This is a genomic window from Leucobacter sp. (genome assembly GCF_053528595.1).
Genome location: NZ_JAIVPF010000041.1, coordinates 1 through 54,833 on the forward strand (window position 1 = coordinate 1; position 54,833 = coordinate 54,833).

The 54,833-nt window shown below is 69.7% G+C and carries 56 protein-coding genes and 1 tRNA gene (1 of these 57 running past the window's edge); 27 read left to right on the forward strand and 30 right to left on the reverse strand.

Features of this window, described 5'->3' with window-relative positions:
* Positions 1 to 109: 109 nt before the first annotated feature.
* Positions 110 to 193 (reverse strand) — tRNA-Leu (locus tag ACWKZU_RS08610).
* A gap of 170 nt (positions 194 to 363) precedes the next feature.
* Between ACWKZU_RS08610 and ACWKZU_RS08615 the strand changes: the two genes are divergently transcribed.
* The 7 genes from ACWKZU_RS08615 (at position 364) to pknB (ending at position 9,394) form a co-directional block, all read left to right on the forward strand.
* Positions 364 to 1,155, forward strand: coding sequence for an FhaA domain-containing protein (locus ACWKZU_RS08615; RefSeq protein WP_449281912.1), 792 nt, complete (start codon positions 364 to 366; stop codon positions 1,153 to 1,155).
* On the forward strand, positions 1,152 to 1,724 hold the full coding sequence (locus tag ACWKZU_RS08620) for an FHA domain-containing protein FhaB/FipA (protein ID WP_449281913.1): 573 nt from the start codon (positions 1,152 to 1,154) through the stop codon (positions 1,722 to 1,724). The genes ACWKZU_RS08615 and ACWKZU_RS08620 overlap by 4 nt, the downstream gene beginning before the upstream one ends.
* 2 nt (positions 1,725 to 1,726) lie before the next feature.
* The gene (locus tag ACWKZU_RS08625) at positions 1,727 to 2,998 is read left to right on the forward strand and encodes a PP2C family protein-serine/threonine phosphatase (protein WP_449281914.1); all 1,272 of its coding nucleotides are present in this window, start codon (positions 1,727 to 1,729) and stop codon (positions 2,996 to 2,998) included.
* The gene (locus tag ACWKZU_RS08630; RefSeq protein WP_449281915.1) at positions 2,991 to 4,394 is read left to right on the forward strand and encodes an FtsW/RodA/SpoVE family cell cycle protein; all 1,404 of its coding nucleotides are present in this window, start codon (positions 2,991 to 2,993) and stop codon (positions 4,392 to 4,394) included. The genes ACWKZU_RS08625 and ACWKZU_RS08630 overlap by 8 nt, the downstream gene beginning before the upstream one ends.
* Positions 4,391 to 5,878: a peptidoglycan D,D-transpeptidase FtsI family protein gene (locus ACWKZU_RS08635; RefSeq protein ID WP_449281916.1), complete on the forward strand. Its 1,488-nt coding sequence runs from the start codon at positions 4,391 to 4,393 to the stop codon at positions 5,876 to 5,878. The genes ACWKZU_RS08630 and ACWKZU_RS08635 overlap by 4 nt, the downstream gene beginning before the upstream one ends.
* Entirely contained in the window at positions 5,875 to 7,629 is a 1,755-nt protein-coding gene (locus ACWKZU_RS08640) for a protein kinase domain-containing protein (RefSeq protein ID WP_449281917.1), read from the forward strand. The genes ACWKZU_RS08635 and ACWKZU_RS08640 overlap by 4 nt, the downstream gene beginning before the upstream one ends.
* Positions 7,630 to 7,699: 70 nt before the next feature.
* Entirely contained in the window at positions 7,700 to 9,394 is a 1,695-nt protein-coding gene (pknB, locus tag ACWKZU_RS08645) for a Stk1 family PASTA domain-containing Ser/Thr kinase (protein ID WP_449281918.1), read from the forward strand.
* Positions 9,395 to 9,515: 121 nt separating this feature from the next.
* Here pknB and ACWKZU_RS08650 read toward each other — a convergent pair whose 3' ends face one another.
* From ACWKZU_RS08650 to ACWKZU_RS08660, 3 genes are read right to left on the reverse strand one after another with little or no spacing between them, the layout of a single operon-like run.
* A complete protein-coding gene (locus ACWKZU_RS08650; RefSeq protein ID WP_449281919.1) occupies positions 9,516 to 10,151 on the reverse strand; it encodes an anthranilate synthase component II in 636 nt (211 codons plus the stop codon).
* Entirely contained in the window at positions 10,148 to 10,306 is a 159-nt protein-coding gene (locus tag ACWKZU_RS08655) for a hypothetical protein (protein ID WP_449281920.1), read from the reverse strand. Before ACWKZU_RS08655 ends, ACWKZU_RS08650 begins: the two co-directional genes overlap by 4 nt.
* Complete coding sequence (locus ACWKZU_RS08660; RefSeq protein ID WP_449281921.1) at positions 10,306 to 11,082, reverse strand: class E sortase; 777 nt, start codon at positions 11,080 to 11,082, stop codon at positions 10,306 to 10,308. Before ACWKZU_RS08660 ends, ACWKZU_RS08655 begins: the two co-directional genes overlap by 1 nt.
* A 62-nt stretch (positions 11,083 to 11,144) precedes the next feature.
* On the opposite strand from ACWKZU_RS08660, the gene ACWKZU_RS08665 reads away from it, so the two are divergent.
* Positions 11,145 to 11,423: a cell division protein CrgA gene (locus ACWKZU_RS08665; RefSeq protein WP_449281922.1), complete on the forward strand. Its 279-nt coding sequence runs from the start codon at positions 11,145 to 11,147 to the stop codon at positions 11,421 to 11,423.
* 340 nt (positions 11,424 to 11,763) lie between these two features.
* On the opposite strand, the gene ACWKZU_RS08670 is transcribed toward ACWKZU_RS08665, so the two are convergent.
* Together ACWKZU_RS08670 and ACWKZU_RS08675 are read right to left on the reverse strand one after the other, a co-directional pair.
* Entirely contained in the window at positions 11,764 to 12,702 is a 939-nt protein-coding gene (locus tag ACWKZU_RS08670; protein WP_449281923.1) for a rhomboid family intramembrane serine protease, read from the reverse strand.
* Positions 12,703 to 12,709: 7 nt separating this feature from the next.
* Positions 12,710 to 13,219, reverse strand: a complete 510-nt coding sequence (locus ACWKZU_RS08675) for a peptidylprolyl isomerase (protein WP_449281924.1) — start codon at positions 13,217 to 13,219, stop codon at positions 12,710 to 12,712.
* A gap of 187 nt (positions 13,220 to 13,406) precedes the next feature.
* Here ACWKZU_RS08675 and ACWKZU_RS08680 point away from each other — a divergent pair, with 187 nt between their 5' ends.
* A complete protein-coding gene (locus ACWKZU_RS08680) occupies positions 13,407 to 13,901 on the forward strand; it encodes a DNA/RNA helicase (protein WP_449281925.1) in 495 nt (164 codons plus the stop codon).
* Between the two features lie 289 nt (positions 13,902 to 14,190).
* Here the strand turns inward: ACWKZU_RS08680 and ACWKZU_RS08685 are convergent, their stop codons facing one another.
* From ACWKZU_RS08685 to ACWKZU_RS08705, 5 genes are all read right to left on the reverse strand, one after another.
* On the reverse strand, positions 14,191 to 14,676 hold the full coding sequence (locus tag ACWKZU_RS08685; RefSeq protein ID WP_449281926.1) for an NUDIX hydrolase: 486 nt from the start codon (positions 14,674 to 14,676) through the stop codon (positions 14,191 to 14,193).
* Positions 14,677 to 14,685: 9 nt separating this feature from the next.
* The gene (locus ACWKZU_RS08690; protein ID WP_449281927.1) at positions 14,686 to 15,756 is read right to left on the reverse strand and encodes an alpha/beta hydrolase; all 1,071 of its coding nucleotides are present in this window, start codon (positions 15,754 to 15,756) and stop codon (positions 14,686 to 14,688) included.
* A 202-nt stretch (positions 15,757 to 15,958) separates the two neighbouring features.
* Positions 15,959 to 16,837, reverse strand: a complete 879-nt coding sequence (locus ACWKZU_RS08695) for a hypothetical protein (RefSeq protein ID WP_449281928.1) — start codon at positions 16,835 to 16,837, stop codon at positions 15,959 to 15,961.
* Complete coding sequence (locus tag ACWKZU_RS08700) at positions 16,834 to 17,544, reverse strand: response regulator transcription factor (protein ID WP_449281929.1); 711 nt, start codon at positions 17,542 to 17,544, stop codon at positions 16,834 to 16,836. The genes ACWKZU_RS08695 and ACWKZU_RS08700 overlap by 4 nt, the downstream gene beginning before the upstream one ends.
* Positions 17,532 to 18,953: a histidine kinase gene (locus tag ACWKZU_RS08705; RefSeq protein ID WP_449281930.1), complete on the reverse strand. Its 1,422-nt coding sequence runs from the start codon at positions 18,951 to 18,953 to the stop codon at positions 17,532 to 17,534. The genes ACWKZU_RS08700 and ACWKZU_RS08705 overlap by 13 nt, the downstream gene beginning before the upstream one ends.
* Before the next feature lie 115 nt (positions 18,954 to 19,068).
* Between ACWKZU_RS08705 and ACWKZU_RS08710 the strand changes: the two genes are divergently transcribed.
* Entirely contained in the window at positions 19,069 to 19,656 is a 588-nt protein-coding gene (locus tag ACWKZU_RS08710) for a dienelactone hydrolase family protein (protein WP_449281931.1), read from the forward strand.
* On the opposite strand, the gene ACWKZU_RS08715 is transcribed toward ACWKZU_RS08710, so the two are convergent.
* On the reverse strand, positions 19,581 to 20,585 hold the full coding sequence (locus ACWKZU_RS08715; protein WP_449281932.1) for an AraC family transcriptional regulator: 1,005 nt from the start codon (positions 20,583 to 20,585) through the stop codon (positions 19,581 to 19,583). The two genes, ACWKZU_RS08710 and ACWKZU_RS08715, sit on opposite strands and share 76 nt — an antisense overlap.
* Positions 20,586 to 20,705: 120 nt before the next feature.
* On the opposite strand from ACWKZU_RS08715, the gene ACWKZU_RS08720 reads away from it, so the two are divergent.
* Positions 20,706 to 21,245, forward strand: coding sequence for a carboxymuconolactone decarboxylase family protein (locus ACWKZU_RS08720; RefSeq protein ID WP_449281933.1), 540 nt, complete (start codon positions 20,706 to 20,708; stop codon positions 21,243 to 21,245).
* Positions 21,246 to 21,381: 136 nt separating this feature from the next.
* Here ACWKZU_RS08720 and ACWKZU_RS08725 read toward each other — a convergent pair whose 3' ends face one another.
* The gene (locus ACWKZU_RS08725; RefSeq protein WP_449281934.1) at positions 21,382 to 21,996 is read right to left on the reverse strand and encodes a hypothetical protein; all 615 of its coding nucleotides are present in this window, start codon (positions 21,994 to 21,996) and stop codon (positions 21,382 to 21,384) included.
* Between the two features lie 86 nt (positions 21,997 to 22,082).
* On the opposite strand from ACWKZU_RS08725, the gene ACWKZU_RS08730 reads away from it, so the two are divergent.
* A complete protein-coding gene (locus tag ACWKZU_RS08730) occupies positions 22,083 to 22,670 on the forward strand; it encodes a MarR family winged helix-turn-helix transcriptional regulator (protein ID WP_449281935.1) in 588 nt (195 codons plus the stop codon).
* Between the two features lie 109 nt (positions 22,671 to 22,779).
* Here ACWKZU_RS08730 and ACWKZU_RS08735 read toward each other — a convergent pair whose 3' ends face one another.
* A complete protein-coding gene (locus tag ACWKZU_RS08735; protein ID WP_449281936.1) occupies positions 22,780 to 23,418 on the reverse strand; it encodes an ankyrin repeat domain-containing protein in 639 nt (212 codons plus the stop codon).
* Positions 23,419 to 23,618: 200 nt separating this feature from the next.
* A complete protein-coding gene (locus ACWKZU_RS08740; RefSeq protein ID WP_449281937.1) occupies positions 23,619 to 24,191 on the reverse strand; it encodes a GlcG/HbpS family heme-binding protein in 573 nt (190 codons plus the stop codon).
* A gap of 163 nt (positions 24,192 to 24,354) precedes the next feature.
* On the opposite strand from ACWKZU_RS08740, the gene ACWKZU_RS08745 reads away from it, so the two are divergent.
* Both ACWKZU_RS08745 and ACWKZU_RS08750 read left to right on the forward strand, forming a co-directional pair.
* Entirely contained in the window at positions 24,355 to 25,596 is a 1,242-nt protein-coding gene (locus tag ACWKZU_RS08745; RefSeq protein WP_449281938.1) for a sensor histidine kinase, read from the forward strand.
* Complete coding sequence (locus ACWKZU_RS08750; RefSeq protein WP_449281939.1) at positions 25,593 to 26,219, forward strand: response regulator; 627 nt, start codon at positions 25,593 to 25,595, stop codon at positions 26,217 to 26,219. The genes ACWKZU_RS08745 and ACWKZU_RS08750 overlap by 4 nt, the downstream gene beginning before the upstream one ends.
* Here the strand turns inward: ACWKZU_RS08750 and ACWKZU_RS08755 are convergent.
* The gene (locus ACWKZU_RS08755) at positions 26,206 to 28,035 is read right to left on the reverse strand and encodes a 2-isopropylmalate synthase (RefSeq protein ID WP_449281940.1); all 1,830 of its coding nucleotides are present in this window, start codon (positions 28,033 to 28,035) and stop codon (positions 26,206 to 26,208) included. The genes ACWKZU_RS08750 and ACWKZU_RS08755 overlap by 14 nt on opposite strands.
* A gap of 160 nt (positions 28,036 to 28,195) precedes the next feature.
* Between ACWKZU_RS08755 and ACWKZU_RS08760 the strand changes: the two genes are divergently transcribed.
* A complete protein-coding gene (locus ACWKZU_RS08760; RefSeq protein WP_449281941.1) occupies positions 28,196 to 28,864 on the forward strand; it encodes a FadR/GntR family transcriptional regulator in 669 nt (222 codons plus the stop codon).
* Positions 28,865 to 28,866: 2 nt separating this feature from the next.
* On the opposite strand, the gene ACWKZU_RS08765 is transcribed toward ACWKZU_RS08760, so the two are convergent.
* Positions 28,867 to 29,079, reverse strand: a complete 213-nt coding sequence (locus ACWKZU_RS08765) for a hypothetical protein (protein WP_449281942.1) — start codon at positions 29,077 to 29,079, stop codon at positions 28,867 to 28,869.
* A gap of 25 nt (positions 29,080 to 29,104) precedes the next feature.
* On the opposite strand from ACWKZU_RS08765, the gene ACWKZU_RS08770 reads away from it, so the two are divergent.
* The 9 genes from ACWKZU_RS08770 (at position 29,105) to ACWKZU_RS08810 (ending at position 38,727) form a co-directional block, all read left to right on the forward strand.
* Positions 29,105 to 29,653, forward strand: a complete 549-nt coding sequence (locus ACWKZU_RS08770; RefSeq protein WP_449281943.1) for a CGNR zinc finger domain-containing protein — start codon at positions 29,105 to 29,107, stop codon at positions 29,651 to 29,653.
* Between the two features lie 152 nt (positions 29,654 to 29,805).
* Complete coding sequence (locus tag ACWKZU_RS08775) at positions 29,806 to 30,192, forward strand: SHOCT domain-containing protein (protein WP_449281944.1); 387 nt, start codon at positions 29,806 to 29,808, stop codon at positions 30,190 to 30,192.
* 63 nt (positions 30,193 to 30,255) lie between these two features.
* Complete coding sequence (locus ACWKZU_RS08780) at positions 30,256 to 31,617, forward strand: hypothetical protein (RefSeq protein ID WP_449281945.1); 1,362 nt, start codon at positions 30,256 to 30,258, stop codon at positions 31,615 to 31,617.
* The gene (locus ACWKZU_RS08785) at positions 31,607 to 32,761 is read left to right on the forward strand and encodes an AI-2E family transporter (protein WP_449281946.1); all 1,155 of its coding nucleotides are present in this window, start codon (positions 31,607 to 31,609) and stop codon (positions 32,759 to 32,761) included. Before ACWKZU_RS08780 ends, ACWKZU_RS08785 begins: the two co-directional genes overlap by 11 nt.
* A gap of 79 nt (positions 32,762 to 32,840) precedes the next feature.
* On the forward strand, positions 32,841 to 34,508 hold the full coding sequence (locus ACWKZU_RS08790) for a SulP family inorganic anion transporter (protein WP_449281947.1): 1,668 nt from the start codon (positions 32,841 to 32,843) through the stop codon (positions 34,506 to 34,508).
* A 25-nt stretch (positions 34,509 to 34,533) separates the two neighbouring features.
* Positions 34,534 to 34,968 carry a DUF6325 family protein gene (locus ACWKZU_RS08795; RefSeq protein WP_449281948.1) on the forward strand — a complete coding sequence of 145 codons (435 nt, stop codon included), beginning with the start codon at positions 34,534 to 34,536 and terminating at the stop codon, positions 34,966 to 34,968.
* Position 34,969: 1 nt separating this feature from the next.
* Positions 34,970 to 35,332, forward strand: a complete 363-nt coding sequence (locus ACWKZU_RS08800; protein ID WP_449281949.1) for an SHOCT domain-containing protein — start codon at positions 34,970 to 34,972, stop codon at positions 35,330 to 35,332.
* 9 nt (positions 35,333 to 35,341) lie between these two features.
* Complete coding sequence (locus ACWKZU_RS08805; protein ID WP_449281950.1) at positions 35,342 to 36,013, forward strand: GAP family protein; 672 nt, start codon at positions 35,342 to 35,344, stop codon at positions 36,011 to 36,013.
* A 146-nt stretch (positions 36,014 to 36,159) separates the two neighbouring features.
* Entirely contained in the window at positions 36,160 to 38,727 is a 2,568-nt protein-coding gene (locus ACWKZU_RS08810) for a LuxR C-terminal-related transcriptional regulator (RefSeq protein WP_449281951.1), read from the forward strand.
* Positions 38,728 to 38,748: 21 nt separating this feature from the next.
* Here the strand turns inward: ACWKZU_RS08810 and ACWKZU_RS08815 are convergent, their stop codons facing one another.
* From ACWKZU_RS08815 to ACWKZU_RS08830, 4 genes are all read right to left on the reverse strand, one after another.
* Positions 38,749 to 39,189 carry a DUF6325 family protein gene (locus ACWKZU_RS08815; RefSeq protein ID WP_449281952.1) on the reverse strand — a complete coding sequence of 147 codons (441 nt, stop codon included), beginning with the start codon at positions 39,187 to 39,189 and terminating at the stop codon, positions 38,749 to 38,751.
* Positions 39,190 to 39,206: 17 nt separating this feature from the next.
* Positions 39,207 to 39,596 (reverse strand): SHOCT domain-containing protein, encoded by a 390-nt coding sequence (locus tag ACWKZU_RS08820; RefSeq protein WP_449281953.1) that lies wholly within the window; start codon positions 39,594 to 39,596, stop codon positions 39,207 to 39,209.
* 525 nt (positions 39,597 to 40,121) lie between these two features.
* Complete coding sequence (locus ACWKZU_RS08825) at positions 40,122 to 40,796, reverse strand: response regulator (protein ID WP_449281954.1); 675 nt, start codon at positions 40,794 to 40,796, stop codon at positions 40,122 to 40,124.
* Positions 40,793 to 41,563 (reverse strand): sensor histidine kinase, encoded by a 771-nt coding sequence (locus ACWKZU_RS08830; protein WP_449281955.1) that lies wholly within the window; start codon positions 41,561 to 41,563, stop codon positions 40,793 to 40,795. The genes ACWKZU_RS08825 and ACWKZU_RS08830 overlap by 4 nt, the downstream gene beginning before the upstream one ends.
* A gap of 154 nt (positions 41,564 to 41,717) precedes the next feature.
* Between ACWKZU_RS08830 and ACWKZU_RS08835 the strand changes: the two genes are divergently transcribed.
* From ACWKZU_RS08835 to ACWKZU_RS08845, 3 genes are read left to right on the forward strand one after another with little or no spacing between them, the layout of a single operon-like run.
* Complete coding sequence (locus ACWKZU_RS08835) at positions 41,718 to 42,485, forward strand: ABC transporter ATP-binding protein (RefSeq protein ID WP_449281956.1); 768 nt, start codon at positions 41,718 to 41,720, stop codon at positions 42,483 to 42,485.
* A complete protein-coding gene (locus ACWKZU_RS08840; RefSeq protein WP_449281957.1) occupies positions 42,482 to 43,276 on the forward strand; it encodes an ABC transporter permease in 795 nt (264 codons plus the stop codon). The genes ACWKZU_RS08835 and ACWKZU_RS08840 overlap by 4 nt, the downstream gene beginning before the upstream one ends.
* Before the next feature lie 8 nt (positions 43,277 to 43,284).
* Positions 43,285 to 44,001, forward strand: coding sequence for a hypothetical protein (locus ACWKZU_RS08845; protein ID WP_449281958.1), 717 nt, complete (start codon positions 43,285 to 43,287; stop codon positions 43,999 to 44,001).
* 258 nt (positions 44,002 to 44,259) lie between these two features.
* Here ACWKZU_RS08845 and ACWKZU_RS08850 read toward each other — a convergent pair whose 3' ends face one another.
* The 9 genes from ACWKZU_RS08850 to ACWKZU_RS08890 all read right to left on the reverse strand — a co-directional run.
* Entirely contained in the window at positions 44,260 to 44,916 is a 657-nt protein-coding gene (locus ACWKZU_RS08850; RefSeq protein ID WP_449281959.1) for a response regulator transcription factor, read from the reverse strand.
* 16 nt (positions 44,917 to 44,932) lie between these two features.
* Positions 44,933 to 46,129, reverse strand: coding sequence for a sensor histidine kinase (locus ACWKZU_RS08855; RefSeq protein WP_449281960.1), 1,197 nt, complete (start codon positions 46,127 to 46,129; stop codon positions 44,933 to 44,935).
* Between the two features lie 23 nt (positions 46,130 to 46,152).
* A complete protein-coding gene (locus ACWKZU_RS08860) occupies positions 46,153 to 46,533 on the reverse strand; it encodes an SdpI family protein (RefSeq protein WP_449281961.1) in 381 nt (126 codons plus the stop codon).
* A gap of 34 nt (positions 46,534 to 46,567) precedes the next feature.
* Positions 46,568 to 47,317: a hypothetical protein gene (locus ACWKZU_RS08865; RefSeq protein WP_449281962.1), complete on the reverse strand. Its 750-nt coding sequence runs from the start codon at positions 47,315 to 47,317 to the stop codon at positions 46,568 to 46,570.
* Positions 47,318 to 47,387: 70 nt separating this feature from the next.
* Positions 47,388 to 48,146 (reverse strand): hypothetical protein, encoded by a 759-nt coding sequence (locus tag ACWKZU_RS08870; RefSeq protein ID WP_449281963.1) that lies wholly within the window; start codon positions 48,144 to 48,146, stop codon positions 47,388 to 47,390.
* Positions 48,143 to 49,063, reverse strand: coding sequence for an ATP-binding cassette domain-containing protein (locus tag ACWKZU_RS08875; RefSeq protein WP_449281964.1), 921 nt, complete (start codon positions 49,061 to 49,063; stop codon positions 48,143 to 48,145). The genes ACWKZU_RS08870 and ACWKZU_RS08875 overlap by 4 nt, the downstream gene beginning before the upstream one ends.
* An 860-nt stretch (positions 49,064 to 49,923) precedes the next feature.
* Positions 49,924 to 52,788, reverse strand: coding sequence for a hypothetical protein (locus tag ACWKZU_RS08880; RefSeq protein WP_449281965.1), 2,865 nt, complete (start codon positions 52,786 to 52,788; stop codon positions 49,924 to 49,926).
* Entirely contained in the window at positions 52,781 to 53,197 is a 417-nt protein-coding gene (locus ACWKZU_RS08885; protein WP_449281966.1) for a hypothetical protein, read from the reverse strand. Before ACWKZU_RS08885 ends, ACWKZU_RS08880 begins: the two co-directional genes overlap by 8 nt.
* A 254-nt stretch (positions 53,198 to 53,451) precedes the next feature.
* On the reverse strand, positions 53,452 to 54,833 hold the 3' portion of the coding sequence (locus ACWKZU_RS08890) for a type I restriction endonuclease subunit R (protein WP_449281967.1). 1,945 nt of this gene lie beyond the right edge of the window; 1,382 of the gene's 3,327 nt are visible here — the last part of the coding sequence; its start codon lies off the right edge, out of view; the stop codon is at positions 53,452 to 53,454.

Genomic DNA, 54,833 nt, shown 5'->3' on the forward strand with positions numbered 1-54,833 from the left:
CGCTTCGCGGCCCATCTCGGTGGGGCTTAGCACATATCTCAGCACATGGCACGAAAATGACCCCCAACCCGGTGATCTAAACCCCAGGTCAGAGGCCATTTTCTGTTCGTGCGCGAGGGGGGACTTGAACCCCCACGCCCTTGCGGGCACTGGCACCTGAAGCCAGCGCGTCTGCCAATTCCGCCACTCGCGCGAGTCGCCATCCGGCACCGGAGCACCAGACAACTCCACAAGCTTAGCAGCACCGGAGCCCTCACACCAAAGCGGGCTACACTGCTGGCTAAACTAAAGCCATAGCGGTGTGCCGACATCGGCGTGCGCGCCGCAGGGACGACGGACCGAGCAGGAAGGGAGGAGCGGGACATGGGCATTCTGGACAGCGTCGAGCGCGGGCTCGAGCGCGCCGTCAACGGCGCCTTCGCCCGCACCTTCCGCTCCGGCGTGCAACCCGTCGAGATCGCCTCGGCGCTGAAGCGCGAGCTCGACATCGGCGCCGTCATCGTCGACCGCGACCGGGTGCTCGCTCCCAATCGCTTCACGGTGCGGGTGGCCCCCAAGGACGCGGATCGCCTGCGCGGGCTCGGCGAGACCCTGGAGCAGGAGCTGCGCGGCGTCGTGGTGAAGCACGCGAAGCGCCAGAACTACCAGCTGCTGGGCGATCCCGACGTCGAGATCCGGCCCGACGAATCGCTCACGGTCGGCGTGCTCGAGATCGACTCCTCGCGCGTCGAGGGCGCGGTCGACTGGATCGCGGTGCTCGACGTCGACGGCACTCGCCACGAGCTGCGCCGCGGCACCACCACGGTGGGACGCGGCAGCGACTGCGGCATCCGCATCACCGACAACGCGGCCTCCCGCAAGCACCTCGAGATCATCTGGGACGGCGGGGCCGGCATCGCCCGCGACCTCGGCTCGACCAACGGATCCAAGATCAACGGCGAGCGCTTCCGCGAGGCCGCGCTCGCGCCGGGCATCGTCATCACCATCGGGCAGACCGCGCTCCGCTTCCAACTCGTGCCCGGGCGCAGCCGCACCCAGCAGCCCCCCGCGGCACCCAGCAGGCCCAGCACACCACCGACACGCGCCTACCCGGCGCAGACCTCGATGCCCGGGGATCCTCCGGGCATCGACCAGGACTTCTGGAGGGGGCTGTGAGCGAACTCACCCTGCTCATCCTGCGCATCGGATTCCTTCTGCTGCTCTGGTTCTTCATCTTCGGGATCGTCTACGCGCTGCGCAGCGACCTCTTCGGCGCTCCCGTGCGGCGTCTGCGGGGCGGCGAAGCCGGATCCGCGCCGCCCGCGGCGCCGCAGGTCTCGGCCGTGGTCTCCGCTCCGAGCGCCCCGGCACAGCAGCCGGGGCCCGCGATCACCCCGAGCGGCGGGGCGCTCCCCTCCGCGGGAAGCGCTCTCCCCTCGGCCGGAGGCGCGGGAGCGGTCCGCCACCTCGTCATCACCTCCGGCGTCGCCGACGGCACCTCGATCAACCTCGACGACGACCTCATCACCATCGGGCGCAGCAGCGACTCCACGCTCGTCATCGTCGACGACTACACCTCCACCTACCACGCGCGCCTCTCCCGCAGCGGCGAGCAGTGGATCCTCACCGACCTCGACTCGACCAACGGCACCCGCGTCGACGGCGAGCGCATCTCGAAACCGACTCCGGTTCCGCCGTACACGCCCGTCACCATCGGCACGACCACCTTCGAGTTGAGGCCCTGAGCGTGCGGGTGCGGTACGACAGCGCCATCGGCTCCCACGTCGGCATGGTGCGCTCGAACAATCAGGATTCGGGCTTCGCCGGCGACCACCTCTTCCTCGTCGCCGACGGCATGGGCGGGCACGCGGGCGGCGACGTCGCCTCCGCGATCGCCGCCAAGGAGATGGCGGCGCTCGACGTACCGCCGATGAGCAGCCCCGAGGCCACCACCAACACGCTGCGCACGGCGATCCTCGAGACCAACGCGAAGCTGCGCGCCGTCGTCAAGGATCGCCCGGAGCTCGCGGGTCTCGGCACCACCTTCACCGGCTTCATCCCGGTCGGCGACCGGCTCGCGCTCGCCCACATCGGCGACTCGCGCCTCTATCTGCTCCGCGACAACCACCTGCAGCAGATCACCAAGGATCACACCTTCGTGCAGCGCCTCGTCGACAGCGGCAAGATCACCGAGGAGGAGGCGAAGACCCACCCGCGGCGCTCGGTGCTGATGCGCGTGCTGGGCGACGTCGACTCCTCGCCGCAAGTCGACACCGACGTGCTCGACACCCGGCCGGGCGACGTCTGGCTGCTCTGCTCCGACGGCCTGTGCGGGTACGTCGAGGACCACGACATCGAGAAGATCCTGCGCCGCCGCACCTCGCTGCAGGGCGCCGTCGACGCGCTCATCGACAAGAGCCTCGCCCACGGCGCGCCCGACAACGTCACGGTCGTGCTCGTGGAGACGGAGCTCGCCCCCGAGGCCGATCCGCACACCACGAGCGAACTGCCGGAGCCGAACCGCCGCTTCGCCGGCTCGGCCGCCACGACCCCGGACCTGCGCGACGGCGACACCTCGACCGCCCGCACCCGGCTCATGGGCCGCCGCCGGCTGGTGCGCCGCCCGCCGGTGGTCGCGGAGAGCCAGTTCGAGCCCCGCGTCGACGAGTACCTGGCCGAGCTGATCGCCGAGACGCGGCGCCGCAACCGCCGCCGCCGCCTGCTGTGGGCGCTCGGCGTCGTCGCCGTGCTGCTCGCGATCGGCGGCGCCCTGCTCTTCGGCTACCAGTGGACGCAGAGCCGCTACTTCGTGGGCACCGACGGCGAGACCGTCATCATCTACCGCGGGGTGCAGCAGAACATCGGCTCCATCTCGCTGCACTCGGTCGCCGAAGACACCGAGATCCCGCTCTCCGAGCTCGACGGGCTCGAGCAGCGCCAGGTGAAGCGCACCCTCGGCGCCGGCTCGCTCGAGGAGGCGCGCGAGATCGTGCTGCGACTGGGGGTGCACGATGAGTAGCCCCCAGAACGGCGACGCCCGCACCTTCGACAAGACCCGCACCAGCGAGACGGTGCTGCAGCGCATCACCGCGCTGCGCGCACCCCGCAAGCTGCTGGGGCTCGAGCTGTCGCTGCTGCTCTTCGCGATCGCGGTGGGCATCGCCGCGGTCGTCATCATCGACCTGACCGTCGTGGGCGAGCCCACGACCGAGCTGGCGCCGACGGGCGCGCTGTTCGTCATCGCCCTGTTCGCGCTGCACATCACGATCCGGCGCATCACCCCCGACGGCGACCCGCTGATCATGCCGATCGCGACGTTCCTCAACGTCATCGGCATCGCCATGATCTACCGCATCGATCTCGCCCAGGAGCTCTCGGGCTGGGATGCGTGGGCGGTGCGGCAGCTGGTGTGGTCGTCGATCGCGGTGTTCGCGGCGATCGTCGTGCTGCTCGTGATCCGCAATCACATGGTGCTGTTCCGATACACGTACCTCACCGGCCTCGGCGCGGTGGTGCTCCTGCTGCTGCCGATGCTCCCGGGCATCGGCCAGACCATCAACGGCGCCCGCGTCTGGATCCACATCGGCGGCTTCTCGTTCCAGCCGGGCGAGATCGCGAAGATCCTGCTCGCGATCTTCTTCGCCGGCTACCTGGTGCGCAACCGCGACTCGCTCGCGATGGTGGGCAAGAAGATCCTCGGCATCCGGTTCCCGCGCGCCCGGGATCTCGGGCCGCTGCTCGTGTTCTGGCTCGCTGCGATGTCGGTGCTCGTCTTCCAGCGCGACCTCGGCACCTCCCTGCTGTACTTCGGGCTGTTCCTGTCGATGCTGTACCTCGCGACGGGGCGCATCGGCTGGATCATCCTGGGCGTCGGGCTGTTCCTCGTGGGCGGGCTCGTGGCGAGCCAGACCCTCGCCTACGTCAACGTGCGCTTCGCGAACTGGCTCGATCCCTTCGCCGATCCGCACGGCGGCAGCTACCAGATGGTGCAGGGTCTGTTCGGCATGGCCAACGGCGGCATGACGGGCACGGGCCTCGGCCAGGGCTACCCGGCCGACACCCCCGAGTCGCGCAGCGACTACATCTTCGCGAGCCTCGGCGAGGAGCTCGGCCTCATCGGGCTGTTCGTGATCCTCGCCGCCTACCTGCTGCTCGTGGGCCGCGGCCTGCGCATCGGCTTCGCGGGGCAGGACGACTTCGGCAAGCTCCTCGCCTCGGGCCTCGCCTTCGCCATCGCTCTGCAGGTGTTCATCGTGGTCGGCGGCGTGACCCGCGTGATCCCGCTCACCGGCCTCACCGCGCCCTTCCTCGCCGCGGGCGGCTCCTCCCTCGTCTCGAACTGGATCATCATCGCCCTGCTCATCCTGCTCTCCAACTCGGTGCGCAATCGACCGAAGCTGGTGATCCGCACATGAACAAGCAGCTGAAGTTCCTCACGCGCACCGTGTTCGCGATGTTCCTGGTGCTCTTCTTCGCCGTCACGATGATCCAGTTCGTGTCGGCGGACGACCTGCGCGCCAACGAGCTGAACGGCCGCACGGTGAAGAACGGCTACAAGGTGGAGCGCGGATCGATCCTCGTCGACGGGGATCCGGTGGCGTACTCCACCCCCACGGGCGACTCGTTCCGCTTCGTGCGGCAGTACTCGGACGGCCCGCTCTACGCGCCCATCACCGGCTACTTCTCGCACACGCAGGGCATGACCGGGCTCGAGGCCGCCATGAACCAGGACCTCTCGGGCATCGGCAACGCGCAGTTCTTCACCCGCATCATGAACACGCTCAACGGCGTCGCGCCCCAGGGCAGCTCGGTGCAGACCACGATCGACCCCGCGGCGCAGGCGGCTGCGGCGGAGGCGATGGCCGAGGGCGGCTTCGAGGGCGCGGTCGTGGCCGTGGAGCCCAAGACCGGCAAGATCCTGGCGCTCGTCTCGACCCCCAGCTTCGACCCCAACGTGCTCTCGACGAACAGCGACGCGGAGATCATCGCGAACTACCGCCAGCTCGAGGAGGATCCCTCGCAGCCGCTGCAGAACCGCGCCATCGCGGGCGATCTGTACCATCCGGGCTCCGTCTACAAGCTGGTGACGGCTGCGGCGGCGATCGAGGCCGGCGAGGCCACCCCCTCGACCGAGTTCGCCAACCCGGCGCAGCTCAAGCTGCCGCAGTCGACCCACGAGATGCAGAACGCCTCCCGCACCACCTGCGGCAGCGGGTCGAAGGCCACGCTGGAGCAGGCGATCGTGCTGTCCTGCAACATCCCGATCGCGGAGATGGCGATGGACATGGAGCCGAACGTCGTGCCCGACATGGCGCACGCCTTCGGCTTCGATCAGGAGCTCTCGGTCCCGCTCGCGGTCACGCCCAGCACCTCGCCGATGCCCGAGGACGAGGCGCAGGTCGCGCTCTCCTCGATCGGGCAGCTCGACGTGCGGGTCACGCCCCTGCAGGTCGCGATGGTCTCGGCGGGCATCGCCAACGGCGGCACGGTGATGAAGCCGTACCTCGTCGACCGGGTGATCACGCCGGATCTGCGCGTCGAGAAGGAGTACACGCCCGAGGAGTTCTCGAAGCCGATCTCGAAGCAGACCGCGGACGACGTCGCTGGCATGATGGAGACCGGCGTCTCCAGCCCCGAGGGCCTCGCGCAGAAAGCGGGCATCGAGGGGGTGCGGGTCGCGGGCAAGACCGGCACCGCGGAGAACGGTACGGACGAGAACGGGAATGACCTTCCCTTTACGCTGTGGTTCACGGGATTCGCGCCGGTCGAGGATCCCGAGGTGGCCGTCGCCGTGGTGATCGCGGATGGCGGCGGCGAGGCCTACGGGTTTGAGGGGGGTTCGTTCGACCTCCCCACGGCAGTCGGAAAACGAGTAATGGAAGCGGTGTTGAGCGAATGAGGCCAGCGGCAGGGATCACATTCGGCGGACGCTACGAGCTCAGCTCGAGGATCGCCGTCGGAGGCATGGGCGAGGTGTGGAAGGCGACCGACAGCATCATCGGCCGCACCGTCGCCATCAAGATCCTCAAGGACGAGTACATGGGGGATCCGGGCTTCCTCGAGCGCTTCCGCGCCGAGGCGCGGCACGCCGCTCTCGTCAACCACGAGGGCATCGCCAACGTCTTCGACTACGGCGAGGAGCAGGGCTCCGCGTACATCGTCATGGAGCTCGTGCCTGGCGAGCCGCTCTCGGCGATCATCGAGCGCGAGGGACGCCTTCCGGCGAACCGGGTGCTCGGGATCGTGGCGCAGACCGCGACGTCGCTGCAGGCCGCGCACGACGCCGGCCTCGTGCACCGCGACATCAAGCCGGGCAACCTGCTGATCACACCCGAGGGCCGCGTGAAGATCACCGACTTCGGCATCGCTCGGATCGCGGATCAGGTGCCGCTCACCGCCACCGGGCAGGTCATGGGCACCGTGCAGTACCTCGCGCCCGAGCAGGCGAGCGGGCACACGGCCACCGCGGCCACGGACATCTACTCCCTCGGCGTCGTGGCCTACGAGTGCCTCGCGGGCAAGCGCCCGTTCACGGGCGAGTCGCAGGTCGCCATCGCCATGGCGCAGATCAACGACACCCCGCCGGATCTGCCCGCCGACGTGCCCGAGCCGGTGCGCAACCTCGTGATGGCGTGCCTCGCGAAGGACGCCGCGGGGCGTCCGCAGACCGCGGCGAAGCTCGCGCAGGCCGCGACGGCGCTGCACCGCGGCGACGTGCAGCTGGCGGCGAGCTACGTGCCGCAGGTGCTCGGGGCATCCCTGCCCGCCACGACCGTGATGCCGCAGCAGACGCAGACGATGGACGCCGCGACCACCGTGATGCCGCATACGACCGCGCTGGCGGGCCAGACGGCTCAGGACCCCGCGCAGGACGAGGAGGCCGCGGAGACCGACGAGCCGGTCAAGAAGAAGCGCAGCCCCTGGACCTGGCCGCTCATCACACTGGCCGCACTGCTCCTCATCATCGGCGCGGGAACGGCCTACGCACTGCTGAGCGGTGGCGGCGGCGATCCGGAGCGGACCACCACCCCGCCGCCCACGACCACCACCAGCACGCCGACCACGACCCAGGCCCCCACCACCGGCGAGATCGATCGCAGCGAGGTCGTCGGCAAGACGGCCGAGGACGCGACCGCGTACCTGAACGGGCTCGGCTTCCGGAACGTCTCCACCCAGCCCGGCAACCAGGCCCCCGACGACGAGGTCGACATCGTCACCGACGTGAACCCGAGCGGGTCCCGCGTGCCCTTCGATCAGGCGATCGTGCTCACGGTCAACGTCGCGTTCGGCGAGGTCGCGCAGCCGCCGGCGCCCACGGGCACCGACTCGGTCGACTCGGGGCAGGCCTTCACGCTGAGCCTCGCGACGAACGTCTGCCCCACCGGGCTCACGCTGCAGGGCTACAACGTCACCGCCGACCCGGCGAACGCCCTGGCGAGCGTCTCGGGCTCGACGGTCAACCTGCAGGCGCCGACGCTCGAACCCGGGGCCGACGACGCGACCATCACCGTCACCTACACCGTGACCTGCCAGGGCAGCGGCGTCGAGCGGATCTCGGACGCGTCGCCGGCGGCCACGATCACCGTGAAGGCCCCGGCCGCGCAGGACTCCGACTCGGACGCCGACACCGATGGCCCGGGCCAGGGCTGAGCGCCGGAACGAGATCCAGCATCGATCCCGATAAACTTGGAGGCAGTCCTTGAGCACGGAAGAGGTGATCATGCCCGAAACGACCGATGGCGACGGTGAGCAGCGCATCCTCGCCGGCCGCTACGCCATCGGCGAGTTCGTCGGTCAGGGCGGGATGGCCACCGTGTACCGCGGAACCGACACGAAGCTCGGGCGCCAGGTGGCCATCAAGGTCATGAAGGCCGACCTCGCGGGGGACGAGCAGTTCCGCTCGCGTTTCCGGCAGGAGGCGCAGTCGGCCTCGCGCATGGCGCACCCCACCGTGGTGCGCGTCTTCGACGCGGGGGACGACCTCATCCAGACGGCCGACGGGCCCAAGCGGCTGCCCTTCATCGTCATGGAGTACGTCGAGGGCACCAATCTCCGCCAGCTCGTCGCCGAGGGCGGGCTGTCGCAGACCGAGGCGTGCCGCGTGGTCGACTCCGTGCTCACCGCCCTCGAGTACTCGCACCGCGCCGGCATCGTGCACCGCGACATCAAGCCGGCCAACATCATGATCACCAAGAGCGGCCAGGTCAAGGTGATGGACTTCGGCATCGCCCGCGCCGTCTCCGAGACCTCGTCGACCCTGCAGCAGACCACCGCGATCCTCGGCACCGCGGCCTACTTCTCCCCGGAGCAGGCCAAGGGCGAGTCCATCGACGCGCGCACCGACCTCTACTCGACGTCGGTGCTGCTGTACGAGCTCCTCGCGGGCGATGTGCCGTTCCGGGGCGACACGGCGGTGGCGGTGGCCTACCAGCACGTGAGCGAGCGGCCGAAGCCGCCGAGCGAGCGCAACCCCGAGGTGACGCCCGAGCTCGACCGCGTGGTGCTCTACGGCCTGGCGAAGGATCGCTCCAAGCGCTTCCAGTCCGCCTCCGAGTTCCGCGAGGCGCTGCGGATCGCCGCCAGCGGCAAGATGCCCAAGCTCTCGGTGCAGCAGCAGGACACCGTGCTGTTCTCGGGCGGCGAGGAGGTCTCGGAGTCGGACCTCGCGCTGCGCCAGCTCTCGGAGGGCGGGGGCGCCGCGCGCACCCAGAGCCGCCCGCCCGTGATGTGGACCTGGGCGGCGATCCTCACCGTCGGCGCCGTGATCGTGGCCGTGGTCTTCTGGCTGGTCACGCTGGCGCCCCAGCAGTTCGTGCCCGACAACTCGCGCGAGATCCCGAACCTCGTCGACATGGACCGCACCGAGGCGTTCGAGCTGCTGCAGAAGCAGGGGCTCTTCCCGGTGACGGTCGAGGAGACGAGCGAGGAGATCGCCGCGGGGCACGTGATCTCGAGCGATCCGGAGGAGGGCACCGTGCTCACCGTCGGCGAGTCCGTCACGCTCTACATCTCCACCGGCCCGCAGGCGGCGAAGGTGCCCGAGCCGGACAACATGTCGCTCGACGACTACAAGCAGGCGCTCGCCGACCTGGGACTCACCGTGGGCGTCGAGACCAGTGTCGACGACCCCATCGCGCCCGAGGGCCGCGTGCTCGAGGTCTCACCGGCGCCCGGTACGGAGCTGGCGTCGGGAGAGAGCGTGTCGGTGCGGGTGTCGAGCGGCAAGGTGAAGGTGCCCGAGGTCGTGGGTCACCCGCTCGAGGCGGCCCGATCCCTCCTCGACGGCCGCGGCCTCGAGATCACCTACACACCGGATCAGTGCCCCGCGGAGGGCAACTTCCCCGTGACCTGGCAGTCGATCGTCGGCGAGCAGAAGCAGGGCGCCGCGCTCGAGGTCAAGTACTGCGCGGCCTGACGCGCCCCTCGCCCGGATCCGGGTCCCGTTCCCCGACCGACCCGTTCCCGGAGTTCGACGCCCCTTCGACCGGGTCCCGCTCCCGTCCCCCGAGCCGGTCAAAAGGGCGGGAGCCGGCCGCTCAGCTCTTGATGAGGGGCGACAGCGACTGCGCGATCTGCGCCGCGTTGGCGAGGCCCACCACACCCAGCCAGTTGCCCAGCTGGCGGTACCCGCCCTCGGTCAGCACGGACTCGGGATGGTACTGCACCCCGTAGATGGGCAGCTCCCGGTGGCGCAGCGCCATCACGATCCCGCTCGCGGTCTCGGCGGTGATGACCAGCGTCTCCGGCACCGTGTCGCGCACGACGGCCAGCGAGTGGTAGCGGGTGGCGTTGAACTCGGGCGCGACGCCCTCGAAGAAGGGGTCGCCGCTGTGGTGCACGCGCGAGACCTTGCCGTGCATCAGCTCCTCGGCGTGGGTCACCGTGGCGCCGAGCGCCTCGGCGATCGCCTGATGCCCGAGGCACACGCCCAGCAGCGGCACCCCGGTGCGCAGCGCGATGCCCACCATCGACACCGAGACGCCCGCGTCGGTCGGCGTGCCCGGGCCCGGCGAGATGAGCACCCCGTCGTACTCGGCGACGAGGTGCTCGAGCTCGCCCGTGCTCACCTCGTCGTTGCGGATGACGCGTGTCGAGGCGCCGAGCTGCTGCAGGTAGCCGTTCAGCGTGTACACGAAACTGTCGTAGTTGTCGATGATCAGAATGTTCGTCATGATCCGACCGTCGCCTCCTCTGCTTGGAAGTACAGGGCCGCCCACGGATACACGTAGGCGATGAGCACGTAGACGAGTGCTGCCGCCGCGAGCAGCAGCACGATCACCCGGAGCCAGGCCGGGCCGGGGAAGAACCGCCAGAGCAACGAGAACATCAGCTTTCCTGGTCCCCTCTGGGCGCCTGGGTGCCCTCCATGGTGGGGTTGAGCTCGAGCAGGGCGGCCGGCGGTCCGTCGCTGCGGGGCTGGAAGCCCTCGAACACGGAGTAGGCGATGGCGCGCTCGTCGCTGCCGGCCCACTTCGGGTGGCAGGTGGTCAGCGTGAGGATGCGATCCTCGCCCGGTTCCCCCTCGAGCCGCGGGAACGGGTTCAGCACGTCGACCGCGTCGGGCAGCACGTACTCGATCGAGCGGAAGCGGTAGGTGTACCAGCCGTCGGCGGTCTCGATGAACAGCGGATCGCCCACGCGCAGGTTCATCACCTCGCGGAAGGAGTTGATGAGCGGCCCCGATCGGTGCCCGGCCAGCGCGAAGTTGCCGGGCTCGCCCGGCAGCTGCGTGGTCTCGTAGTGCCCGATGCCCTTCTCGTCGAGGTTGAGCACCGTCCACCAGTCGGTGGTCTCGCCGATGCGGTTCGCGTAGGTGGTGCCGAAGGCCGGGGCGTGCAGCACCGCGAACACCTCGCCGGCGGCGGGCTTCGCCGTGACGGGGACCGTGCCGTCCTGCACCGGCTTCGCCTCGGCGTCCCACCGGGCCGAGTCGCCGGCCGAGAGCTCGGTCTGCTTCGCGGTCACCGCGACACCGGTGTGCCACGGCTGCCACACGATGTAGCCGAGCACCGCCAGCCCGCCGAGCAGCAGCAGCTCCCCGATCACCGTGAGCGGACTCAGGCGAGCCCGCTGGCGTCGGCCGCGCGCGCTGCGAGACTCCATCACCCTCACATTCTACGTCTCGGGCGCTGAGACTCGGCCGGAATCCCGGTAGACTCGTAGCCATGGCAGCAGCTGGGAAGAATGTAAGCAAGCGCAAGTCGGCGGAGCTGACGCAGGATCAGGCCGCGATCTCTTCCGCCCGGAAGGACGCGCCCAATCCGGTGTGGTTCAAGCCGGTCATGTTCGGCTTCATGCTGCTCGGCCTCATCTGGATCGTGCTCTACTACATCACGAGCGCCACCGCGCTGCCCCTGCCCGTCCCCGCGCTCGGCCAGGCCAACATCTTCGTGGGCTTCGGCCTCGTGCTCGTGGGCTTCCTCATGACCCCCTGGTGGAAGTAGCCGCCTGACGTTCGCCCCGCTCCCAGCCGCGCGAACCGCCCCGAGCGGGGATCGATCGCGCCGCGAATCACACCGGTGTAATTCCTCCCCAGCTGGGGAGAAGCCTGTGGATAACTGACGAAAGCCCCGGCATCGCCGGGGCTTTCGTCATCCTGCGGGTGCGAAATGCCGAGCCAGAACGCGCCAGCGTTCTGCGCATCTCGCGGTGGCGCCTCCGCGCCGGGCGAGTCGCAGGATCCACACTGAGATCCTGCGATCGGCTCCGCCGCCGCAGGATGACGCGTGCACAGGCGAACAACTGCATCCTCATGCTCCGCGGCGCCGAGAGACGCGGCGTGCGTCAGACGATCGCGGGCATCGCGACGAAGTAGGAGAACCCGAGGGCCACCAGCACCGCGCCGAGCCCGATGAGCCCGATGATTCGCTGCGTCTTGCGACGCGGCCCGCGCGTGGCCAGCAGCAGCCACATCGTGATGGCACCCACGACCATGCCGCCGAGGTGGGCCTGCCAGGAGATGTTCGCGCCCGGGATGAGCCCGATCCCGAAGTTGATCGCGATCAGCACCGCCAGCGAGGTGATGTTCACCCGGGCCGCCTTGAAGGCGACGAGCGTCGCCGCGAGCACGCCGAAGATCGCACCCGAGGCGCCCACCGTCGGCACGAGCACGCTCGCCGGCTCCGCGTACCCCCAGAACATGACGCCCAGCGAACCGCCGACGCCGGCGAAGAGGTAGAGCGTCAGGAAGGCCGCCCGGCCGATCATCTGCTCGAGGTTGCGGCCGAAGAGCCACAGCGCGTACATGTTGAACAGGATGTGGAACAGGAACCCCGTCGAGTGCGTGAACATGGAGGTGATCATGCGCCAGGGCTCGAAGCCGAGACCCGGCGGCAGCACCGACCCGGGCAGCGAGTACAGCGGCGCGTACCAGAGCGCGCGGGTCGCCTCGTCGGCGCCGAAGTAGTGGCTGAGGGTCTGCGCGACGAACACGATCCCGCAGAGGATCATGATGCCGTAGGTGATGGGCGTATCGAGCGCGGCGAGGCGCCGTCCCGTCACCCGGGCCGAGCGGCCGGCGCGCTGGGCCGCGCCCGGCTGCGTCTGCTTGACGCACTCCGAGCACAGTACGCCGACGGCCGACACCACCTGGCAGTCCGGGCAGATGGTGCGGCCGCAGCGCTGGCACAGCGTGAAGCTGTGCACCTGCGGGTGGCGGTAGCAGACGTCGTCGGGCCCGTACTCGACGCGTTCGCCGAACGCCGGCCCCGCTCCGTTCGCCACCGGGAGCCTACGCCTCGACGACGTCGACGCCGGAGATCACCACGTCCTCGACGGGGCGGTCCGCCGCAGCCGTCTGCACGGCCGAGATCGCGTCGACGACGGCCTTCGAGGCGTCGTCGGCGACCACGCCGAAGATGGTGTGCTTGCCGGTGAGCCAGTCGGGGGCGGTGGTGGTGATGAAGAACTGCGAGCCGTTGGTGCCCGCGAGGCGGCCCGTCATGTCGGGGCGCTTGCCCGCGTTGGCCATCGCCAGCTGGTAGGGCTCGTCGAAGACCAGCTCGGGGTGGATCTCGTCGTCGAAGGTGTAGCCGGGCCCGCCGGTACCGGTGCCGGTGGGGTCGCCGCCCTGGATCATGAAGTTCGGAATGATGCGGTGGAAGATCACCCCGTCGTAGAAGCCCTTCTGAGCGAGATCGACGAAGTTCTTGACCGTCTTGGGCGCGTGGTTGCCGAAGAGGTTCAGCACGATGTCGCCGTGGTTGGTGTGGATGGTGGCTACCGAGGTGTGAATGCTCATAGGCACTAGTGTAGGCCGGGGCTCCGGCGCGATCGCTGCACGCGGAACGGCGGGCGCGGATACTACCAGGCTGTGAATCGCTCGCAACGGGGTCGGCCCGGTCGGCGCGGGACGGACGGTTCGGTGTAGCGTGGAGGTACGAGCGATGTCGCTCAGAGCATTGCCTCGCCGAGCTAGGAGGACAGGTATGAAACTCTCACGCAAGCGCCGCCGCGAACTCCGCCGTCTGCGGAACGATGCGCAGGAGCTGCTCGATCAGCAGCGCATCGTGCTCGGTCACGCCGGGGACGTGCTGAATCAGGCCGGGCGGCAGGCCAGGCACCTGAGTGACGAGCACCTGGCGCCTCGCGTCGACGAGACCCTCGAGGCGGTGCGCCCCACGATCGACCGCGGCGTGGCCTCGGCCCGGCGTGCGGCCGACAACGTGCGCCGCTTCACCGCTCCGTTCGTCGCGAGCGCGCTGGCCCGCACCATCCGCACCCTCGACGAGCTCGACAACCCGGACGCCGCCAAGCAGGTGCGCGGCTTCGGCGAGCGCACCGGCTATCTCAAGCCCGAGAAGAAGCGCGTCGGCGGCATCATCGCCCTCGGCCTCGGCCTCGCCGCAGCAGCGGGCGTCGGCTACGCCCTCTGGCAGGCGTTCCGCACCGACGACGAACTCTGGGTCGCCCCCGAGAACTGATCGCGTTCCGCTGCTCGACGGAGGGCGCCGCGGCCGGAAGGTGCGGCGCCCTCCGTCGTCCCGCGCGAGCAGAGCGAGCACCCTCCGTCATCCTGCGCGAGCGGAGCGAGCACCCTCCGTCATCCTGCGCGAGCAGAGCGAGCACCCTCCGTCATCCTGCGCGAGCGGAGCGAGTCGCAGGATCCACGACCGTGCTGGATCCTGCGACTGCGTTCGCCGCGCGCTCTCCGCGCAGGATGACGAAGGGGCCCGGATTCCGATGCCGCCCCGCGTGGCGGGCGCAGCGCGCCTACTTCCGGGGCTTGCCCTGCTTCCCGTTGGCGGGCTTCCCGTTCTGCCTCCCCGCCGGCCGGCGGCCGCTGATCCCGGCCATGCGCAGCCCGGTCTGCACGAGCGAGAGCGTGCGCAGGGATCGGATCTCGCGGATCGGCACCCAGCGCGCCTCGTCGGACGAGCCGCCGACCTCGTGGCGCAGGGGCCCCTCCTTGACGGTGGCGCGGTAGACGATCCGGATCGTGTGCAGCTCGGGATCCTTGCCCTCCGGCACCTCCTCGCGCACCATCACGCGCGAGTCGACGCCGAGCAGCTTGCCGACGCGCGCCTCGAGCCCGGTCTCCTCGAGCACCTCGCGCACCACCGCGTCGCGGGGATCCTCGCCGCCCTCGATCCCGCCGCCGGGGAGCGTCCAGCCGTGCAGATGGCCGCGGCGCCAGTGCGTCAGCAGGATCCTGCCGCGACGCTCCACCACCGCGTAGGCGGCCACCCTCAGGTCCATGCTACGAGCCTAGCCTGTCGGACCGGGCGCGGGCTCCATCTCCCGTGCGCCCCCGGGGCGCCCGGCCCCTCCGAGACGCTCCCCCGCCCGCCAGCCCAGAAGCCACCGCTCGAGCCTCGCGTAGGCCTCGCGGCGCACCTCCTCGCGCGAGAGGAAGACGTCGTGCAGCGCACCGTCGATCCGCTCCACCGTCACGGTCGAACCCAGCTTGAGCGCGGCCTTCGCCACCTCGTCGACGTCGAGCACGGTGTCGGCGCGCGTCAACTCCTCGCTCCACTTCACCGGGATCGCGAAGCGGGCGGAGAGGAGCACCTCGATCGGTGCGCGGATGCCGAGCCCCCGGTTCACCCGCGCGTGACCGTCGAGGATCGCCCGCAGCCACCCGTTGAGCACGGCGTGCGTGCGCTCCGGGCGCCACGCGGCGTCGACCAGCGCGAGCTCGTCCTGCGGACCGACCTCGCGCTGCGCCCGCGTGTAGAAGCCGTAGTCGAGCTGGGGCGCGACCTCGCGGGGGTTGAAGCGCGCACCCAGGTTGATGAGCGGCATGAGCACCTGCCTGCCGGTGCTCGCCAGCTGGAACTCCAGCCACGGGCTGTTGAGCACGAGCGCGTCGGCGCGTCCCGGATGCTTCCCCGCCCACAGGCTCAGCACGAGCCCGCCGGTCGAGTGGCCGAGCAGCACGAGCCGCCGCGCTCCCGCGGGCCGGTCCTCCTCCATCACGGCGAGCGAGCGGTCGATCTCCTCGTGGTAGTCGTCGAGATCCTCGATGTAGCCCGCGGTCTGCCCCTCGCGCAGACTGCGCCCGTACTTGCGCAGGTCGAGGGCGAAGAAGCGGGCGCCCCGCTGCGTCCAGAACCCGGCGAGCTCGCGCTGGAAGAAGTAGTCTGACCAGCCGTGCACGTAGAGCACGTCCACGTCCTCGAGCATCCGCTCGCTGCCGAGCAGCCGATCGAGGAACGCTCGCCTCCCGGGAAGCGAGCGCACGAGCGTCGCGACGAGGGGACCCTCCTCGTCGGTGCCGAGATCGAGGTCGGTGCACTCGAAGCCGGGCCCGAGCACGTCTCCCCGCCACACCGTCATGCCGCCAGTCTAGGACCACGCCCGGCGACCGCACCTCGGTCGCTCCCCACGTCCGCCGCCCGATCCATGGTTCGCAGATCGCCCCTGTTCGCGCCCCGAAAGGGCGATTCAAGACCCGTACGCGCGTCAGTAGTTGCTGCTTCGCGGGCAGTTTGGTGACATCTACTGACGCGCGAAGATGGGGGACGAGGGATGAAGGGGCTCAGCGCAGCACGATCTCCGCCGCGGTGGCCTGCACGCGCACGGTGTACGGGGACTCCTTGCTCTCGGCGAGCCGGTTGTCGACCTCGCCGAGCGCCCCGCGCAGATCGACGCGGTACTCCTCCTCCGGCAGCTGCAGCGCGAGCGCGCCCATCTTCGCGGTCGCGTCGACGCTCCGCGGAGCCTCGCCGGTGAGCGTCACCGTCGCGTCGCCGGTCTGCACCTCGACGTCGGCCTCGCCCACGTCGGCGAGCTCGACCCGCGCCTCCCCCACGCGCACGTCGAGGTCGAGCGAGCGGGCCGCCCCGGTGAAGCGCAGGCTGCCCGCGTTCACCTCGAGGCCGAGCGCGTCGAAGCTGCCCTCCCCGCGCAGCTCACCGCCCGAGAGCGAGATGTCGGCGTTCAGCCGGCCGCTCTCGACGAGGTCGCGCGGCAGGGTCAGCGTCACGCTCGCCGAGCCGTCGACGCCGCAGCCGAACAGGCATCCGCCCGTGCGCGCGCCGGAGCCGAGATCCGGATGCTCGATCACGAGCTCCCCCTGATCCCGGTACATCGACCACTCTCCGGCGAGGCCGCTGCCGCCGACGGACAGCAGCGCCTCCTCGACGTCGCCGGGCACCAGCGTGAACGAGGTCGCGGCGGCGTCGATCGAGATGCCCTCGAGATCCTCCAGATCCCACTCGGCGAGCTCGTACTCCGCGTCGGACGGGATGAAGTCGACTCCGCCGTACTCCACCTGCGCCTCCATGACGTTCGGGACGAGCGCCCGCGCCGCGGTCGAGATGCCCACCGCGAGCAGGGCGATCCCGCCCGCGACCGCGGTCGCGACGATGATGGCGGTGGTCGCAGCGCTGCGTTCTCCCGTTGCTGGCGTGGTCATGATGCCGTTCCCGTCTGTGTGGTGTGATCGTTGGCGCCGGATCCCGGTGCCGGGATGCCGCCCGTGCTCTCGAGGTGCGCGATGGCGGCGAGCACGCGCCGGTTGCCGCCCTCGTCGGGCTCGAGGCCGAGCTTCTGGAAGATGGCGGTGATGTGCTTCTCGACGCTCGCCTCCGAGAGGAAGAGCAGCGCGGCGATGGCCTGGTTGGAGCGGCCCTCGGCGAGCGCGGCCAGCACGGTGCGCTCGCGATCGGTGAGGGATCGCATGCGGTCGTCGCGCCCCCGCCTCGTGAGCAGCTGCGCCACGACCTCGGGGTCGAGCACGGTCGCGCCGGAGGCGATCCGCTCGATCGACTCGATGAACTCGCCGACGTCGGCCACCCGATCCTTCAGCAGGTAGCCGAACGCGCCGCCCTGCGCGGCGATCAGCTCGCTCGCGTAGCGCTCCTCGACGTACTGCGAGAGCACCAGCAGGGCCAGCCCGGGCCGGGCGCGGCGCAGCTCGAGCGCCGCGCGGATCCCCTCATCGGTGTGGCTCGGCGGCAGGCGGACGTCGAGGATGCAGAGCTCGGGATCGGTCCCGGCGACCCGCGCCAGGAGATCCTCGGCGTCCGCGAGCGCCGCGACCACCTCGTGGCCGCCGTGCTCGAGCAGGCGCACGAGCCCCTCGCGCAGCAGCACGGAGTCCTCGCAGATCAGGATGCGCACGGCACACTCACCTCCAGAGCGGTGGGCCCGCCCTGCGGGCTGTCGAGTCGGGTCGTGCCGCCCGCGGCGAGCACGCGGTTCATGACCCCGTCGAGACCGCCGCCCGGGGTGACCCGGGCCCCTCCGATGCCGTTGTCCTCGACCCGGGCCCAGAGCATGCCGTCCTCGCGCACGCGCACCACGACGCGGCACTCGCTCGCCCGCGAGTGCTTGGCGGCGTTGGTGAGCGACTCGGCGATGGCGAAGTAGACGGCCGCCTCCGCGTCGCGTCCGCAGCGCTGCTGGAGGCGCGCGTCGAGGTGCACCGGGATGTGGGATCGGGCCGCGAGCGCCGAGAGCGCGGCGTCGAGTCCGCGGTCGTCGAGCACCGATGCGTAGATGCCGCGGGCGAGCTGCCGCAGCTCGGTGATGGCGGCCTTGGTGGAGGTGTGGGCCTCGGCGATGAGCGCCTTGGCGGAGTCCGGATCGGTGTCGATCTGCTGCTGCGCGAGCCCGAGGGTCATGGCCACCGACACGAGCCGCGGCTGGACGCCGTCGTGCAGGTCGCGCTCGATGCGCGTGCGCTCCACGTCGGCTGCTCGCACCGCTCCCTCGCGCTGCCGCGCCGAGACCTGCGCGCGTTCGGCGAGCTCGGCCTCGTTCGCGCCGGAGCCGATGATCGCGACGGTCACCAGCCGATGCAGCAGCGCGATGCCGATGATGCCCGCGAGGCTCACCAGCGCGCCGAGGATGCCGGGCTGCCACCACACCGAGAACGAGGTGAAGATCGAGATGACCGACCTGACGAACCACTGCACGAGCGCGAGCACCCCCGCGCCCAGCAGGCTCGCGATGCCGAAGCTCGCGAGCGCGCGCCACATGCGCCCGTCGATCGACTGCCGGCCGAGCGACCGCAGCCAGGCCTTGAAACCGGGCCCGGCCTGGGGGCTCCAGCTGGCCGGGACGGCTCCCAGGCGGTACAGGCCGCTGACGCGCCGGGTCTCGAACCAGGCGATGCCGTAGAGCGCGTAGACGAGAGCGACCAGCACCACGAGGCCGATGCCCAGGATGAAGAGCAGGCCGATGCCGGTGCCGAGCACCGCGAAGAGCATTCCGATGACCGTGAAGCCGATGACTCCGAGCGCCGCCAGGTGCAGGATCGTGAGCGCGAGGCGGAACGGCGGCCGCGGGCCGGGCTGCGCGGACGCCGGGCCGGCGACGGGCGCACCTCCCGGCTGCTGCTGCGCCACGGCGGGCCGGGGCGCAGCAGCCGGCAACGGCGCCGTGGGCGCTGGGGGCGCGGCGGCCGGCGGCAACGGCACGGTCGGAGCCGTCTCGGCGGACACCGACCCCCGAACCGGCCCGGGCGCGGGCCCGCCGACTGCCCCGGCGGCCCCGGGTGCGGCATCGTTCTCTACTGAACTGATCATGCCTCTACGCTAGGCGGTGGCGGGCGACGCGGGTCAGCCGGGGGCCCGGAGAGAAACCTTCGGGGTTTCCCGAAAGCCGCGCGGCGCGGTCCCCGTCTCCCCTATGCTGCCCACCATGGCCGAGATGATGCTCTTCCACCACGTCCTGGGACTCACGACGGGCGTGCGCGCCTTCGCCGACCGGCTGCGGGATCGCGGCCACGTCGTGCACGCACCCGATCTGTTCGAGGGACGCACCTTCACGACGATCGAGCACGGCTTCGCCTACGTGGAGCGGGTGGGATCCGGGACCGTCGCCGACCGGGCCGCGACGGCGGCCGCCGAGCTGGCGGAGGGGGTGGTCTTCGGCGGCATCTCGCTCGGGGTGCTCCCGGCTCAGCAGCTGCTGCAGACCGTGCCCGGCGCGCTCGGAGGCCTGTTCATCGCGGCATTCGTTGATCCGGACTCGCTCGAGGGTTCCTGGCCGGGCGATGTCCGCGTCCAGGTGCACGCGACGGAGGGGGATCCCTTCTTCATGGACGAGGGAGACGTCGAGGCCGCCCGCGCCGTCCAGTCCTCCCACCCGGGGTTCGAGCTCTTCCTCTCCCCCGGCTCGGGCCACCTCTTCGTCGACTCGAGCACACCCGACTACGATGCCGCGGCCACCGAGCTGGTGCTCGATCGCGCCGACGCCCTGCTGCGGGCGGTGTCGCCTCCCGCGTAGCCGTCGCGATCCGGATCCGCGGGCGCCGCCTCCCGGAGGGCCCGGCCCCGCTGATCCTCGGCCCACGCTCTCGGCGAGCTCCCCGTGCGCTGCGCGAAGACGCGTGAGAACGAGCTGCCCGTGTAGCCGAGCTCGGCCGCGATCTGCGCCACCGGTCGGCCCTCGCGCAGCCGCTGCTGACCGATCGTGATGCGCCACCCGGTGAGGTACTCGTGCGGCGGCGTTCCGACGAGTTCCCGGAAACGCGCCGCGAACGCGCTGCGCGACATCCGCGCCAGACGCCCGAGCGTCTCCAGCGTCCACGAACGACCGGGATCCTCGTGCATCCCGGCGAGGGCGCGCGCGATGGCGGGATCGGCGAGCCCGGTGAAGAGGCCGGGCGGCAGCCCGACGTCGCGGGGGTGATCGAGCAACCAGCGCAGCAGCTTCAGCAGCGCGATCTCGAACAGGCGGTCGACCACGTAGCGGTGGCCGCAGCGGAACTCGTCGATCTCGGCGAACAGCAGGTCGAGCGAGCGATCCAGCCCCTCGACCTCCGCGATGGGAACCGTCACCACGTCGGGGAGCGCCCGCACCAGCGGGTGCGCTCCCCCGCCGTCGAACTCCAGCGTGGCGCAGGCCAGATCGACCGGGCGATCGGCGCGGGCGTGGAAGAGGTGCTCGTGCGGCCTCGGATAGAAGAGCAGGCTCGGCTCGGACACCGTGCGCAGCCCCGGCATCCGGCCGTCCTCCACGTGCAGCGCGCCCGCGCGCAGGATGTGCAGGAAGCCCCGGCCGGGCTCGGCGTCGAAGCGGCGCAGCTCGCACAGCGGCCCGACGTGGAACTGCCGGGCGCGCACCGAGAACCGCTCGAGCATCGGATCGAGCCGGTCGATCACGGCGGCTCCGTCTGCGGCGGCTCCGATTGCAGCCGCGCTGTGCACCTTCATGCCGCAAGGATAGACGATCCGACAATTCATATGGACAGAAAGCCGCGAATCAGCCTCGGCTTCCGGTCAGACTGAGGTCGGGCCCGCAACAGCGGTGCTCACCGAAGAAGGAGGACAGCCATGTCACGCGTACCCCTGGTCGATCCGGCGGAGGCCGACACCCGGATCGCACCGACGCTCAGCAGGATCGACGGCGCCTTCGGCACCGTCCCGAACATGTTCCGGGCCGTGGCCAACTCGCCCGCCGCGCTGCAGTCGATGTGGGGCGCCTTCGGGGCCTTCTCGACGGGATCGCTCGGCCCGGCGCTGACCGAGCAGATCGCCGTGGCGGTCGCCGAGCGCAACCGCTGCCGCTACTGCCTCGCCGCGCACACCGCGCTCGGCGCCGGCGCGGGGCTCGGGACGGAGGAGCTGGCGTCCGCGCAGCGGGCGCGTTCCGAGGATCCGCGCACGCAGGCGCTGCTCGAGTTCGCGGCGTCGCTCGTCGAGCGGCGGGGCGACGTCGACGCGCGGAGCGTCCAGGCGCTCCGCGACCACGGCTGGAGCGACGAGCAGATCGTCGAGACGATCGCCCAGGTCGCCCTCAACCTGTTCACCAACTACATCAACATCGCGCTCGACGTGCCCGTGGACTTCCCGGAGGTGCCGTTCCAGGGGTAGGGGATCCGAGCCGGTCCAGCACCAACGCCGGGCGCGGCCGAGCGCGCCCTCCGGGCGCAGCGGAGGGCGCGCTCGGCTCACCCGCGGGGTTCGACGACGGCGGCCCCGCGGGCACCGCCCGCCGGGCCGCCACCGGCTACTCGGCGAAGCCCCGGCGGCGCGGACCGCCGGCGCTCCTCCATCGCGGGTGGCGGTGGCCCCACCCGGGGCCCCGACCGGGTCGGAGCGGCTGCTCCGGATCCCACCCGAGCGCCACGGCGATCCGCTCCAGCGAGCGCACGGTGGTGGCGTAGTCCTCGGGCGTCACCGCGTCGGCCACCGTCGCGCGGATCCCGCGCACCTCGGCGCCCAGGCGCTCCTTGGCCTCGCGTCCCGAGTCGGTGAGACCCCAGCCGCCGCCGTCCTCGGCGATCCAGCCCCGCTCCGCGAGGCGCCGGAGCTTCTCGGCCCGACGGGCCTCGCGGTCGGCCCGGCCGGGTCGGTCGCCGAGCCGGTCACCGTCGCGGCAGGCGCCGCGTCCGCCGAAGCGCTCGCCCGGCACGGTGCCGTCGACGCGGTTCATACGGCGCCAATCGCCGCGGGTCAGGCCCTCGCGCTCGAAGGCCTCGGCGAAGCGCTCCGCCAGCAGCCGATCGACCGTTCGCAACCAGTATCCGAGGGGTCGCCCATCGCGCGGCTCGGCGGGATCGTGCGCCTCCGCGGCGCTCTCGGAGGAAGAGTTCTGCGTGTTCTGCGTGTTCTGCGTGTTCATCTGCGTTCCTTACTTGTCATAGTACATGTATATGTAGGATGACATGGATAGTCGATGCATGTCAAGTGGCATGTAAAATGTTCCACGTGGAACCACAGACGACCGATCCGGCGGACCCGGCGAACGACCCTGCCGACGCCATCGCGAACGCCCTGTCGCGCCTCCGCGGACCTCGGCGCGGCGGCCCCGGCGGCATGGGTCGCGGCCCCCACGGCGCTCGACGGGGCCTCGGTCCGCAGGGGTTCGGCCCGCACGGCCCGGGCCCGCACGGCCAGTTCGGCGGGGGTCCGCGCGGAGAGGACTGGGCCGCGCCCGAGCGCGGCGCGGGTGCGCCGGCCATCGTCCGCATGCTCGAGGCTCTCGCGACCGCCGATGCCCCGCTGAGCGTGAGCGAGATCGGCGAGGCGATCGGCGTCGATCAGCCCCGCGCCTCCCGGCTCGTGAAACAGGGCGCCGCGCGCGACCTCGTGCGCCGCGAGGCCGATCCGGAGGACGCGCGGCGCACACGGATCGCGCTCACCGAAGCGGGCCGGCGCTTCGCGAGCGGGCTGCGCGGGCGGCGGCGCGAGTCGCTCGCCCGCGCCCTGGAGGGGTTCTCCGAGGCCGAGCAGCGCGAGCTCGCGCGCCTGCTCGGGAAGCTCGCCGACAACTGGCCGGGCCGCGACGCGAGCTGACCGGCCCGCCCGGGCCGCATCACTCGCGCGCGGAGCCGGAGGCTGCGAGGCGGGTCCCGGCCTCGACGGGCCCGGCCGGCGGATCCGCGCCACCCGTCCGCGCGAACCGCTACCGGTCGAGCGCGCGATCGATCTCGGCGACGAGATTCCAGTGCCCGTGGGCGATCGCGAGGTCGCGCGGAGCGACGCCGTTGCCGTCCGGGAGCCCGGGATCGGCGCCCGCCTCGAGCAGCGCGCGCACCACACCGACGTGATCCTCGCTCCCCGTGCCGAGCACGATCGCCTCGTGCAGCGCGGTCCAGCCGAGATTGTTCACGTGGTCGAGGGGCGCACCCGCGGCGATGAGGATCTCGGCGGTGCTCACGTGCCCGTGCTCGGCGGCGGGGATCAGCGCGGTGCCGCCGTAGCGGTTCGTCGAGGCGACGTCGGCGCCGTGCTCGAGCGTGGCGCGCAGGATCTCGTCGAGCCCCTCGGCGCCGGCGTAGAGGAAGGCCGAATCCTGGAGGTCGTCCTTCGCGTTCGGATCCGCTCCGGCCTCGAGCAGCAGCACGGCGAGCTCGACCCGGTTCGCCTTCGTCGCGGCCACGAGCGGGGTGCGCCCCAGCTCGTCGCGCCGCTCGAGATCGGCGCCGTCCGCGATGGCCTCCCGGGCGGCCGCGAGATCGCCCGCGGCGACGGCCTCGGACAGGGCCGCGGTGGCGGCGGCGCGCTCGGCCTCGGTGGGCGGGGTCTGCTCGTGCTGCGGCATCGGTGGATCCTCCTTCGGCGCGGGCGCCTCTGCGGTCGCGGGTGCCTCCATTGTGGCCCGAGAACCGCCCGCGGGGGGATCCCCGGCGGCGCACGCCGCGAGGAGGAGCGACGCGCAGAGGATCAGGCCGCCCGCGGCTGCGCGCACGATCCCGCGCCCGCGATCGGAGCCGGGCGAGCGCCGGGTGCCGCGCTGCCCGCTCACCCGGCGATCTCCTGCTCGATCGCGGCCAGGCCGGCCGCCGCGCACGTCTGATCGTCCATGCCCGACGGGGCCCCGCCGACGCCGATCCCCGCGATCGACGCGTCTCCGAGCTTGACCGAGACCCCGCCCGGCATGAAGAGCGTGCCGGGCAGTCGGTGCAGGCCGTTCTCGTCGGCGCGCGCGACCAGGTCGCTCGTGTCGGCCCCGAAGGCGGCCGCGGTGTAGGCCTTCTGCTGCGCGGCCTCGATCGTGTGAGCCGCGGCGTTGTCGCCGCGCACGAATGCCTGCAGGTCTCCGTTGCGGTCGACGACGGCCACCGATACGAAACCGAGACCGTCCGCGGCGCACTGCGCCAGGGCCGCTTCCGCGGCGGTGGCGGCGGTCTCGGCACCGAGGCGGCTCGCCGTCACGGTGTTCCGCTCGCTCACCTCGACGGCGGGTGCCGCCGGCGCGGTCGTCGCGGTGGAGTCGGTCGCGGCACCGCCGGGCTGGGCGGTGCAGCCGGCGAGCGCGGCCGCACCGCCCAGTGCGACGGCGGCGGCGATGGCGAGACGACGGGTGGTGATCATGGAGTGCTCCTTCACGGGTGCGGGGACGGCTCGGACCTCTGGCCGATCCCTCGTACCCTCCAGCGTTCCGCGGTCCGCGCCGGCGCACATCGACGATTCGGCTCCTCTCCGTTCAATCGATCGGTTGAGGCGCACCGCGCCGCCGCGCACGATACTGGATGCAATGCCTGGTCACCCGATTCCGAATCACGCCGCCCCCGATCGCCCGCTCGCGTGGATGCGCCTCACGGTCGACATCGGGTTCGCGGTGCTGCTCATCGTCTGCGCGACGCGGTACTTCACCTACCACCCGCTCGCCGACGGGGGGATCGCGGTGCTGCTGCTCGCGGCGGGATCGGGCGCCGCCTACGCCGTCGCCGCGATCGGGCCGCCGCAGGCCCTCAGACGGAGGGCCGGCGTGCTCGCGGCCACCGGTCTCTGGCTGCCGCTCGCCGTCATCGCGCCCTCGTTCGGGTGGTGCGCGTTCGCCCTCTTCTTCGCCGTGCACCGCGCGCTGAGCCGCGTCACCGCCACGATCGTCTCGGGTGCGATCGTGGTGGCCGTGAGCGCGGGGCTGTTCCTGATGTCGGACGGCGAGGATCTCGGGCTCGTGCTCGGGCCGTTCTTCGGCGGGCTCGTGCTGTCCTTCGCCTACGACGCGCTCGATCGAGCCCTCGAGAACCGGCGTCGTCTCGTCACCGAGCTCATGGATGCGCGCGAGCAGCTGGCGCGCTCGGAGCGGGAGGCCGGCGCCCTCGCCGAGCGCAACCGGGTCGCGGGCGAGCTGCACGACACCGTGGTGCAGCGCACGGCGAGCGCGCTGCTGCTGCTCGAGTCGGGCGAGGAGGCGGGCGGCCGCACCCGCGCCGCGGTCGCCGAGGCCCGCGAGGTGCTGCGGGAGTCGCTCCTCGAGACCCGCCGCCTGCTCCACGGCCTCGCGCAGCCGCGGGACGACGGGGCGTCGTTCGCCGCCGCGATCGCCGAGCTCGCGGAGCAGCACGGAGCCGAGCTCGCCGTGGTGGGCGACGGCGCCGATCCCGGGGACGAAGCCGCGCACGCGCTGCTGCGGGTGGCACAGGAGGCGCTCGTCAACGCCGGCAAGCACGCACGGGCCTCTTCCCTCAGGGTGACGCTCACCTTCTTCGAGGGCGCGGTCGGCGTCGACATCGCGGACGACGGCGTCGGATTCGCGCCCGCGGAGCTCCCCGCCGACGCGGGCGGATACGGCCTGCGCGCCATGGCCTGGCGGGTCGAGCACCTCGGCGGCTCCTTCAGCCTCGAGTCGGCGCCGGGCCGGGGCACGGTCGTCGCGGGGGTAGTCCCCTCGGAGGCGTCGACGGGTGCGGGAGGCGCGACGGACTCGCCGGACGCAGCGGGAGATCCCAGGTCGGCGGCGGACCCCGAGGCCGCGGGGGACCCGGCATGATCCGGATCCTGCTCGTCGACGACCACCCCGTCCTGCGGCACGGCATCCGCGCGCTGCTCGACACCCAGCCGGATCTCCACGTCGTCGCGGAGACGGGGGATCCGCGCGAGGCCGTGGAGCTCGTCCGCGAGACGAGCGCCGACGTCGTGCTCGTCGATCTCGACCTCGGAGCCGGGCAGGAGGACGGGGCCGAGGTCACGCGGATGATCCTGCGGGAGTCCCCCGCCGCGCGGGTGATCGCGTTCACGGCGTTCGACTCCGACGCCGACATCGTGCGGATGATCGAGGCGGGAGCCGTCGGCTACCTCGTGAAGGACAGCCGGCCGGCCGCGCTCTTCAGCGCGATCCGGTCGGCGGCCGGTGGAGCGGCGGCGATCGCCGGCCCGATCGCCGCCCGCCTGCTCGAGCGCATGCAGCGCCCCGACGATGCGCTCACCGCGCGCGAGCTCGAGGTGCTCGAGCTCGCGGCCTCGGGGTTGTCGAACCGCGACCTCGCGCGGCGCCTGCTGGTGAGCGAGGCCACCGTCAAGACCCATCTGCACCACGCCTTCACCAAGCTCGGCGCCGAGAACCGGCAGGCGGCGATCGCGATCGCGATCAAGCGCGGGCTCATCCGGCTCTGACGACTCCCTCCCCCGCACGCTCCCCGCGGCTCGTCCGGGCCGCCCGCATCACGGCGGCGAGGCTCGCCGCGAGCACCGAGCCCGCACGCCCCGCGGCCCAGCCCGTCCTCCCGTCTCGCCGGTACTCGATCAGGGTCAGGGCGTCGCCGCCCGCGCCCGGGCCGATGCTCGTCTGGTGCAGCGCGAGCACCTCGATCCGCTCGCCGAGCGCGGCGAGCGCGGCGGCGAGCGCCTCCACCGGGCCGACACCCTCGTGGACCGTGGCCCGTTCCTCCCCGCGCTCCCGCAGCACGATGCGCGTGCGAGGGCCGGTCCCCGCCGCGACCCCCGCTTCATCGCCGATCCCGGAGGTCTCGCAGGCGACGAGCTCCACCCCGGCCTCGTCCGGTTCCGACAGATACGAGCGCGCGAAGATGTCCCAGATCTCCTCGGCGGAGACCTCATCCCCGGAGGCATCGGTGCGCGCCTGCACCCGGCCGGCGAGATCGATCTGCAGACGGCGAGGCAGCTCGACGCCGTACTCGGCCTCGAGCAGATAGGCGATACCGCCCTTCCCGGATTGCGAGTTCACTCGGATGACGGCTTCGTAGTCGCGCCCGATGTCCGCCGGGTCGATGGGCAGGTAGGGCACGTTCCAGGCGAGCTCGCGCTCCTCGCGTCCCTCCGCGGCCGCCCGGCGCCGGTGCTCGGCGAGCCCCTTCCTGATGGCGTCCTGGTGGGTGCCGCTGAACGCGGTGTGCACGAGATCGCCCACGTAGGGATGGCGCGGATGCACCTCGATCCGGTTGCAGTACTCCACCGTGCGCCGGATCTCGTCGATGTCGGAGAAGTCGATCATCGGATCGATCCCCTGCGCGTGGAGGTTGAGCGCCAGAGTGGCGATGTCCACGTTGCCGGTGCGCTCGCCGTTGCCGAAGATGCAGCCCTCCACCCGCTGCGCGCCGGCCAGCACCGCCAGTTCGGCGCAGGCGATGCCCGTCCCGCGGTCGTTGTGGGGATGCACCGAGAGGATCACCCCGTCCCGCCGCGACAGATTGCGGTGCATGTACTCGATCTGATCGGCGTACACGTTCGGCGTGGCGATCTCGACCGTCGCGGGGAGGTTCACGATGACCGGCCGATCCGGTGTCGCCTCCCAGAGCCCGGTCATCGCGTCGCAGACCTCGAGCGCGAAATCGGGCTCGGTGAGGTTGAACACCTCCGGGCTGAACTCGAAGCGCACGTTCTCCATCCCGCCGGCGAGATCCCGCACGTCGCGTCCGCCCGCGAGGATCAGGTCCAGCAGCTCCTCGCGCTCCCGCCCGAGCACGAGCCGTCGCCAGAGCGGCGCGGTCGCCGTGTACATGTGGATCACGACGGGATTGCGGATGCCTCGGATCGACTCGACCGTCCGCTCGATGAGGTCGCGCCGCGCCGGCGTGAACACCACGATCGTGACGTCCTCGGGCGCGATACCGGTCTCGGCGATCAGGCGGACGAAGTCGTAGTCCGTTCGCGAGGCGGAGGGGTAGCCGACCTCGATCTCGGTGTAGCCCATCGCCACCATGAGCTCGAAGAAGCGGCGCTTGCGGGCCGGATCCATCGGTTCGGCGAGTGCCTGATTGCCGTCCCGCAGGTCGACCGGCACCCATAGCGGCGCGGCGGTGAGCCGTCGGTCGGGCCAGGTGCGATCGGCCGGCGGCACTTCGACGCGCGAGTAGACGTCCGCGTAGCGGTGCGAGGGCATCCGGGATCTCCGTTGGCGGTTCCAGAACGGAGCGGACTGCGGCAGGTCGTCGGCGGGCGAAGCGGCGGGGTGGCAAGCGGTGACGGTCATCGTGACTCCTCGGGTCGATGCATGCGACCGGCACGGCTTTCGGCTCCACGTCGGGGAGCCGGTCGGCTAGGCCCCGCCGTGGCGGCGAAGGAGGAGGAATCCGAGAGCGAGCACGACTAGAATGTATCACAACTCCTCAGACAAGCAGATGGGTGGCACGATGACTCGAGTGGTGCGGGCGCCGCTGGCCGAGCAGGCGGCAGACCTGCTCCTGGAGCGCATCCGATCCGGTGAATGGGGCCTCGGAGAGCGACTGCCGGGCGAGACGACGCTCGCCCCTCAGCTCGGCGTCGGCCGCTCGACGCTCCGCGAGGCGGTCCGGCAGCTCGCCGGCCGGGGCGTGCTCGCCTCGCGCCAGGGGGCCGGCGTCTTCGTCACCGCGCTCGACGCTCCCGAGGACTGGGACGCGGTGCTGCGCAAGGCCGATATCGTCGCGGTGATCGAGGCGCGGATCGCCATCGAGGTCGAGGCCGCGGGTCTCGCCGCGGAGCGGCGCACTCCTTCCGATCTCAGGTCGATCCGTCGTGCGCTCGCGCACCGGGACTCGCTGCGCACGGAGAGCCACGGCCTCGTCGACGCCGACACCGCCTTCCACCGCACGATCGTCGCCGCATCGCACAACCCGATCCTCGTCGAGCTGTTCGACGGTTTCACCCCGCGCCTGCGCCAGGCCATGACCGATCTGCTCCGATTCCACGCGGATCACGCCGACCGCGCCGATCACGACCTCCACGCCGATCTCGCTCAGGCGGTCGCCGACCGCGACGCGCCTCGCGCGAGGGACCTCAGCCGCTCGCACCTCCTGCAGCTCAAGCAGGCGTTCGCGTAGGGTCAGCCGGGCGGCCGCAGCTCGACGCTGAGCGCCTCGGGCGGGGCGCCGAGGCGCTCCTGGACGTCCACGCGCCGCGTACCGCAGGTGCCGCAGCGCACGTAGAGCACGTATCCGGCCGAGGTGGCATGGCGGGACTCGAGGCACCAGCCGTGCTCGTGCGCATCCGGCGGGGCGGTGCTGCGGAGACGGGTATCGCTCTCTCTGCTGTTCATGTCTCCACTGTGATGTAATCTCCTTATGCATCTCAACCCTTACGGAGAGTACGCGGTGCTCCTGGCCGCGTCCCTCGCGAACGACTGGCCGAAGGATCGCGCCGGCATCGTCGCCCGCACGCGGGAGTTCGGCATGACGGTCGAGTTCCCGGAGGAGCCGGACGACCACGCGGGCGTGCGGCGCGTCGTCGACGATTGGCTCGCGGTGGTGGACGCACCGGACCCCCGCGAGCGGGCCCGGATCCTCAACTCGCTCATGGCCGGAGCCGCGGCCTACCCCCGCCTCACCGATCACGACGACGAGGGGTGGCATCTGCACTACCGCGACGACGACGCGCGCTCCCTCGCGCACGTCCTCTCCGCCGTCATCGGCGTCGGCACGGCACTGCACCTCGCGACCCGCGGGATGCACCGGCTCGGGCGCTGCGCGGCGGGAGAGGAGCCCGGCGATCCCTGCTCGGCCGTCGTCGTCGACGTCACGAGGAACGGCCGGCAGCGGTACTGCTCGGTGCGGTGCGCGAACCGGGCGGCGGTGCGCAGGCACCGCGCGCGGGCTGCGGCGACGGCCCGCTGAGGTTCCGCCGGCGGGTCGCCCGCCGGCCCGCGTCGAGCGCCCACCACCGGCGCATCACCCGTTTCGGGTGTGTGTGCTCGCCCGAAGGGAATCCAGGGCGCGAGAATGGGCATCGGACCACATCGGTCGCATCCGACGAAAGGCAGGTCATCATGAGTTTCTGGGGCAATCTCTGGGACATCATCTGGATCTTCTTCTGGAGCTTCGCGTTCCTGGCGTATCTCATCGCGCTGTTCACGGTGATCGGCGACCTGTTCCGCGACCGGGCGCTCAACGGCTGGTGGAAGGCGCTCTGGTTGATCTTCATGATCTTCCTGCCGTTCATCACGGTCCTCGTGTACCTCATCGCCCGCGGGCCCGGCATGGCCGAGCGCAACCAGAAGCAGGTCCAGGCCGCCCAGGCGGCCACCGACCAGTACATCAGGACGGTGGCCGGAGGAAGCCCCGCCGACGAGATCGCCAAGGCCAAGGGCCTGCTGGACGCGGGCACCATCACGCAGCAGGAGTACGAGGCGATCAAGGCGAAGGCCCTGCTCTAGCCGCGCGGAGCGGGCACCGGCTCGAACCGAGCAGCGGCACGACGGCAGGCGAACGGGGAACCCATGCAGAACCAGCACGACATCGAGGCCCTGCAGGCCTACGTGGCCGAACTCGAGGCGCGGAACCGGGAGCTGCAGGAGGCCGCCGAGCGCCCAGCGGGCCGCAGCAGTCGGAGCCGCGGGCGCGGGCGCACCGCTCTCGCGCTCGCGCTGGTGCTCGTGAGCGTGGTCCTCGCCCCCGTCGCCGTGCTCGGCACCTGGGCGCGGCTGCAGCTCGTCGACACCGATCGCTTCGTGCAGACCTTCGCACCGCTCGCCGAGCAACCGGAGGTGCAGGCGTTCGTGACCGATCAAGTCGTGGACGGCATCGAGCAGAATCTCGACATCGACGGGATGGTGGGAGAGGTCTTCGACGGCATCGCCGAGCTCGAGCTGCCCCCGCGCGCGCTGGCCGCGCTCTCGCTGCTCGAGGGGCCGGCGGCGGAGGGCATCAGATCGCTCCTGGGCACCGGCGTGGAGCGCGTCGTCGCCTCGCCGCAGTTCGCGCAGCTGTGGGAGACCGCGCTGCGCGAGACCCACAGCCGCGCCATCGCCGTGATCCAGGGCGACCCCAACCGGGCGCTCCAGCTCTCCGACGACGGCACCCTCTCGCTCGAGCTCGACACGATCATCCGCGAGGTGAAGCAGGTGCTCACGCAGCAGGGTCTCGGCTTCGCGTCGAACATCCCCGAGATCGAGCGCTCCATCCCGATCCTCACCGCGGACTCGCTGGTGCTCGTGCGGACGCTCTACCAGGTCGCCGTCGCCGCGGGCTACTGGCTGCCGTGGGGCGTGCTCGCGCTGCTCGTCGCGGGCATCGCGGTCGCACGCAACCGCACCCGGGCGGTCGCCTGGGCCGGAGCGGGGCTCGCCGCCTCCTTCCTCCTGCTCGCGGCGGGGCTCGGCATCGGCAAGCAGTTCTTCGTGGGTGCGGTGAGTCCGTCGGTGATGCCGGCGGCCACCGCCCGGGTGCTCTTCGAGCAGCTGACGGCGCTCATCTCCTCGACGCTGCTGGCGCTGGTCGTGCTCAGCCTCTTCGCGGGCATCGGCGGCTGGCTCGCGGGAGCCTCCCGCCCGGCCCGAGCGATCCGCGGCGCCGCCGAGAGCGGCTTCTCCGCCGCCCGCACCGCCGCCGACCGGCGCGGGATCGGCACGGGGGGCTTCGGCCGCGCGATCGAGCGCTGGCGCTCCGCCATCGTGCTCGCGACGGTGGGGATCGGCGTGCTCGTGCTGTTCCTGAACCGGCCGATCTCGATGGGCGGCGTGATCGGCACGCTGATCGTCGTGCTCGTGGTGCTGCTGCTGGTCGAGCTCGTGCGGCGACCGGCTCCGGCGGCCGTCCCCGCGGCGAGGGCGGCGGAGACGGAGGAGGCCGATGCCGGATGACCCCGAGGTCGCGGAGCACGGAGCGATCGACCGCGGACGGGCGGTACGGCCGCTCCTGGTGAAGCTGCGCCCGGGGCGACCGCTCGTCACGGGTTTCGCGGTGGCGATCGGCGCGATCCTGGCGGTCTCGCTGGCCATCGCGGTGGCGTCGATCTCGGCCGTGCTCGTCTCGATGTTCCTCGGCCTGTTCCTCGCGCTCGGACTGGACCCCGCGATCAGCGCGCTGGAGCGGCGCCGGATCCCTCGCACCGGGGGCATCGCCATCGTCGCGATCGCCTTCCTCCTCGTCATCATCGTGATCGGAATCGTCATCGTCCCGGCGACCGTGCGCCAGTTCGCGCACCTCATCGGCGAGGCCCCCGAGGCGTACGAGGCGATGCAGAGCAGCGACTGGTACCTCTCGCTCGAGACCGCGCTGGGCATCGACCTCTCCGCGGTCGTCTCCGACGGGGTGCGCTCCGTCACGAACCTGTCCAACTTCCTGGCCGTCTCGGGGGGACTCCTGCAGGTGGGCCTCGGCACCATCGGCTTCGTCTCCAGCAGCGTCATGGTCGTCGTCCTCACGCTGTACTTCGTCTCGTCGCTCTCGATGATGAAGATCGCGCTGACCAGCCTGGCGGCGGCCTATCGACGCGCCCAGGTGTCGGACCTCATCGATCAGATCACCCGCTCCGTCGGATCCACGGTGGCGGGCGGCATCACGCTCTCGAGCTGCAACGCCGCCGCGGTGTTCCTGCTGCAGTGGGCGATCGGCTCCTCCGTGCCCGTCCTCATGGCGATCGCCGCCTTCTTCGTCACACTCGTGCCGCTGATCGGATCCCTCGTGTTCCTCGTCATCGGCGGCGTGGGCGCGCTCTTCATCAGCCCGGGGGCGGCCGCCGTGTTCGTGATCGGCTATTTCGTGTACATCGAGATCGAGGCCTATGTCATCACACCCCGGATCATGGGCCGCGCGGCGGCGGTGCCGGGTGTGCTCGTCATCACCGGGGCCATGATCGGCGCTGCGCTCATGGGCCTGCTGGGCGCGCTCGTCGCGATCCCGATCACGGCATCCGTCCTGATCGTCCTGCGCCAGATCGTCATCCCCCGCCAGGACGCGCGGATGCGAGCGGAGGAGGACTCGCGAGTCACCCCCCACGGGTGATGGACGGCGATCGGGGGCGTCGGAGCGGGTCAAGATGGGATCGCGCACAGGCGACGATCGCGATCGACGGGAGCAGACCGTGCACCGACCACTGGCGGGTCTCACCCGCTCGAACCTCATCACGGAACTGCTCTCCGGCGTGACCCTGCTCGCCATCGCGATCCCGCTCAACATCGGCTACGCCCAGATCGCCGGGCTCCCGCCGACGGCCGGTCTGTACGCGCTCGTCGTGCCGACCGTGGTCTACGCGCTCGTCGTCTCCTCCCGCCAGGTCGTCGCGTCGCCGGACGCGGCCGCCGCCGCGCTCGTCGCCTCCTCGATCGGCGGCCTCGCCGCGGCCGGCTCGGCGGACTACGCGACGATGGCCCTCGCGCAGGCGATCATCTGCGGCGTGCTGCTCCTGCTGCTGGCGTTCTTCAAGCTCGGGTTTCTCGCGAACTTCCTCTCGAAGCCGATCCTGATCGGCTTCGTCGGCGGCCTGGCCCTCGACATCCTCGTCTCGCAGATCGCGAAGATGCTGGGGGTGAGGATCGACTCCGGCGGCGAGTTCGTCGAGAAGCTGGGAGGCCTCCTCGGGGGCATCGGCACCGCGAACGGCTGGTCGATGCTGATCGCCGGCACCGCCGTGGTGATCCTGCTCGTGGGCCGCAGGCTCGCGGCCGCGGTCCCGTGGGCGCTCGTCGTGATGGTCGTCGCCACGGTCTCCGTCGTGATCGCGCGGCTGGATGAGCAGGGCGTCGCCGTGCTGGGCGAGGTGCCGGCGGGGCCGCCCTCCCCGACCTGGCCCGTGCTCTCATGGCTGGAGTGGCTCGCACTGGTGCCCTCGGCCATCGCTCTCACGCTCGTCATCACCGCCGAGGGACTGCTCGTGTCCCGCGCGTACGGGGAGAAGCGCCGCTACCCGGTCCGGCCGAATCGCGACCTGTTCGCGTTCGGCCTCGCCAACATCGCCGCGGGCGCCCAGGGGAGCTTCGCGATCGGCTCCTCGACCAGCCGCACGGCGGCCATGGACCAGGCCGGCTCGCGCACGCAGCTCCCCTCGCTCGTGCTCGCCGCGGGCACGCTGCTCCTCCTCCTGTTCGGCACCGGCCTGCTCGCCGACATCCCCTCCCCCGCGATCGGCGCGATCGTGGCGATCGCGATCCTGCCGCTGCTCGGCGTCAAGGAGTTCGCCGAGCTCTGGAGACGCGACCGCTTCGAGTTCGCCGTCGGCGCCATCTGCTTCGCGGTGACCCTCTTCGTGGGATCGATCCCCGGCATCCTCGTCGCGTTCGTCCTCGCCCTGATCAATCTGGCCAAGCGCGCCGCGTCTCCCGCCATCGACGTGCTCGCCGACGACGACGACCCCCGGGAGTCGCTGCTCGAGGACGCGCCCCCCGGCTCGATGACGGCGCCGGGGGTGATCGTGATCCGGATCGCCGCGCCCCTGTTCTTCGCGAACGGGGCCGTCTTCGCCGACGCGGTGAAGAGAGCGGTCACGGCCGCGGGCGAGCACGGCGTGCACGCCGTCGTCATCGACATGGAGGCGGTGACGGATACCGACGTCACGGCCGCCGAGTCGCTCGAGGGCCTCGCCGCCTGGCTCGCCGACCGCGACATCCTGCTCGCCTTCAGTCGTGTGCGCCCCGCCTCGAAGGCCCGGCTCGTGGATCTGGGCATCCTCGAGGGCCAGCACGTCTTCGTGACGAATCGTGCCGCGGTGGCGGCGCTCGCGAATCCCGCGAACGAACCGGGAGCGCAGCCGTGATCCCGGCCCTGAGGAAAGGAAACCGATGACCCACTTCCGATACGGACCCGTCGAGCTCCATCTCGTCGGCTTCACCGGCGACGCTCCGAGCCCGGAGGTGCTCGGAGCCCTCGAGGATCTCCTCGAGACCGGGCTCGTGCGCCTCCTCGACTTCGTCCTCGTGTCGAAATCCGAGGACGGCGTCATCGACATCGTCGAGATCGAGGCCGCGGGGTCGCCCGGCCTGAGCGGTGCGGCGCCCCTGGCCTCGGGCCTCGTGGGCGCGGAGGACGTCGAGAGCCTCTCCGAGGCCATCGCTCCCGGTTCATCCGCGGCGCTCGTCGCGCTCGAACTCGCCTATCAGCGCGAGCTGGCCGAGAAGCTCGCGGCCTCCGGCGGCGAGGTGCTCCGCAGCGAGCGCATCCCCGCCCCGATCGTCAACGCCGTGCTCGACCTCGCCGAGCAGGAAGAAGGAGACTGACATGCCCATCCGCAGAATCGGCCGCCCCGGACTCATCGGGCTGGCCGCCCGCACCGCAGTGGTCGCCGGCACCGCGTCGGCCGTCGCCGGCGGCGTCGACAACGCCCGTCAGCGCAGAACCCAGGCGGAGTACGAGCAGCAGCAGTACCAGGCGGCTCAGCAGCAGGCCCAGATCGACGCGGCGGCCCGCAACGCCGCCGCGCAGGTCGCGGCTCCGGCTCAGAGCGCTCCTCCCGCGGCCGCCGCACCGGCACCGGCGGGCGATGGCATCGCCGACCAGTTGCAGCAGCTCGCGTCCCTCATGCAGGCCGGGGTGCTCTCCGCCGAGGAATTCGCGGCGGCCAAGGCGAAGCTGCTCTCCTGAGGCCCGCGGATGGGATCGATCATCGGCCAGGCCCTCCCCCTGGCGCTCGGGATCGCGATCAGCCCCGTGCCGATCATCGCCGCGATCCTGATGCTCCTCTCCCCTCGGGCCCGGACGACGAGCATCGGATTCCTCATCGGATGGCTCGCGGGCATCATCGTCGTCGTCTCGGTGTTCACCCTGGTCTCCGCCTTCCTGCCGGAGGAGGGTCCGGCAGGGCCGAAGCCGATCCTCGGTACGATCCAGCTCCTGCTCGGAGCCGCACTGCTGTTCCTGGCCGTGAAGCAGTGGCGCGGTCGCCCCGGGCCCGATGATCCGCCGCAGCTCCCGGAGTGGATGCAGTCCATCGACGGCGTCTCCTTCGGCGGCGCGCTCGGGCTCGGGCTGCTCCTGGCCGCCGCCAATCCCAAGAATCTGCTGCTCGGAGCGAGCGCGGGGGTGACGATCGGCGCCGCCGGACTGGGGCTCGGAGCGAACGCCGCCGCCATCGCCGTGTTCACCGCGCTGGCCGGGTGCACGGTGCTCGCCCCCGTGCTGGGGTACCTCGCGGCGACGAACCGGCTCGCCGCGCCGCTCGGATCGCTGCGCGACTGGCTGTCGCGGGAGAACGCGGTCGTCATGACGGTCGTCCTGCTGCTGCTCGGCGTCTCCGTGCTGGGCAAGGGAATCGGGAGCTTCTGACGTCCGTGCGGCCCGGAGCTCGATCCGATCGGCGGCTCGCGACGACCGCTCGGACCGGGCCCTCGTCGGCAGCCACCGGCGCGGGTGACCACGACGATCGTGATCTCGCGAGCGACGCAGGGGGGATCCATAGCTAGACTGAGGCCATGCCCGAGGGCGAAGCGCATCGACAGCGGCGGTTCAGACACGCACCGCCGCAACGGCAGCCTGGCCACATCGACCGGCCCAGGATCGTCCGCCTGCTCGACGAGCGCACCGGCACCGATCCGACGCTGCTCGTCGTCGCCCCCAGCGGGTACGGCAAGACATCAGCGGTGAGCGAGTGGGCGTCGACCCACCCGGGCAGGGTCGCGTGGCTCACGGTGGGCCCGTTCGAGACGGACAGCGCCCGTCTCGGCCTCGAGGTGCTGCGCGCGCTGCAGGAGCTCGCGCGCTCCGAGGGCGCACCCGATCTGCAGCCGCTCCTGGAGATCGCGGCGGGCGAACTGGTCCCGGCGGAGATGTTCGAGCTGCTCACCGAGGCGCTGGACCGGGTGGCCGCGCCCGTGTACCTCGTCGTCGACGATGCGCACCGGGCGCAGGATCAGATCCGCGAGGGCCTGCTCGGCGCGCTGATCGGCGCGGAAGACAGCCCGCTCAGGCTCCTCATCATCGGCACCAGCTATCTCGAGATCGCCCTCAACCGGCTCGTCCTGAGCCGGCCCCACCTCACCGTCCGCGCCCACGACCTCGCGTTCGACCTGGACGAGATCGAGAGCCTGTCGGCCCGGCTCTCCCTCCCCATCGACCCGCAGACCACGCTCGCCGAGACCAAGGGGTGGCCGATCGCGATCCGCCTGGTGCAGATCACGGGTGTGCGACCCGGCCCGGACGGCGCCCCCGACGAGTCCCTCATGCGCGAGTACGTCAAGGAGCACCTGCTCTCCTCCGTGCCCGCCGAGATCGCGGAGTTCGCCCTGCTGACCTCCGTGTGCGCGGAGATGAGCGCGGGAATGGCGGCGGCCGTCTCCGGGCGCGACGACAGCGCGGAGCTCCTCGAACGCTGCGTGCACATCGGGCTCTTCATCGACCGCTACGACACCCCCGATGGGGCGATGTACCGCTGGCACGCGGTGTTCGCGCGCTACTGCAGGGCCATCCTCGAGGCCACCCGGCCCGAGACTCGACGAACGGCCAGCGCGTCGGCCGCGGCCTTCGCCGTGCAGGGCAATCCGCTCCTCGCGATGTCGTACTGGGTGCAGGCGGGCGAGACCGAGCGGGCCGTCGAGACGATGCTCGCCCACTGGCCGGAATTGGTCGTCGGACCCGAAGCGCCCGCGCTGCTGCACTGGTGCGCCTCGCTCCCGCATCCCTACGACGACGATCCGCGCGTGCTGCTCGTGCGCGCATGCGCGCAGGACATCACCGGTGCGAGCGACGTCGCGCGCATGCTGCTCGCCCACGCGGAGGCGCGGGCCCAGCACCTCGACGATCGCAGCGAGTACGAGGCGATCCGCGTTCAGGTGCTGCTCCAGCTCGTCGACGACCGCGACGAGCTGGCGGTCGTCGCGACCCGGGCGCGCGACCAGCTCAGGGCCCCGTCGTCGATGTCGGCTCGGACCCGCGCGGCGGTCACCTATCTGCTGGGTTTCGCGGAACTGCGGCTCCGCCGCTCCCCCGAGCTCATCATCCAGCTCCTCTCCTCGGCCGCCGTGGAGGCCGAGGCCGTCGGCAACGGCGCGCTCGCCCGTCGATCCCTCGACCACCTCTCGTACGTGCTGGCCTGGACGGGGCGGCAGCGCGAGGCCCAGGCGGTCCTCGACCGGCGGCACGACACCGACGACGACGAGTCCTGGACGGCCTACGGCGGGGCCCACGCCGCGGCGGCGACCGCGGCCGGCCACATCGCGTACTGGGGAGACGATCTCGACCGCGCCCAGGCCGAGTTCACCCGAGCCATGCGCGGCGGGAGTTCTCCGCTCGCCTTCGCCGGCATCGCGAGGATGATGCTGGCGTTCACCGCGGCGGCCTCCCGCGACCCGGGGCTGTGCCACCGGGCCGCGCGAGAGCTGCAGGCGATCCCCCAGCAGATGCACCGGGGCGTGTCGTGGCCCGCCTTCCGCGACGCGTCCCGCGCGGCACTGCACGAGGCGGCGGGTCATCGGGCGCAGGCGATGAAGATCGTCGAGCACTACGCCGAGTCGAGCGATCTGCCGCTCGTGAGCGTGCTGCTCTCCGGCATCGCCATGCGCGCCGGGAGGGCGGAGCTCGCGGCGAGCATGCTGAGCCGGCAGGAGCGCTACCTCTCCGCGTCCTACATCGTCACGGCGAAGCTCGCCGCGGACGCCCTCGTGCGCGCGCAGCGCGCACTCGAGGATCCGGCTCACGAGCTCGTCGAGCAGGCCCTCGAGATCGCCTCGGCCGAGGACGTGCGCCGCCCGTTCTCGGGAGGCGGGATCGCGATGCGCAAGCTCCTCACCGAGCACCTCGCGTGGGGAACCCGGCACGAGCAGTTCATCTCCGAGTGCCTCGCCCTGCGCACCACCTCGGGGCCGCAGGACCAGCTCTCCGAGCGCGAGAACGCCGTCTTCTCCCAGCTGCGCACGACCAAGACGATGCAGGAGATCGCCGAGGTGCTCGGCGTATCGATCAACACGGTGAAGACGCACCAGCGATCGATCTACCGCAAGCTCGGCGTCGCCAGCAGGCGCGAGGCCGTGCGCTTCTTCTCGTAGCGGCCGGCGGAGCGCGCCGGCTCACTCCTCCAGGGCGATCTCGACCGCCGCGTTGACCGCGGGGGCCGGGATCGGAACCGTCGCGACGATCACGCTTCCCGCGCCGGCGAGCTGCTCGGCGAACTCCCTCGCCCAGATCGGTTCGAGGGCGACGACGACCGCCGCACCCCCGTCGGGGACGTACTGCGCGAGCTCGCGCAGGTCCTCCTCGGCGATGAGGCCGCGCGCGTGCAGCGCGAGATCCGCGGGTCGCGTCCCGTCGATCTCGATCTCCCGGATCAGCGCTCCTCCCGCGGCCGGCTTCGCGATCAGGACGAGGTCGAGGATCCGGACATCGCCGTTCTGCACCCGCTCCGCAAGCGCGCGCAGCAGGCTCGGGGGCGGCTCCTCCGCTTCGAACGAGATCACGTTCAACTCGACGGAGCCGTACGAGAGGCCGGCGGCCCCGGCCCCCAGGCTCATCTCATCGGCCTTCTGCGCTACCCGGCGAGCGCGCGCGCCTTGAGCTGCTCGTACTCCGCCTGACTGATCGTGCCGGCCTGGAGCAGCGCCGCGGCCTTCTCGATCTGGGTCGCCGGATCCACCTGCGCGACCGAGCGGATGTAGTCGTCGGCCTCCCGGCGGGTCTGGCGGGCGGCGGCCGCACTGCGACGGCTCATGCCGTCACCCCGCGCGATGAGATAGACGAGGGCCGTCAGGAACGGCACGAAGATCAGGAAGATCACCCAGATCGCCTTCGCCCATCCCTTGAGGGTCTCGTCGCGGACGATGTCGGCGAGCACCGAGAACAGCGCCATCAGATACGCGATGAAGATCGCGGCCCAGAAGAACCATCCGATGATGGCCCAGAACGATTCCCAGAACGACATTTCGGTGTTCCTCTCCCTCGAGCGTCTCCCGCCAGCGTGACAGGCGAAGGGCCGCCGCGGCCGCCGCCTTCATCCTGCGCGGGTGAGGCGGCGGGCGGGCGGGCGGGCAGTGAGAACGAGAACGACCCCGGTCGAGCCGGGGTCGTGGGGGGGTGTGTGGTGGACGGATCGGGAAGGTCTCGTCGCTCGCCGCGCGCTCCGAGGACCCTTGTAGAACGGGGCGAGGAGAGGAACCTGCCGTCGGTCGCGTCGAGGGAGCTCCACTGGGGGTGGCCTCTCATGGCGTCGGTCGCACTTCGTCAGGGATGTCGTCGAGGTTGATGCGGCCACCCCGTTTCGCGAGGTCGATCGCATTCGACGGCATCGGTCGTCGGTCGCCAGCTCGCGCATGATGGCGGCGATGGCGTGGTGCGTCTGTCGTCGGTGGCTCTGCACACGGAGGAACCGCAGCGTTCGCGGGCCTCCGTGCTGCCCGAGAGAGGCTGGCCTCGCAGCTGACCTTCGAGCGGATGAGGGGGCCGGTCATCAGGCGGTAGTGACGAGTCCGCTCTCGTAGGCGGTGATCACGAGATGGGTTCGGTCGCGGGCGTGGAGTTTCGCGAGCAGACTACCGATATGGGTCTTGACGGTCTTGATCGAGATCGTGAGATCGGTGGCGATCTCACTGTTGGACAGCCCGCGGGCGACGAGTGCGAGCACCTCCGTCTCGCGTTCGGTCAACCGGTCAAGTCGTCGCACCGGTGCAGCTGGGCGGGTGGTGTAGTGCTCGATGAGTCTGGTCAGGATCGCGGGCGCGAAGCGCGACTCGCCGCTGTGGGTGCGGCGGATCGCGTCGAGGAGTTCATCGGGACGGGCGTCTTTCAAGAGGAACCCGCTCGCCCCGGCACGCAGTGCGCCGTAGACGTACTCGTCCAGCTCGAACAGGCTCAGCACGAGCACCCTGCACCCGGCCAGAGCCGGGTCAGCGGTGATGGTGCGGGTCGTCTCGATGCCGTCTCCGCCGGGCATGCGGATGTCCATCAGGATCACATCTGGGACGAGTTCACGCGCCAGACGGGTGGTGTCCTCCCCCGTGCCGGCCTCCGCTACGACGGCGAGGTCGGTGGTGCTGCCGATGAGGAGGGCGAGGCTGTGCCGCAGGAGAGGCTGGTCGTCGGCGATGAGTACGCGAATGACGGGTAGCGAGACCTCCGCGGTCATGAGCGCACCGGGTCGGGAATGCGAGCGGTGACGTGGAACCCTCCGTCGGCGTCGGGCTCGGCGTGCAGCGTGCCTTCGAGGACCGCTACACGCTCGCGTAACCCGTCGAGGCCGTGCCCCGCGCCCGGCTGAGCCTGCCATGGCTCGCGCGGCCCAGCGTCCTGCACCTCCACGAGGACGATCTCCCCGTCCCTCCTGACGCTGACACGGGCATGCGTCGGGCCGACATGGCGGATCGTGTTGTGCAGCGCTTCGCGCACGACGGCGCAGACAGTGAGCTGCACGCCCGGCGAGACCTCGCCGGGGTCTTCGATGCCGAACGTGGCGATGAGGCCGGCGGTGTTCGCGTCTCGCACGATCGAGGGCAGGTCGGCGAGAGTATCGGCGGGCCGCAACGGTGCGGTATCCGGATCGCGGAGCACGGCGAGCATGCGGCGCAGTTCGGTCGTGGTCTCTCGGCTGACGCGTTCGATGTCGGTGAGCGCGTCAGCGCGCTCGCGATTCCCGTCGGGGCTTGTGACGGTGCGGGCGGCAGCTGCGCGGACGGTGATGAGTCCGAGACCGTGTGAGACGAGATCGTGCAGGTCGGATGCGATGCGCAGTCGCTCGGTCTGCTTCGCGCGCTCGCCCGCCCATGCCGCGAGTTCTTCCTCGTAGCGTCGGCGCTGCCGTCGGGTGCGATCGAACGCCCACGCGATCACCGATACCGCTACCGCGGCGGCGACTCCGACCGCCGCCCATGCTGCTTCCGGGCGGTCGACACCCACGAATGAGAGCAGTCCGGCGAGGACTGCCAGGAGCCCGGCGGCGGCGAGCCACGCGCGGGAGCGCCACGTCGGCCGGTCGACATCCATCATTCAATTCTAGATTCCGGCGTTCAGGCCCGCATCGGACCTGGGTCTGAGAGACCTGGGACCGAGCATGACCCTGCCCCGGTCCGATGACTACGCCGACGCCGCCTGGTGGCATGGATGGATGCTGACAATCGACGGACTCACCAAACGCCACGGCTCCCGCACCGTGATCTCCGACGTGACCTTCCACGCCTTCCCCGGCCGAGTGACGGGGTTCCTCGGCCCGAACGGAGCGGGCAAGTCTTCGACGCTCCGGATCCTGCTCGGCCTGAACCGTCCCGCCGCAGGCACCGCGCTGATCGGCAAGCAGCCGTATCGGAGCCTACGCGACCCCCTGCGCACCGTCGGGTCGATGCTCGACGGCTCTGGAGCTCACCCCTCCCGCACCGCCCGCAATCACCTGGGCTGGGTCGCACGCAGCAACGGAATCCCCCAGAGCCGTGTGAAGACGGTGCTCGAACAGGTCGGTCTCCAAGACGCCGCCCGCACCCGCGTCGGCAAGTTCTCCCTCGGCATGGGTCAACGTCTCGGGCTCGCATCCGCTCTCCTCGGCGAACCTCAAGCCCTGGTTCTCGACGAGCCGGTGAACGGGCTGGATCCTGAAGGCATTCGGTGGATACGCGGACTCATCCGCGGCCACGCGGACGCCGGAGGCACGGTCCTGCTGTCGAGTCACCTGATGAGCGAGGTCGCCGAGATCGCCGACGACCTCGTCGTCATCGCCGAAGGTCGAGTCGTCAAGACCGGCACGGTCGCTGAGGTCACCAGGGGGTACGCGACGTTGGAAGACGCGTTCTTCGGCCTCACCGGCGGAACCGCAGGACAGTCCCGATGAGCTTCCTCCGCACGATACTCACCGAACTGAGCAAGACCGCGACGCTCCCCGGGGTCTGGGCCGGGATGGCCGTGGCCGTGCTCGGGTCAGTGGCGCTGACGATACTCAACGCGGTCACTGTCCGCGGCGCCGTCACATCTGGGCGCCCCGAGCTGGTCGCGGACACCTCGCCGTTCGAGACGGCCTTCACGATGATGCCGCTGGGGACCGTCGGCGCTGTCGTGATCGGTGTCATCGCGATGAGCAGCGAGTACACCGCCGTGCGCACCGACGCCGGCGGTGGAAGACAGATCACCACCACCCTCACCGCCGTCTCCGGACGGCTCCGCCTGTTGTCGGCCAAAGCGATCACCGTCGTCGTGCTCGTCACGGCGATCGCAGTCGTCACGGTGCCCCTCAGCGTTCTCGTCGCGAACGTGATCATCGGGGAAGCCGGAACGGAGATCGTGTCCCTCGATCATGCGGCGCGTCGCTGGGCGGGAGGCGCTCTCTACTGGATCCTCATGGGCCTGCTCGCGTTCGCGATCACCGTGATCGCCCGCAGCGGCATCATCCCGCTCATCATCCTCATCGCCAACAGCTCCGTCGTATCGTTCTCCCTGCTGCTGACAAACCTCACCCCGCTCGCCCATTGGCTTCCCGACATGGCCGGCCGCAACCTCTTCGGCTTCCCCGCGGACTCCGTCGTCCCCGGCGGCCTCGAACCCCTCCCCGGCGCCATCGTCATGACCGGATGGACCCTCGCGCTCCTCCTCATCGCCGGCATCGTGTTCCGACGCAGGGACGCGTGAGATCCCCGATGACGCTCGCCCGCACTACCTCCGCAGAGCTGATCAAGCTCGCCACCCTCCCCATCGTGACTGCCACAACTCTCGGAACGATCGCCACGTCGATTGTTCTCACCGCGGCGATCGCGGCATCCTCCACCGTCCCCGTCAGTGCCGTCGAGGTGACGGTCGCGACGATCCCGTTTCTCCAGATCGGCCTCATCCTCATCGGCGTTCTCACCATCGCCACCGAGTATCAGGGCGGCCAATTCCGGACCACCCTCACCGCAACACCGCATCGCTGGCGCGCCCTCGCAGGGAAAACCCTCGCCTTCCTCGGCACCACGGGAGTCGCCGGCGGCGTCGCAGTCGGCGCAGGCTGGTCGACCGCCACGATCGCGCTCGACATCCGCCAGATCGCCGCCGCAGGCGACGCGAGTCTGTGGCCGGTGGCCGGCGCAACGCTCTACCTCGTCTTGCTCGGCTCGCTCGCGTTCGTCATGAGCGTGCTGATGCGATCACTCATCCCACCTTTGGTGACGATGCTCGGCCTCGTCCTCATCGTCTCCCCCCTCGTCGGCAGCCTCACGGAGCATGCACGCTGGCTTCCGGACAGAGCAGGAAGCCTTCTCTACCTCACCGACACGGATGCCGTGCTCGACGCCGGGAGCGGCGCACTCGTCCTCGTCGGATGGATCACGGCCACAGGCATCGCTGCGAGTACCGCCTTCATCCGACGTGACGCATGAGTCCACACCTGCGGGCAAACACTCTGCTCAGAGCCGCGGTAAGACGCGAGCCCAGCGAGATCTCACAGCACGATCTGCAGAAGACGACATCGTGGGGCAGTCAAATCCGCATCCCTCCGAGGCCTCAGCAGCGCTTCGGTTCCTGTCGGCAAGGAATGGAAACTACACCCCGTTGGCAACGGTCGGTCTCGCGCGCAGCCATCGGGTTGCCGCCTATGAGCCCGTAGCCGCCAGGAGCAGGGCGACACGCTGCTGCGGCTACCCGGAAGCGTTCTCCACGTGGTTCTCGTAGCCGATGATGACGAGGTGTACGCGGTCGCGGGCGTGGAGCTTGGCCAGGATGCGGTTGACGTGGGTCTTCACGGTCGGCACGGTGAGGAAGAGCCTTGTCGCAATCTCGGAGTTGGTGAGGCCTTCCACGACACAGGAGAAGACGTCTCCTTCTCGCGGGGACAGCACCGCGAAAGGATCTGGCCCGGTGGCCGTGGCGCCGTGGGGCTGAGCATCAGGAACGACGAACGTTTCGATCAGCTTTCTGGTGATGTGCGGGTCGAGCACGCCGTCTCCGGCTGCGACGGTGCGGATCGCGTCGGTGAGCTGCTCCGGGGTTGCGCTCTTGAGGAGGAACGCGCTCGCTCCTGCTCGGAGGCTGCCGTAGACGTACTCATCGAGGTCGAACGTGGTGAGCACGATTACCCGGGTCGCTGGGTGCGTGGTGGTGATTCGCCTGGTCGCCTCGATCCCGCCCATGCCGGGCATCCGCACGTCCATGAGGACCACGTCAGGCCGAAGGGACGCTGCATGGGCCACGGCCTCTTCGCCGCTGCCTGCCTCGCCTGCGACTTCGAGGTCGTCGGTCGCTTCGATCACGAGTGCGTTGCCGGTGCGGATCAGCGCGTGATCGTCGACCAGCATCACCCGTGTCCGTGGATCAGTCATCTCGCCCCCGGTCCCCGCGAGGGTGCAGTACGGCAATGGTGCGCCATCCTCCTCCGTATCGCGGCCCTGACTCTGCATGACCGCCAAACGCACGGGCGCGCTGTTCGATGCCGATGAGTCCGTGGCCTGGAATGTGCGGTGCCACCTTGGGGAGCCCGTCGTCTTCGATTCGAACCTCGATTCGGGCGTTCACGTGCAGGATCGTCACGGTGGCAGCCGAGGGCGCATCCGCGTGACGGAGCGTGTTCGTCAACGATTCCTGCACGATGCGGAAGACCGCCTGCCGCACGGCCACCTCAGCGGGCATCGGGTCGCCGTCGCGGGCGAGCGTCACCGGAAGTCCCGCAGTGCGGAAGCGCTCGACAAGCTCTTCGACGGTCGGGAGATTGTTGCCCGAATGATGCAGGTTCTCGTTCAGACCAGCGTCAGCGGTTCGGAGCATGTCGAGTGTGCGGTGCATGTCATCGAGGGCATCGCGACTGACAACCGCGATCTGCTCCACCGCCGCGTCCGCTTTGGCCGGGTTCCTCTCGCGAATGCTCGCCGCCCCGTTCGCAAGCGACACGATCACCGTCAGGGCGTGCGCGACCACATCATGCATCTCGGCGGCGATCCTCGTTCGTTCGGTGAGCGCGGCGTGGTCGATGCGCTCGTTCACGAGTTCCACGAGTCTCTGTTGCTGATCTCGACGGCTCTTCACGATGACGCCGATCACGAGCGCGATCAACGAGAACGAGTCGAACAGCCCGACCAGCGGCGGCTGCGCCCCGCGCAGGGAGTATGGGAGCGTTGCGAGCACCGTCGCGGCGACACCGATTGCGTACCCGATCGCCGCACGCCCGGTGGACTGCGTCGACGCGACCGCATAGAGCGCGAAGGCGAACGGAATCATCGGGAAGCCCGAGCCGGGCCTCGCCAGTGGGCTGAACGCGCACGCAAGCGCGACCACGATGAGCACCGTGAGCGGCCACCGGCGGCGCAGAAACAACGCGCCAGCGGTGATTGCGAGCAGCGGGTATCCCCACCATCCGAAGTCGTAGGCGCGGTAGAGGAGCGCGGCGAGATGCGGCCCGCAGGCCACCAGCACGACCATGGCATCGACCACGACGGGATGGCGACGCAGCCAGGCGATCGGTTTCACCGGCGGTCGACGCAGATCACCGATCTGCATACTCAACGGTTCAGCCACGCCCCCTCCATCGCCTCACGGTTTCAGTCGTCCTGGTTCCCATTCTCTCGGAGATACGCGGCCAACGAACGGTGCGCAAAGAACCCGCCCGCGATCACCGCCGCGAGCAGCACGACGATGCCGACACCGAGCGCGGACAGCAGTACACCGCCAGCGCCGGCGAGCACTCCGGCGACTGCAAGTATTCCGGCTACGATTAACGCGACTCCGGAGAGAATGATCCACGGCGCGTAGCCACGGTGCGCGGCGTTCCACACAGGGGTGCTGCGCAGCGCGGCGACGGTGCGGTACCCAAGGATCGGGTTTCGGGGGAACCTGCCGTTCCGGCAGGCGACACCCCACCAGAGGACGAGCAGTCCGACCATGATCGCGATCGTCGGGACCATGAGTTCAACAGGATTCATGCGAGCCATTTCCTTCGATTGCAACAGACGAGGTTCAGGCGTCGCGGGTTCTCAGCAGCACGCCGGACAGCACGAGCACGGCAGCAGCCCAGACGGCGAGCACTCCGAAGCCCGCCCAAGGGGTGAGCTGAGCCGCCGTCTCGAAATCAGAGACCAGACGGCGGCCCGCGATCGTCGGCAGATAGTCCACCGCATCCCGCACTCCTGGGATCGACCCGAGTACCGGCGGGAGGACAATCAGAAGCACCAACACTGCGATAAGCGCAGCGACCACATGACGGATGACTGCCGTCAACCCGACGGCGAGGATCGCGATCACCCCCAGATACAGCCCTGACTTCACACTCAAGAGGATGGCCTCGCCAAAGCTGATCTCGTACTGCACTTCGGTGCCGGGCAACACCAGGGCAGAGACGCACAGGGCGATCGCCGAACCGATGATGCCGACGAGGAAACCGGCGACGGCGAGCACGGTGGCCTTCGCGCCCAGCCATGGCAGGCGGGTCGGCAGAGCGAGCAGTGAGAGCCGCACTTGCCCGGAGGTGTACTCGCCCGTAACCGCGAGCACGGCGACGATCGCGACGATGATCTGCGCCCAGAGCACACTGTCGACGAACATCAGCGGCGTCGCGGCGATCTCCTGCCCGGCGAACCTGGGATCGGTGAGTCGGGAGATCATGCCGAGCGAGAGCATGGTGCCGGAACCGGCGATCATCACGACCGGCACGATGAGCAGGATGCGGTTGGACAACAGCGACCACAGCTTCAACGCTTCCGCGTTCATCGCCCCGCTCCAAGCCGGACCAGCCGAGGTCTGCGTGTTTCGACTATTCATCAGGGTTCCTTCTTTCTCCTCACACGTCCCGGGAACGCAGCACCACGGCCGCTGCGATCAGGCACACGACTGCCCAGCCGACGAGAACCAGGCCGCCGCCCCACGGGGTCAGCTCCGAGGTGGGGTTCTCAGCCGCGATCAGCAGACCGCCAGCGGGAGACGGAAGGTAGGGCACGACGTGTTGTATCGGCTCCCACGGGATCAACGTGATCGCCAGCGGCAGCACCCAGATGAACCCGATGACCGTCAGGATGCCTGCAACGAGGTTCCGCACGATCACTCCGATGCCGAGCGAGAGCATCGCGATGCCTGCGAGGTAGACACCGCTGCCGGTCACGAGTTGCACCGCAAGGCTGGTGTCGGCCGCAATGTCGACGCCGCCGATCGCGCCAGCGATCAGCGCGCCGCCAGCGCCGAGCACACCTGCAACAAACGCGGTAACCCCCATCACCACCGCCTTTCCGGCGAGCACCGGCCAGCGCGTTGGCGCGGCCAGAAAGGTCACTCGGCTCATGCCGGACGACCACTCGCTGCACGCGAACACGGCTGCGAGCACTGCGACGAGCATCTGCGCCCAAGATGCCCCGGTGAGGAGTTCCGTAGGCGTCGGTGTCGTCGACTCACTGCTCCGCGCCCACACGAGCAGCACCGCCAAACCCGCGATCAGGAGAAGCGCGACGAACATCGCGAGCGGGTACGAGATCAGGGTGCCGAACTTCACCCACTCCGCCCGCATCACGCGCACCGGCGTCGCCCGCGCCGCGACAGCGAACATCATGACGTGCGCCGACAATCGTCACCGGCACGGTACTCGGCAGCATCGCTCGTGAGCTCTGTGTACGCCTCTTCAAGCGTGCGCTGCACCGGAGCAAGCTCGAGCAACACGATCCCCGCATCCGCCGCTCTCTGAGCGATCTTCTCGACCGGCAGTCCCACGATCTCAGCCGTGGACGCATCGTGAGAAGTCGCGGTGACACCGGACGCGGCGAGCAGCCGCAACAGTTCACCGAGCTGCCCGGTGCGCACCCGCACTCGCTCCTCTTGCGCGGTCAGCTCTGAGAGCAGGGCATCCGCGATGAGTTCGCCCCGCCCGATCACCACGACATGCTCGGCCACGAGGGAGAGTTCGCTCAACAGATGCGAGGAGAGAAACACGGTGCGCCCCTCGCTGGCCATATGCGCGAGCAAGTTCCGCATCCACGTCACACCTTCGGGATCGAGACCGTTCACAGGCTCATCGAGAATCAACGTGTGCGGATCGCCCAACAGGGCGACGGCGATCCCGAGCCGCTGGCTCATTCCGAGCGAGAACTTCCCCGCCTTCCGCTTCGCGACGCTCTCAAGACCAGCAATCCCGATCACCTCGTCGACCCGCTTCCTCGCGATACCGTGCGTCGTCGCGACCGTGCGCAGATGATCGACCGCACGGCGAGATCGATGCGCCGACTTCGCATCCAACAAGGTGCCGACCTCCCGCAGCGGCGCACGCAGGCTCGCATACCGTTGCCCACCGATCAGCGCCTCGCCCGAGGTCGGACGATCCAAACCCACGATCGAACGCATAGTCGTCGATTTCCCAGAGCCGTTCGGCCCGAGAAACCCGGTCACCTTCCCCGCCTGCACCTCGAACGACAGGTCGCGGACAGCCCAGTTCTTCCCATATCGCTTACTCAACGACCGCACCTGAATACTCACAACAACCTCCGGCCTCGCGCAGTGAATCTCGATTCACTTCGACGCTACGGAGCCGTCCAGGAGTTGCGATGCCAACCACGGGTGGAACTTTCGAGGGCATCGACGGTATAGTCCAACGCCTGCACAGGGGGCGGGACCGTGAAGTGGCTCATCGCCGAGCGCAGCGAGCCGCGACCAGGAAAGACCTGACGAAGGCGCTCGACAACCTGTAACCCGGCGCATCGCGGCGGTGTCATCCGCGGGCAATGCGCTAGGTCCTTGGATTCGTGAGGCGGAACGCTCGGTCTAGATGCGCGGCATGAGAGAGTCGAGCCGTTCGACTCCCCCACCACTACCCAAAGCCGCTTCCGGTGACAGCTAATCGACGATATCCCGCATGCAGCGTTTCGTTTCCTATCGGCGAACAAGAACACGCCAGTACTCACGATGCAGGCCGAAACGGCCCCGGAATCGCCGAAAGCCTCCCACTCGCAATGAGTTGGAGGCTTTCCGTGGGTGGACGCAATGGAACGCTGCGGGAACAGGCGACGGCGGGTCGAGAGGCTGGTTTCCGCGTGGAATCAAGGCACTCTCGGGGATGCCGACCTCGCCGGGGAGCCGGACGACCCACTGATCGGCGCGTCAACGGAACCAAAGAAGCGACCTCGAACACGCCTCACGGACGAGGAAGTGGGCGCTATGCGAACAGCCCGAGCTGGCGGGATCAGCGTGAAGGCGCTCGCGAAGCGGTTCGGGGTTCACCGCGGCACCGTTTGGGCCCGAACCCGAAGCTCTGAGATTGAGAACAGGCAGAGCCAGTTAGGTTCTCATTTCCAAGACTTCACGCCGCTCGAGCCAACCGAGTAGAGAGTGCGCCATGGTCAGGGAGCCTGATCGTTGATCTCTGGCACCTGCCCGAGGATCGCCTCGACCCGCCGTTCGAGATCAATCTCCCCTCGCTCACCCATACGGTTCATCAGAGATCGCGCATCGGATCGGAGCTGGGCGTCGGACGTCCTGAGACCTGCAGCGATTACCGGTGCGAGCGAGTGTGTCCGCAGGTCGTAGTGGTCGAGGCCTGATGTTTCGGCGGGGGCAAGGAGCATGGTCAGCGCGTCAAGTGCGACCCGTGGAAGCTCGTCGGCCGCAGCGGCCAGTTGCTCGCCGATCATCCCTTGCGTTTCCAGCTCGCCATCCAACTCAAGCGCCTCCACCAGCCTAGGGAGCCACCATGACGCCGGGAACTTCTCACTCCGGATGAACCAGTAGAAGTCCTTGAGTTCAGCCTTGTCCTCCGGATGTGCCTTGACGTGGAGAACCCGCTCGTCCCAAAGGTCAGCAAGTCGGTCACGAATGACGTCATCGACTACCTCGGCGTGCATAAATGACCACGCCGTATGCCCGATCGCGTCGCCGCGAGTCTCGGGGTCGGCTCGCGCGTAGAACTCAGTTCGTAGCGGGTCGTCGTCGCCGATGTGCCCTCGAATGATCGCTTCAATCACCCACTGGCCGATCCGTTGCTGCGGAGAGACATCACTACCCCACCCGATCGCGATCTGTTCGGCGTTGTTGATCGCGGCAACCATCGGATCCGAGAGGAGTCGATAGAGATCCGGGTGGTAGTAGTGCATGGCGATCGCTGTTGTCACCGCGATCTGTTGGTTCCGATCGAGCGCCGAGTGCGTGCCGAAGTAGGTGGGAAAGTTCTCCACGAGCCAGCCGTGAGCATGGTTGAAGAGTCTTCCGAGCCCCTCGCCGAGGACTGCACGCGAGGCCCCCCGAGGGTCTTCTAGCGCGAGCTGTTCGCGGAGTGCTGCGAGGGCTGGGGAGTGCCATTGGCGATCCTCACCGAGGCCAACGAGGTTGACCAGTCCTCGGAGCAAGATGGGCCACTTCCAGTTCACCGAGACCATAAGCGGGTCCCATCCGGACTCCTCGCCAAGTGTGCCGATGTACTCACTCCATACGGCGGTTCCGGACGCGGCGCCCAAGAGTTGACTCGCGAGTTGGCCCAGTTGCTCGTAGGGAAGCTTCGTAACCGAGGCATCTGAAGCCAAGTGGGCCAGGAATCGGATCGCAACCTTCTTTGCCTCGGTGAAGTCGGGATCGTCATCGAAGCGTCCGCCCTCAACCGGGAAATCGGACTCATCGGAGTGATCGAGGATATCCCCGATGAGAATCAGCACTTCCGTCCAAGGAAGGTCAAGTTCGGCCTTGAGCGCTCCCTCCCAGCCGCTGAGGACGGCCCGCAAGTAGGTCGGGCGCAGTCGCTGGACGAGGTCTCGCTGTCCAGCCAATGCCTGCGGCTTGCTGGTGATGACTGCCTCAAGCACTCTCGCCTGTCCCTCGTGGGACGGCTTGGGGCCCCAGCCGTCGCCCTCGTCATGCCAGCCTTCCAACTGGGCCACGAGTTCCATCGGCGCCAGGGCTGCCATCTCCTCCTGAGGCATCGGGCTGTTCGGACCGGTCCAGCCCGAGGTCTGGAATGTGGGACGCATGGGATCGTCGACGATGCCGTCTTCAGCGTCTAGCGCGTCCAGTTGCTCCCGGAGGGCGCCCGGGAGGAGTTCTCGCCCAACACCGGTCAACACGCGGTGCTGCCAACGCCTGTCCCATTGTGCGATCTGGTTGTGAATCTCTTCATCTGACTCACCCTGGTCACGCAGGTTGCGCGTGATTCGCGCTGCTGCGTGCTCCGTGACGTGACCTGATGCCAGCACGCCTTCCAGTGGGTCAAGTTCAGCGGGAGACACAGTGCCCAGCGCGCGGAGGAGCCTGATGAAGTCCGAGACAGCGAGTTGGTCGCGGGACTTGGCGTCCAGCATGAGTTCGCGTGCAACTGAGACCAGCTCGGCGTTCACAGTCTCATCAGCCGCCTGGCGCTCAAGTACTTCCGCGACTGCATAGAGCGAGATGCGGCGCACGATGAGGATCGGGTTCCTGTTGAGTGCCGCCCATGCCGTAAGTGGTTCCCTCGCCAGTTGCTCGATTGCCGCGTCGCGCACGGCGTCGATCAGCGCATCCTGAACCTCGTGGTAGTTGTTCCGCCTCCGGGCGATCTCAGAGCGTCCAAAGCCGCTGTGGTCGTAGTCTTCTCCGATGCTGCGTTCGTTCTCTTCGTGGAGGGTGAGCCAAGGAAGGATGGTCTTCAACGCGTTCTCCCCGAGGGCACGGGTCACCCTCGGAAGCTCGCGTGAATACCAATGTGCCTTCAACTCGGTCACCGGGTCACTATCGGTCCTCGCATCCTTCGTTGGCCGGAACAACTTGTTGGCGAACGAAACGCCGAACTTTGTTTCGCCGCCGTCCAGCAGGTTGACAGCGAATGACACGAGATCCCGTGGGTCGGTGCGCCACCCGTAGCCGCTGTCCTCCCAGTCATCTATGACCGGCTTCAGTCTTGCTGCGATCGCCGAAGGCATGCGGGAGCCCGCAGAGAATACGATTCGGCGGACCCAGGGGTTGCTGCTACCTGCAAGGGCACCTAGAACTTCGGCAACCTCGGCCGGAACATGCTCCGCCATCGCATCCAGGTAGCTAGCTTCAGGCCAGTACCTCTCGCGAACAGTGCCGTCGCTTCCGACCTCTGGTTGGGGCGGGCTGTTGAACGCTCCAGCGTCAGCGAGCGGCTTGACCCAGAGCGGATTCTTGAGGCCTTCGTAGAAGGCTCGGCGGAGTTGGAAGGACGTCAACCTGCGCAGCGCCGCTTGAATCTGCTCTTCGGTTGGAGCCTGGTACTCAGCCACCGACCTCGCCTCCCTCGTTGAGTTGATTGGCCTCGGCGAGCAGGTCCTCGATCGCGTGCAGGCTGTCGAAGAACTCGGCTCTGATGCCGTCCATTAGAGTCTCGGCCAGATCGATCCGCTGCCTCAGATCGTCGTCGGAAGGGATTGACTCTGGGTCGCTCTGCTCGTCGTGGAGGTGCGCCCACTTCACGAAGAAGTCCGTTATGTCCCTCCACTCACGGACCGCCGGATGATTGGTATTTCCGTCATCGGTGAGTAGCGCGGCCACATTGGCCGCTACTCGGCCGTCCTCGGCCGCGGCAGCCCTGACCAGTTCATCGAGAAGAGCCGCCAACTCTTGCGGAACGGGAACGTTCTCGACCTCTTGGAGGAGATCAAGATTCGGAAAGCGCGCAACGAGCGCCGGCAACTTCCGTACGTGGGTCGAACTCCTTGGGCCACCACTCGCAGCTCCAGCGATCCCGAGGGCACTTGGAAGGCGATTCATAATTTCGCGCATTGAGTGACAGATGTGCGAGACGCGAGTCCGTTCATCGCCTGGCTTCGAGGCACTGGCAAGCAGTTCACGAGCCGCCCGGTACATGCTCGCCAGGTCTGGGCGCTTCTCTTCCAGCCAGTCCGTGATTCGCGCTTGGCGATCTTTAGACGTCGACACTAGTCCGCTCAAGGCTCATGGTCCGCCCCTAACTCAGCGACTACCCGCGCCGCGAACTCTGGGTCGGCGTGGATGCGGGCGACGACATCGTCGGCGACCTTGTTCACGTCGATCGGACCGTTGTACTCAACGTTCACGCCGTGGCTCGGGTAGACGTAGTCAACGCGCAGCGAGTAGGCGCTCTCACCGTTGTCACCGTAGGCGGTAAGGACGTGATCGAAGACGAGCTGTACCTTCGTGTGGAAAATGTCAACGGTGTACGGGGTCTCCGGCAGGCTCCGGTCAAGGACGCGACGGATCGTGCTGTTGACGTCATTCGTGGTGGCAACTTTGCGCCGCCAGTCCTGCACAAGCTTCTCACGGAGGTGCTCCAGCAGCTGCTTGGCGCTGGCCTTGACGGCCTCCCGCTCTGCAGCGGTCAAGACGGGGTCAGGCTGAGTTAGCAGGTCAAAGATCGAGAGCTCTTCCTCAGTCATGCCCTCTCGAACGGCCCGTTCTTCCTCGGCGGTCAGTGTCTGGGACAGTTCAATGAGACGGCGCAGATACTCGTCGATGTTTACGCTGCCTGCGTTGTAGTCCTCGATGAGCTGTTCAATGCGTTCGACAAGCTCGTAGCGCGTGGGGTTCCGCAGAGCGGCCCTGATCGCCTGTTGACGGAGCAACTGCGCGAGGCGATCAGTTTCGGCGCGCCGCCGGCCTGCGAATTTAGCGGCGAGTCCGTCGAAGTCGATGAGCGACAGGTCGATCAGCGGGTCGGGGTTGGTGCCTTCGGCTGCAGCCCGGATGATGTACTCCTCTGCACCGACCGAACGGTCGAGCAGCGCGTCAACCGCGTCGGCTACTGCCGAGATGTCAGCCTCGGGCGGGCGTGTGACTTCGACGATGCGCTCGTGGAGCACGCGGATCGCGGCGACGGTGCGCTGCTGAGCCGCGGCCTTCGGGTTCGGCAGGAGCGCTTTGAAGAGCTTGCGCACTTGCCGTGCCTTGCCGGTGAAGTCGTTGCGGGTCTCCTCATCGACCAGCAGCGCCTCGACCGCAGCGTCGCGTTTGGCGATGTGGTCGAAACCTTCCGCGTCGCGCATCGCCAGGAGGTCAACACCGGCATTCGTACAGAACGAGGTCAGCTCGGCCACCGCAGCGTTCAACTCGCCCGCGAGTGCGTCGATGATCTCGATGGGCGACTCGCCCGCGCTCGCGGCCCCGTAGACGGCGAGGGCCTTCTCCAGGTTTCTGAAGACGCCGACGTAATCGACAATCAGCCCGTTGTCCTTCTCTGGGAAGACGCGATTGGCGCGGGCGATGGTCTGCATCAGGGTGTGGTTCTTCATCGGCCGGTCGAGATATACGGTCGAGACGCTGGGGGCATCGAAGCCGGTCATCCACATGGCGC

Excerpts from the sequence above, each read along its gene's own strand:
- ACWKZU_RS08685 (WP_449281926.1), bottom strand. The coding sequence starts at position 14,676 with ATGGACCTGAGGGTGGCCGCCTACGCGGTGGTGGAGCGTCGCGGCAGG.
- ACWKZU_RS08785 (WP_449281946.1), top strand. The coding sequence starts at position 31,607 with ATGCCGGATGACCCCGAGGTCGCGGAGCACGGAGCGATCGACCGCGGA.
- ACWKZU_RS08675 (WP_449281924.1), bottom strand. The coding sequence starts at position 13,219 with ATGAGCATTCACACCTCGGTAGCCACCATCCACACCAACCACGGCGAC.
- ACWKZU_RS08800 (WP_449281949.1), top strand. The coding sequence starts at position 34,970 with ATGCCCATCCGCAGAATCGGCCGCCCCGGACTCATCGGGCTGGCCGCC.
- ACWKZU_RS08690 (WP_449281927.1), bottom strand. The coding sequence starts at position 15,756 with ATGACGGTGTGGCGGGGAGACGTGCTCGGGCCCGGCTTCGAGTGCACC.
- ACWKZU_RS08805 (WP_449281950.1), top strand. The coding sequence starts at position 35,342 with ATGGGATCGATCATCGGCCAGGCCCTCCCCCTGGCGCTCGGGATCGCG.
- ACWKZU_RS08655 (WP_449281920.1), bottom strand. The coding sequence starts at position 10,306 with ATGTTCTCGTTGCTCTGGCGGTTCTTCCCCGGCCCGGCCTGGCTCCGG.
- ACWKZU_RS08810 (WP_449281951.1), top strand. The coding sequence starts at position 36,160 with ATGCCCGAGGGCGAAGCGCATCGACAGCGGCGGTTCAGACACGCACCG.
- ACWKZU_RS08820 (WP_449281953.1), bottom strand. The coding sequence starts at position 39,596 with ATGTCGTTCTGGGAATCGTTCTGGGCCATCATCGGATGGTTCTTCTGG.
- ACWKZU_RS08770 (WP_449281943.1), top strand. The coding sequence starts at position 29,105 with ATGCATCTCAACCCTTACGGAGAGTACGCGGTGCTCCTGGCCGCGTCC.
- ACWKZU_RS08755 (WP_449281940.1), bottom strand. The coding sequence starts at position 28,035 with ATGACCGTCACCGCTTGCCACCCCGCCGCTTCGCCCGCCGACGACCTG.
- ACWKZU_RS08630 (WP_449281915.1), top strand. The coding sequence starts at position 2,991 with ATGAGTAGCCCCCAGAACGGCGACGCCCGCACCTTCGACAAGACCCGC.
- ACWKZU_RS08660 (WP_449281921.1), bottom strand. The coding sequence starts at position 11,082 with ATGGAGTCTCGCAGCGCGCGCGGCCGACGCCAGCGGGCTCGCCTGAGT.
- ACWKZU_RS08725 (WP_449281934.1), bottom strand. The coding sequence starts at position 21,996 with ATGAACACGCAGAACACGCAGAACACGCAGAACTCTTCCTCCGAGAGC.
- ACWKZU_RS08780 (WP_449281945.1), top strand. The coding sequence starts at position 30,256 with ATGCAGAACCAGCACGACATCGAGGCCCTGCAGGCCTACGTGGCCGAA.
- ACWKZU_RS08735 (WP_449281936.1), bottom strand. The coding sequence starts at position 23,418 with ATGCCGCAGCACGAGCAGACCCCGCCCACCGAGGCCGAGCGCGCCGCC.
- ACWKZU_RS08765 (WP_449281942.1), bottom strand. The coding sequence starts at position 29,079 with ATGAACAGCAGAGAGAGCGATACCCGTCTCCGCAGCACCGCCCCGCCG.
- ACWKZU_RS08715 (WP_449281932.1), bottom strand. The coding sequence starts at position 20,585 with ATGAAGGTGCACAGCGCGGCTGCAATCGGAGCCGCCGCAGACGGAGCC.
- ACWKZU_RS08835 (WP_449281956.1), top strand. The coding sequence starts at position 41,718 with ATGACCCTGCCCCGGTCCGATGACTACGCCGACGCCGCCTGGTGGCAT.
- ACWKZU_RS08710 (WP_449281931.1), top strand. The coding sequence starts at position 19,069 with ATGGCCGAGATGATGCTCTTCCACCACGTCCTGGGACTCACGACGGGC.
- ACWKZU_RS08840 (WP_449281957.1), top strand. The coding sequence starts at position 42,482 with ATGAGCTTCCTCCGCACGATACTCACCGAACTGAGCAAGACCGCGACG.
- ACWKZU_RS08650 (WP_449281919.1), bottom strand. The coding sequence starts at position 10,151 with ATGACGAACATTCTGATCATCGACAACTACGACAGTTTCGTGTACACG.
- pknB (WP_449281918.1), top strand. The coding sequence starts at position 7,700 with ATGCCCGAAACGACCGATGGCGACGGTGAGCAGCGCATCCTCGCCGGC.
- ACWKZU_RS08815 (WP_449281952.1), bottom strand. The coding sequence starts at position 39,189 with ATGAGCCTGGGGGCCGGGGCCGCCGGCCTCTCGTACGGCTCCGTCGAG.
- ACWKZU_RS08615 (WP_449281912.1), top strand. The coding sequence starts at position 364 with ATGGGCATTCTGGACAGCGTCGAGCGCGGGCTCGAGCGCGCCGTCAAC.
- ACWKZU_RS08750 (WP_449281939.1), top strand. The coding sequence starts at position 25,593 with ATGATCCGGATCCTGCTCGTCGACGACCACCCCGTCCTGCGGCACGGC.
- ACWKZU_RS08695 (WP_449281928.1), bottom strand. The coding sequence starts at position 16,837 with ATGACCACGCCAGCAACGGGAGAACGCAGCGCTGCGACCACCGCCATC.
- ACWKZU_RS08760 (WP_449281941.1), top strand. The coding sequence starts at position 28,196 with ATGACTCGAGTGGTGCGGGCGCCGCTGGCCGAGCAGGCGGCAGACCTG.
- ACWKZU_RS08635 (WP_449281916.1), top strand. The coding sequence starts at position 4,391 with ATGAACAAGCAGCTGAAGTTCCTCACGCGCACCGTGTTCGCGATGTTC.
- ACWKZU_RS08745 (WP_449281938.1), top strand. The coding sequence starts at position 24,355 with ATGCCTGGTCACCCGATTCCGAATCACGCCGCCCCCGATCGCCCGCTC.
- ACWKZU_RS08870 (WP_449281963.1), bottom strand. The coding sequence starts at position 48,146 with ATGATGTTCGCTGTCGCGGCGCGGGCGACGCCGGTGCGCGTGATGCGG.
- ACWKZU_RS08665 (WP_449281922.1), top strand. The coding sequence starts at position 11,145 with ATGGCAGCAGCTGGGAAGAATGTAAGCAAGCGCAAGTCGGCGGAGCTG.
- ACWKZU_RS08680 (WP_449281925.1), top strand. The coding sequence starts at position 13,407 with ATGAAACTCTCACGCAAGCGCCGCCGCGAACTCCGCCGTCTGCGGAAC.
- ACWKZU_RS08860 (WP_449281961.1), bottom strand. The coding sequence starts at position 46,533 with ATGAATCCTGTTGAACTCATGGTCCCGACGATCGCGATCATGGTCGGA.
- ACWKZU_RS08845 (WP_449281958.1), top strand. The coding sequence starts at position 43,285 with ATGACGCTCGCCCGCACTACCTCCGCAGAGCTGATCAAGCTCGCCACC.
- ACWKZU_RS08705 (WP_449281930.1), bottom strand. The coding sequence starts at position 18,953 with ATGATCAGTTCAGTAGAGAACGATGCCGCACCCGGGGCCGCCGGGGCA.
- ACWKZU_RS08775 (WP_449281944.1), top strand. The coding sequence starts at position 29,806 with ATGAGTTTCTGGGGCAATCTCTGGGACATCATCTGGATCTTCTTCTGG.
- ACWKZU_RS08795 (WP_449281948.1), top strand. The coding sequence starts at position 34,534 with ATGACCCACTTCCGATACGGACCCGTCGAGCTCCATCTCGTCGGCTTC.
- ACWKZU_RS08720 (WP_449281933.1), top strand. The coding sequence starts at position 20,706 with ATGTCACGCGTACCCCTGGTCGATCCGGCGGAGGCCGACACCCGGATC.
- ACWKZU_RS08640 (WP_449281917.1), top strand. The coding sequence starts at position 5,875 with ATGAGGCCAGCGGCAGGGATCACATTCGGCGGACGCTACGAGCTCAGC.
- ACWKZU_RS08825 (WP_449281954.1), bottom strand. The coding sequence starts at position 40,796 with ATGACCGCGGAGGTCTCGCTACCCGTCATTCGCGTACTCATCGCCGAC.
- ACWKZU_RS08865 (WP_449281962.1), bottom strand. The coding sequence starts at position 47,317 with ATGAACGCGGAAGCGTTGAAGCTGTGGTCGCTGTTGTCCAACCGCATC.
- ACWKZU_RS08740 (WP_449281937.1), bottom strand. The coding sequence starts at position 24,191 with ATGATCACCACCCGTCGTCTCGCCATCGCCGCCGCCGTCGCACTGGGC.
- ACWKZU_RS08850 (WP_449281959.1), bottom strand. The coding sequence starts at position 44,916 with ATGCTGGTCGACGATCACGCGCTGATCCGCACCGGCAACGCACTCGTG.